This is a genomic window from Collinsella aerofaciens, assembly GCF_040910185.1.
GTDB lineage: Bacteria > Actinomycetota > Coriobacteriia > Coriobacteriales > Coriobacteriaceae > Collinsella > Collinsella aerofaciens_BF.
In genome coordinates, this window is record NZ_JBDGBA010000001.1 from 251,682 (window position 1) to 294,753 (window position 43,072).

Consider the following 43,072-nt stretch of genomic DNA (forward strand, 5'->3'; position numbering starts at 1 on the left):
AGCATGCTCATTGCATTGCAGGGCGCCGTTTCGCAGGGCGTCCTCTGGGGCATTATGGTGCTTGGCGTGTTTATCACGTTCCGCCTGCTCGACATTCCCGATATGACCTGCGACGGCAGCTTTGCCCTCGGCGGCTGCGTCTGCGCTGTGCTCATCGTCAATAACAACGTCGACCCGCTGTTCGCCGTGCTGGCCGGTATGTGCGCCGGCGCCATCGCGGGCGCCGTCACGGGCATTTTGACCACCGTCTTTGAGATTCCTGCGATCCTCGCCGGAATCCTCACCCAGATCAGCCTGTGGTCCATCAACCTGCGCATCATGGGCAAGTCCAATACGCCCATTCTTGCCAAAGGCACCGTGTTCTCGGCCGTCAGCAATATGACCGGTCTGCCGCAGTCCACCGTTGCCATCATCTTGGGCATCCTGCTCGCCGTGGCTATCGTTGCCATCCTGTATTGGTTCTTTGGCACCGAGATCGGCTCGGCGCTGCGAGCCACCGGCAACAACGAGTACATGATCCGCGCTCTGGGCGTCAACACCAACTCCACCAAGATGATCGCCCTCGTGCTCTCCAACGCCCTCATCGGCCTTTCGGGCGCGCTCATCTGCCAGAGCCAAAAGTATGCCGACATTGGTATGGGCACCGGTGCCATCGTTATCGGTCTTGCCGCCATTGTTATCGGCGAGGTGCTCGGCCGTCTGCTTCCCGGCGGCCTCACGCAGTTTAGCGTCCGTCTTGCCTCCGCCGTCTTTGGCTCCGTGGTGTACTTCCTTATCCGCGCCATCGTGCTGCAGTTGGGCATGGACGCCAACGACATGAAGCTGCTCTCCGCCGTGATTGTCGCTGTGGCCCTGTGCGTGCCCGTGGTTTGGGAGCGCTATAAGCTCCGCAGCTCCTACACGAAGGGGGATGAGGCAGATGCTTAAGCTCTCGCACGTCAAGAAGACCTTTAACAAGGGCACCGTCACCGAGAAGCGCGCGCTCACCGGCGTCGACCTCACCCTAAATGACGGCGACTTTGTAACCGTGATCGGCGGCAACGGCGCCGGCAAGTCCACGCTGCTCAACATGATCGCCGGCGTGTACCCGCTCGATTCGGGCGTTATTGAGCTCGACGGCACCGACATCTCGCGCCTGAGCGAGTCGCAGCGCGCCAAGTACCTGGGCCGCGTGTTTCAGGACCCCATGCGCGGTACCGCTGCCGACATGCAGATCGCCGAGAACCTGGCCCTCGCCAAGCGTCGCGGCCAGCGTCGCGGCCTTTCGTGGGGCGTCACCAAGGCCGAGAAAGATGAGTACGTCGAGCTGCTCAAGCGCCTGGACCTTGGTCTGGACACGCGTCTCAACGCCAAGGTCGGCCTGCTCTCGGGTGGCCAGCGCCAGGCACTCACCCTGCTGATGGCCACGCTCACCAGGCCGCGCCTGCTGCTGCTCGACGAGCACACCGCGGCCCTCGACCCCAAGACGGCCTCTAAGGTGCTTAACCTGACCGAGGAGATCGTCGACGAGAACCACCTGACCACGCTCATGGTCACGCACAACATGAACGACGCCATCCGTCTGGGCAACCGTCTGATCATGATGCACGAAGGCCACGTGATCTACGACGTGGCGGGCAATGAGAAGAAGTCGCTCACCGTAGCCGACCTGCTGCAGAAGTTCGAGGAGGTCTCGGGCGGCGAGCTCGCCAACGACCGCATGCTGCTGAGCTAAAACCTGCCAAAAAGGGACAGGTTTATTTTGGTAGGTTTTATCTGCGCAAACGTCAAAACCGCCGCAAAGGGACAGACGCCCTTGCGGCGGTTTTCGCATATTATGTCGATAATCCGATATTCAACCAGACATTCTGGCTAAGGACTAAGGAAACTGCCATGAAAAGACTCCCCCGCCTTGCGTTAGCCGCCGCGTTGTTTGCCGGCGCGCTCGCAGGCATCCCAAGCCTCGCTTTCGCGGGGAACCTGCCCGCCGCTATTGACGGCTCTGTGACCGTCATGCACACCAACGACATCCACGGCAGCTACAAGTACAGCTACAACGAAAGCAAGGGCACTGGCACTGTGGGCTTTGACGGACTGGCGGTTCTCTATAGCGCCCAGGGCAACGCCCCCGATCTTTTGCTCGATGCGGGCGACACCTTCCACGGACAGTCCTTCGCCACCATGAGCGAGGGTAAGAGCATCGCCGAGCTCATGGACACCTTCTATGCCGACGGCTACGACGCGACCACGCCAGGTAACCACGACTGGAGCTACGGCGCGGACAAACTCCGCACCATGACCGGCTACAGCACCACTGGCACGCCCTTCGCCATGCTCTGCGCGAACGCGAAGTCTACGAGCGGCGTATGGAGCTCGAGCATCACGAAGACGCTCGATCGCACCTGGGAGGATGGCGAAGATCACTCCACATTCGACTACAAAATCAAGGTCGGCGTCGTGGGCGCCATGGATGAGTCGCTGGGATCCTCGCTGCGCGCGGACCTGGTCGCGGGTACGTCGTTCTCGGGTGCCACGAACGCCATCAATGCCGAGGCAGAGCAGCTGCGCAAGGAGGGCTGCGATGTTGTTGTGTGTATCGCGCATACGCTCAACGCCAAGACCTTTGCCACACGGCTCCGTGGCATCGATGCCCTTATCGCAGGCCACGAGCACATCAACCTTAACGAGAAGGTGACGGGAGCCGACGGCAAGACGATCCACGTTGTCGAGGCAGGCAGCGCCTTTGCCGAGGTGGGGCTGCTTTCCGTCCCCTACGAGTACGACACCAAGGGCACCGAAAGCACCGACGATGATACGGTAACAGTATACGCAGGCAAAAGCGACGAGAAGCTCTACACCGCCAAGGACGTAAACGACCTTTTGGCAGACCCCGATAAGGGTTCCGACTACCAGAGCTGCCTCGCTGGGGTTCGCGACAACAAGATCGAGCCGCTCGACGAGGCCTTTGAAGCCGCATCGGGCAAGGTACTCGGCACGTCAGCCACCGACTATTTCTACGGTGAGGACGCTGCGGGTACGCACGGCTGGGAAATGGTGCGTACCACCGATTTCCGCCCCAGCAAGGAAGGCGACGCCGCCAAGGCCCAAACCATCGGCCACGTGATCTGCGGCTCCTATCTTGACTTGACGGGCGCGGACCTTGCCATCGAAAACGCAGGCGGCATCCGCGGCGGCATCGCGGCAGGCAACGTGACCGCCGGCAACGTCATCGCCATCTCGCCCTACGGCAACACCGTGGAGACCTGGACCATGACCGGTGCGGACTTCCTGGCAGCGCTCGAGCACTCGCTGCAGATCAGCGACGAGTGCAATCACAGCTACGAGCTTCAGCAAGCCTATGTGGCAGCCGGCCACACCGAGCAGGAGGCGCAAGACAAGTACAAGTGGCGCGACGATTCCGGCAGCGTCCTTTCCTTCGGCGGAATCAATGTGACAATCGATTGGACGCAGTCCGAAGGCAAGCGCATTGCGAGTGCCACACTCACCAAGGACGACAGCACGCTCGACCCCGCCAAGACCTATACCGTCGCCACCAACAACTACATCATCACCAACACGACTGACTTCCCCACCTTCGCAAACGCCACCAAGCACACCGAGTGGGGTACCTGCGAGTCAGCGCTAAGGACGCTGATCGGGCAGGGCAGCTGGGAGAGCAAGATGGCCTCGCTCGCGGGCACCATCAGCTTTGGCTCCGCTGCCGTGGACCCCACGCCCACACCGACCCCGACGCCTAAGCCCTCGCCTAAGACGGACACGGCGACCACGAAGGTCATCACCAAGAAGTCCACCGGCAAGCTCGCCGCAACGGGAGACCGCACGCTGGCAGTAGTTGGCGCGTGCCTTATCGGCGGCATCATCGTCATCATGCTCGGCATTATCTGGAAGCGTCGACGCTAAGCTACACCGCCGGGCCTTGCAGCCCCACCGCGTAAACCTTATATCGAGCACAGAAGCCCGTCCGAATTTGATCGGACGGGCTTCTTGGTGGGTATCATGGTTGGACGATCATTAGGAGGTTTCTCTACATGGAATTGTTTGAGCCGATTCTTCACTTCTTTGAGCAACGGTGGGTCCACAACATCATCTGGGCCGTCATCTTGGCGATAGGCACCGCCGTCGCCGCCAAGGTCGTATCCAAGACCCTGAACCATCTGCTTAACCGAGACGATAACCCGCTTCCGGCATCGAGTATCTTCATCAACATCGCGCGCGCCGTCATTTGGATGATCGGCGGCAGCTTTATCCTCGACAACTGTTTTGGCATTAATGCAAACGCCCTCGTCGCCGCTCTTGGCGTCGGCGGCATCGCTATCTCGCTCGGCTTTCAGGACACGCTGTCAAACCTTATCGGCGGCATGCAAGTGACCTTTATGGGCATCATCAAGCCCGGCGACAATATCGAGGTCGGCGGTGTGTCGGGCGTGGTCCAAGACATCACTTGGCGCCACACGACCATCGAAGATGCCTGCGGGCAGACCATCATCGTCCCCAACTCCAACATTTCCAAGAACACACTCGTGCATTTGATCCCCTTTGGACGCGTGGCCGTCCCCGTCGCGGTGAAAGACCCCTCCAAATGGGCGTCTCTCGATGCGCTAGCAGACGAGCTCGTCAGCGCCACCAAAACGGCCGTTTCGCCCATCTCGGGCTTTGACAAGGAGCCCTACGTGCTCTTTAGCGAAATCGGCGACTTTGGTATCAAGGGCAAGATCATCTTTATCGTCAGCGACGACAGCACCACTTTTACGGCAGCCGACGCCTGCATCCGCGCCATCGCCCCCATCATCGCCTAAACCACCGCAAAGGGGACAGGCATCTTTGTAGTGGTTTTCATTCGTGGTACCATGGTTCATATCGTTGTTTAAACGACTAAGGGAGTAGACACCATGGAAGAGGCCTATCGTCAAGCACGCAAGCGCGGCGAGCAGGGACGCCGTCGCGCCATTAGCCAAAGCGAGCATCCATACCTTACGGACCTCGATAGCTTGGTTGCTCAGCTCCCCTTAGGTCAGCGAGTGAGCGTCGGCCTGCGGGATATTCCGCTCGAAATGGTCGTCGGCACGGTCACCAAAGGCCGTCAGTCCGCCTTTTCATGCAACTTTATGCCCCTGCTGCCGTTTAACACCGAGTTCGCCCGCAAGTGGTCCAACCTCTACGACATCCAGGTAACCGAGGGCTATCGCGACCCCATCATCGTCACCGAGTTCATGCATCGGTTCTATGTCCAGGAAGGCAACAAACGCGTCAGTGTCCTTAAATTCCTGGACGCTCCAACGGTTTCGGCCAGGGTCACCCGTCTCTACCCCGGCACATGGGATTCCGTCGAAAGCCGCCTGTACGGTGAATTTTGCGCGTTTTGGCGCGTCTGCCCCCTATACGAGATCGAGTTCTCGCGTGAGGGAAGCTACGAGACGCTCGCCAAGATGCTCGGTCAGAACCTTATCGAAAAATGGCCGCAGAAAAAGGTCGACTACCTGCGCCACACCTTCCTGCTCTTTAAGCGCGCCTACCTTCGCGCAGGCGGCGACCACCTGGACATTACGCCCGCCGACGCCATGCTCGTCTACCTCAATGTGTACAACCAGGACCGCCTACTGGATACGCCGACGGATATCGTCGTAAACCGCCTGTGCAAGATTTGGCGCGAGCTGGTCATTGCCGGCAAAAATGACGAGGACAAGGTCGATCTTGTCGAAGCGCCGAGCGTCGATGAGGAGGAGTCGTCCGCCAAGTCCACCTCCGGCGTGCTCAACTTCTTTATGGGCAAGACTGTCTATTCGGCGGCCAACCCCCTGCGTATCGCCTTTATCCATGAGTTCCCCTGTGCGGCGTCGAGCTGGGACAGTCTGCACGACCAAGGACGTCAGTATCTCGATGAGCACTTTGACGGTATCGTGCGCACCGAGGCGTTCGAGGACTGTCACGATCCGGACGTGTTCTACGCCGCCGTGGAAACGGCTGTCAAACATGGAGACAGCGTCATCTTCTCGACCTCGCACCGCCTGATGGAATACACGCTCAGAGCTGCCGTTGAGTATCCCCAGGTTCGGTTCCTTAACTGCTCTATCGGCCTTCCCCACCAAAGCGTTCGTTCGTACTTTGGCAAGATGTACGAGGCCAAGTTCCTCCTGGGCGCCCTTGCCGCCAGCATGGCGGACAACCATCGCATCGGCTACCACGCGTCGGTCTTCGCGTCCGGCGCGCTCAGCGAGATCAATGCCTTTGCCATCGGCGCCTCGCTGCTCGACCCCCGCGCGCAAATTATCCTCACCTGGGGCGATGTGCCCGCCGGCGGTCTTACCGAGGCCATGTGCCGCGAAGGCGTGAGCGTCATGACCGGCGCTGACATGTCAAAGTCGCTCGAAGACCCCACGGCCTACGGACTCCACCGCCTGGTCGATGGCAAGGTTTCCGGCATCGCCATGCCGGTATGGAACTGGGGCCGTTACTACGAGCTCATCGTTCGCAGCCTTCTGCACGGCACGTGGGACGAGACCATCGATGACAACCAAGTGCGCGCCGTCAACTACTGGTACGGCATGAGCTCCGGCGTTATCGACATCCGTTACGCTCCGGGCCTACCCTACCAGACGCGCAAACTCGTGCAGTTGCTCCGCAACGGCATTGTCGAGGGATCCATCAACCCCTTTGGCGGCGAGCTCCACAGCCAGAACGGCGTGGTACAGATTGAAGGCTTTCCTCCGCTGCCGAGCACGCAGATTGTCGAGATGAATTGGCTGGCGGATAACGTGGTAGGCACCATTCCGCAGCTCGACGATGAGCCGAAAGTCCCTGCCCTATGAAAATCCTTGCCATAGCCGATACCGAAGAACGATGCCTTTGGGAGTGCTTTCGCAAGGAACGCTTTGAGGGAGTCGACCTGATTTTGTCCGCCGGCGATCTGGACCCGGACTATCTTGAGTTTTTGGTTACGGTCATCAACAAGCCGCTCATCTACGTGCGCGGCAATCACGATGATCGCTACGCACGTCATGCACCGGGCGGATGTATCTGCGTGGAAGACAGCGTGTACACGTACCGAGGGATTCGCATTGCGGGCCTTGGCGGGTCCATGCGTTATCGCGACGGCGCCAACATGTACACCGAACGCGAGATGTCCAAGCGCATGCGTAAGCTGTCGCGTAAGGTTAGGATGGTCGGCGGGTGCGACATTCTGCTTACCCATGCACCCGCCGCCGGTATGGGTGATCTGGACGATCTGCCGCATCGAGGGTTTGAGTGCTTTAACACGGCGCTTGAGTCCTGGGGGGCCGACTACATGGTGCATGGGCATGTACACCAAAGCTACGGTTACGATTTTCAGCGCAAGCGGCAGCATGTGTGTGGAACGACGATCATCAACGCCTGCGGCTATACGCAGTTTGAGCTCGACCAGACGCGCTACCCCATCCGTGGCTGGCAGGCAGCCTGGCTCAATTCGCAAACCATGCGCCGCGAGCTCAAACGCCACGATGCCATCGAGTCCTCAACAGCCAGAACACCCTGGTAACCACCACAAAGGGGAGACCGTCCCCTTTGTGGTGCTTTTGACGCGATAGCAAGAAACCCGGTCCTGCACAAGGCAGAACCGGGTTTCTTTAGCAATGCTTGCTTTGCTCAGGCAGTAACTAGCAGTTACTCAGCCAGGAAGTCACGCTGGACAGCGGGATCGACCTTGACGCCAGGGCCCATGGTGGAAGACACGGAGATGGACTTGACGTACTTGCCCTTAGCAGAAGAGGGCTTGACGCGCAGGATCTCGGTGTACAGGGCAGCGTAATTCTCGACGAGCTGCTGCTCAGAGAAGGACTTCTTGCCCAGGGGCACGTGGCAGATGCCGTAGCGGTCGGCGCGGTACTCAACGCGGCCAGCCTTGAGCTCGGAGACCATCTTGGCGACGTCCATGGTCACGGTGCCGAGCTTGGGGTTCGGCATGAGGCCACGGGGACCAAGGATCTTACCGATGCGGCCAACCTTGGCCATCATGTTCGGCGTAGCGATAGCGGCGTCGAAGTTGATCTCGCCCTTCTGGATCTGGGCGACGAGCTCGTCGGAACCGATGATGTCGGCGCCGGCAGCCTCGGCCTCGCGGGCCTTCTCACCCTCGGCGAAGACGGCAACACGAACGGTCTTGCCGGTGCCGTGAGGCAGGGAGATGGAACCACGGATGTTCTGGTCAGCCTTACGAGTATCGATGCCCAGACGGAAGTGGGCCTCGACGGTCTCGTCGAACTTGGCGGTGTCGAGCTCCTTGATGAGCTTGGCAGCCTGAAGGGGGGTGTAGAGCGTGGCGCGGTCGATCTTCTCGGCAGCGGCGTTATAGCTCTTACCATGCTTAGCCATGTGCATTACCTCCTGTGGTTAAACGGGCGTGAGCCCTCCCACATCGTATCGTGTGCCCTATTGCACACATTTAACGGGCGCCCCGGTCGGAGCACCCGTCGTTACCATAAGAAATCGCTACTCAGCGATGGTGACGCCCATGGAACGGGCGGTACCGGCGATGATCTTCTTGGCGGCGTCAATGTCGTTGGCATTGAGGTCCGGCATCTTGATCTCGGCGATCTTGGTGAGCTGCTCCTGGGAGAGCTGACCAACCTTGTCGGCCTGGGGCTTAGCGGAACCAGACTTGAGGTTCAGCTCCTTCTTGATGAGGTGAGCCGCCGGCGGGGTCTTGGTGATGAAGGAGAAGGACTTATCCTCATAGACAGAGATCTCAACGGGGATGATGTCGCCCTTCTTGTCCTGCGTCTCGGCGTTAAAGGCCTGGCAGAACTGCATGATGTTCACGCCAGCAGCGCCCAAGGCGGGGCCGACGGGAGGAGCGGGGTTAGCTGCACCAGCAGGAATCTGGAGCTTAATGACGTTGGCAACCTTCTTCTCAGCCATGGTCATTCCTTTCGAATCACGAGTGTGAAGTACTTGCTATATCGTAAGCACGCACGTGTTAGAAGCACTCCTGAGATGAGCAGTCACAGAAGAAGCACGCTCGCGCGAACGGACGAAAACTTAAGCGATGACAGCGACCTGGTTAAAGTCGAGCTCGACCGGCGTCTCGCGGCCAAAGATCATCAGCGTGACCTTGAGCTTGCCAGCCTCGGTGTTAACCTCGGAGACCTTGCCATCAAAGTCGGTAAGCGGGCCATCGGTGACACGGACGGACGTGCCGATCTGAATATCAACCGAGGTGCGCTTGGGCGAATCGCCCTTACCGGGACGACGAGTCATCTTGTTGTACTCGTCACGGGAAAGCGGAGCGGGCTTGCCGTTGCCGCCTAGGAAACCGGTGACGCCGGGCGTGTTGCGAACACACGTCCAAGCATCGTCATCCATCTCCATGCGGACCAGGACATAACCCGGGAAGATCTTGGAATCCTTGGTCTCGCGCTTGCCACCCTCTTTGATCTCGGTGACGCGCTCCATAGGAATCTCGATATCAAAGATACGGTCCTGCATGCCCATGGTCTCGATACGATGCTCGAGATCGGACTTTACGCGGTTCTCGTATCCGGAGTAAGTGTGAACGACGTACCAACGCTTAGACATGGTTTAGCCCCTCAATCCAGAGAACAGAGCAAGAGCCTCGCCAAAGCCAGCATCGAGCAGAGCGATGACGACGCCGACGACGACCAGAGAAGCGCAAACGACGACCGAGTAGTTCACGAGCTCCTTCTTATCGGGCCACGTGACACGCTTCATCTCGGACTTGACCGAAGCGAAATACTTCTTGGTGCGGGCGAAGAAACCAGGCTTCTCGTTCTTCTTGGACTTCGCAGCCTTCTCGTTCTTCTTGGCAACGGCCTTCTTGGCCTCAACCTTGGAGTTGGCGGCAGCGTTGTTGGCAGGTGCCGGCTGCTGAGCCTTCTTCTTGTTCTTCTTGTTGGCCATTTGGGTTACCTCCGCGCAATGCGCTTATACATGAGTAAACCGTAAGCCCCCAAGTGGGAGCTTACGGAATAATGACTGGCACGCCAGGAAGGACTCGAACCCTCAACACTCGGTTTTGGAGACCGATGCTCTACCAATTGAACTACTGGCGTATGTGACTAGAGACTAGCGAGTCTCTTTGTGCAGCGTGTGGTGACGGCACCAGGGGCAATACTTCTTGATCTCCATACGATCAGGCATGGTCGACTTGTTCTTGGTGGTCGTATAGTTGCGGCGCTTGCACTCAGTGCACGCAAGAGTAACTAGAGTACGCATGTATCCTGAACCTTTCATTTCCGCCCCGTACGGGCACGAGTTGTTACTTTATCAGCTCCACGTAAGTGCTGTCAATGAAAACCTCGAGTCAATTGGTTCTCGGTGGATCCATTCATATTTGGAACACATCAATGAAGCCATCGAGAGCTAATCGACGGTGCATCCAGGACCATTATCGATCCTCTCGACACCAGCAACGGCTCAATATCCATTGCAGAAAAGAACCCGGCACCCATATAAGTGCCGGGTTCTCTAAGTCAGCTATATCAAAGAGCTAATTTACTCAATGATCGTGGAGACGATGCCCGAACCGACGGTGTGGCCACCCTCGCGGATAGCGAAGCGCAGGCCCTCCTCCATGGCGATCGGGTGAATGAGGTCGCCCTCGATGGTGATGTGGTCACCAGGCATAGCCATCTCGGTGCCCTCGGGGAGCTTGACCGTACCGGTAACGTCGGTGGTACGGAAGTAGAACTGAGGACGATAACCATCGAAGAACGGGGTGTGACGGCCGCCCTCCTCCTTGGTCAGAACGTAGATCTCACCGGTGAACTTGGTGTGCGGGGTAACCGAACCGGGCTTGCAGAGAACCTGGCCGCGCTCGATGTCCTCACGCTTGATGCCGCGGAGCAGCAGACCGACGTTGTCGCCAGCCTCGCAGAAGTCCATGGACTTACGGAACATCTCGATACCGGTAACAACGGTGTTCTGGGTATCCTTGATGCCGACGATCTCGACGGGCTCGTTGAGCTTGAGCTCACCGCGCTCGACACGGCCGGTAGCAACGGTACCACGGCCGGAGATGGTCATAACGTCCTCAACGGCCATCAGGAACGGGAGGTCGTTGTTACGAGCAGGCGTCGGGATGTACTCGTCGACAGCGTTCATGAGCTCGCGAATGGCGTCCATCCACTTGGCGTCGCCCTCGAGAGCGCCCAGAGCGGAACCACGGATGACGGGGATGTCGTCGCCGGGGAAATCGTACTCGGAGAGGAGCTCACGGGTCTCCATCTCGACGAGGTCGATGAGCTCGTCATCGTCGACCATGTCGCACTTGTTCAGGAAGACGACGATGTAAGGAACGCCGACCTGACGGGCGAGCAGGATGTGCTCGCGGGTCTGAGCCATGGGGCCGTCGGTAGCGGCGATGACCAGGATAGCGCCGTCCATCTGAGCAGCGCCGGAGATCATGTTCTTGACGTAGTCAGCGTGGCCCGGGCAGTCAACGTGAGCGTAGTGACGGGCAGCAGTCTCGTACTCGACGTGGGAGACGGAGATCGTAATGCCGCGCTCGCGCTCCTCGGGAGCCTTGTCGATGTTCTCGAACGCAGTGAAGTCAGCCTTGCAGCCCTCGGTCTCGGAGAGAACCTTGGTGATGGCAGCGGTCAGCGTGGTCTTGCCGTGGTCGACGTGACCAATGGTGCCGATGTTAACATGCGGCTTAGTGCGCTCAAACTTCTCTTTGGCCATAAAGCCCTCCTCTAAACAGGTCGTCCCCGGACGGGACTTTGCCTTTATACCATAGTGGCCTCTCAACATACTATTGAGAAGCCACCGTGTTACCTATGGTAGCGGTGACTGGATTCGAACCAGTGACGCCACGGGTATGAACCGTGTGCTCTAACCAACTGAGCTACACCGCCGGATGGAGCCTGCAACCAGACTTGAACTGGTGACCTCTTCGTTACCAACGAAGTGCTCTACCGACTGAGCTATACAGGCACTTGACGGGTGGGAGCTATAGGATTCGAACCTATGTAGGCAGAGCCAACGGGTTTACAGCCCGTCCCCATTAACCACTCGGGCAAACTCCCAATCGTTCAAGTATCCGCAGGTCCTTTGGTCTTTTGGACCGCCGCCCCCGCGAACGAAAAAGATAATACGATGCAACCTTGGGGGCTGTCAACGAAAACCTCTAGATACACGGTGCCGGGCGTATCTATATAGTCATGACCTGCGGTTTTGTTGAGTTTGGATATGAAGGACGGTGGTTTTGGATACTGAGGTGACGTTTCCCGAGGTAACACTTTGGTGTAGTGGAGTAAGCCTGCAGAATATTACTTCGATAACGACTCATTTGCACCTATATATAGGTCGAGACCGGGCTTCCACGCCACGATCGAGCGTGGATTATCTCCCACTTTTAGCGCGGCTCTAAGGCCAAAGTGGCAGATTATCCACGTTCATTCTCCAGGCGAGAGAACTGTAAAGCCGCAACTACTCGGGCCAGGCCAAAGTAGACCCATAGAGCGGCTCCCCCTTGGTGCAGGGGTAGCGACTCAAGTAACACGACGATAGCAAGTCGAAAAAATAAGTCATGGCGTATTTCGAATAAACGCCGAGTCGGTCAATTCCGTTTCCCGCATTACCAAGACGATATACACGGTCAAAAGACCTCGATTTGTCATCGTTGCTAAACGCAGTAATTAGAATCTTCCTGCCCGAACGGCAATCAAGATACTCACGCGCCTGTGACGCAAATAGCCCGGAGACCGATACGAGAATTATCAATGACTGCGAAGCGTCTCCCATGTTTTTCAATTCCGCGACGTTAGCCCCAGCAACTATGCGAACTATCTTGCCCGCATAAAACATTTCCTGCTGAAATCGTACGAGATTGGCGCTCACATTATTGGTGCACCAGATTTCAACGTTTTTATGGCCATCAATTTCGTCGACAAGATGCTTAATAGCGATATCGGACACGCCGCTTTCAACCTCAGCGAACATCTCGATCATGCGAACGTCGAGCTCTGCCCTGTACTCCTCGTAGCCAAATTCCTCCTCTCGATGGCTTAAGTCGCTTGGAAAGACTGACTGAGTAAATGATTCTTTCAAATCGCTAAGAGACTGGTAGCCCAATCGATTGCAGAAACGACGAACAGCGGAACGGGTCACGAATGCATCGCGGGTTATTGCGGCAACATTGATTTCGCTCGAACGCCTAATGTGAGCGATGAGATATCGAGCGATGGCGGCATCGTTTGACCCAAACTCGCTGTTGATGATGGAGCTAATGCGATTGAGCACATCGAAGTCATTGATATTCACGTGATCCCTCTTTCCGCTCTCCTCGAAATCATGATTCATTTATTGAATCAAACAGCTTTGGTCGTTCTCCTATGATTCAAATCAGTTGACGTCATCTTAATCATAATTCCGCCACACGTATCCACCGTGTTGAATGATGGAAAGGGGATTCATGGGCAACGTGAACAACATGCCGTTTCTCTGGGGTTCCGCCACGGCGTCTTATCAGTGCGAGGGTGCCTGGAACGAAGACGGCAAAGGCCTTGGTGAGTGGGATTTCTTTAGCCACACAAGCAATAAGAACATCAACCATGTTGACGGTGATGTATCTTGCGACTTCTACCATCGCTATGAAGAAGATATCCGCATGATGAAAGAAGGCGGACAAAACACCTATCGCTTCTCTCTTTCATGGAGTCGAATCATCCCCACCGGTATCGGCAAAGTGAATGAAGAGGGTATCGATTTTTATAATCGGGTCATTGATTGCTGCCTCGAAAATGGCATAGAGCCCAACGTTACGCTGTTCCATTACGATCTGCCATTCACGCTTGCTTGCAAAGGCGGATGGCTGAACAACGACATGGCAGAGTGGTTCTGCAAATACGCCAAGATTTGCTTTGAGCGCTTTGGAGACCGCGTCAAAATCTGGGCTACCGTTAACGAGCCGCATTTCTACAGCTACTGCGTAAACATGTTGGGCAACTATCCCCCCAATCGATCGCTCGATGTTCAGTCGTACATGCAGTTTCAGTACAACCTGATGCGCGCAAGCGCACTCGCAGTCCGAGCATATCGTCAAATGGGCTACGACGGCATCATCGGCGCCGTCCACGATGGCGGCGTTGTCGAACTCGACCCGGCAACCGAGCACCCCGATGACGTATTTCGATACGCAGACTTTTTCGCCAATCGCATGATTCTGGCACCAGCGCTTCAGGGTCAACTGCCGCCAGAAATGGACGAAATCCTTGAAAAACTTGGCGTCTCGCTCTATCGATCCCCAAATGACGTAGAAGAATTCAGCGACGGTAAAGTCGATTTTATTGGACTCAACGTGTATTGCCGAGAGTATGTAACCGACTGGCACGGTGGAGAGCTTGCCGTTTCGGCGAACAATAAGGGCGGTTCGAGCAAAAAGGTCGAAGGAAAATGCATTGCGCCCTTGTTTGAAAGCGCCCGCGACAGCAATGTTCCCCGCAATAAATGGGGCCGCGAAATACTCCCAAGTTGCATGTATTCAACCATCATGGATGTCCACGAGCGCTATGACGCGCCCCGCATCTTTATTACGGAAAACGGACATGGCGCCTATGAGCAACCAGACGCAGACGGAATGATCCACGATGATGACCGCATCGAGCTTCTGGCCCAGTTCATCGAGCACATGATGAGGGCTAAGCGCGACGGCGCGCGCGTTGAGGGCTACTACCTCTGGTCGACGATGGATCTGTATAGCTGGATCAACGGCTACGAAAAACGATACGGACTTGTCCATATCGACTTCGAGAACAATCTGGAGCGCACCCCCAAAAAGAGCTGGTATTGGTACCGAGACCTTATCTCGAAGTATCAGGAGCAGGAAGGTTAGGAGAAAGAGATGAAATATCAGGCAATGTCCGAAACAGTCCTAAAGGCTGTTGGCGGCAAAGAGAACATTACATCGGTAACTCATTGTGCGACGCGCCTTCGCATCGACGCACGAGACACCTCGATCATCGATCTCCAGCTCGCCAAATCGGCCGACCAGGCGCTCGGGGCAGTAGTCAGCGGTGGCCAGCTTCAGGTGATCATCGGCCCCAACGTCACCGAGGCTTACAACGACTTCCTCGACTTCGCGGGAATCGAAGTCGGCGGTGGCACGGTTGCCGACGATGCCCAAACCGCCAAAGACCTTGCAGAAGGCATTAAAAGCGGTAACACCGCCATGGGCTTGATTGAGAAATTCGGGAACGTCTCTGCACAGGTATTCATGCCCATCGTCCCGGCGCTCATCGTTGGCGGACTCATTCTTTCGATCAAGAATCTCCTGGTCAATTATTGTGGATTGAGCACCGATAGCGGAACCGCCCAGGTTCTGCTGGCGATCTTCAGCGCCTCATTTAGCTTCCTGCCCGTTTACCTCGGCTATCAGCTCGCCGCCGTCATGAAGATGCAGCCTATCATGGGCGCACTGCTGGGCGCAATCATGATTAGCTCGTCTATTAGCGGTGCTGAGGGTCTCGACTTTCTTGGCATCCCCATCCCGACGAATGACTACTCGAGCACGGTGGTGCCAATCGTACTGGGCGTTGTGTTCATGTACTTTGTTGATCGCGGTCTTCAGAAAATCATCCCCGACATTACCAAACTGTTCTTGAAGCCGCTGCTCACCATGTTCATCGTCGTGCCTGTTGAGCTGATTATCCTCGGCCCCGCCGGCAGCATGATGGGCTACGCGCTGAGTGATGCCGCCACGTGGCTCATGGATAACGTGGCATTTATCGCTACTCCAATCCTTGCAGCCCTTAACCCCTATTTTGTCATGCTCGGTCTTGATAAGGCCTACATCGCGATCGAAGTTACGAGCTTGGCGCAGCTCGGCTGGGCGCCCATCATCTTTGGCTTCATCTCAAACCTCTGCATTGGCGGCACGAGTCTCGCCTTGGCAACTGCAATGAAAGGCAACAAGGAGAAGAGAGGTATGGTCACCACGGTTGCCGTCACCGCACTCTGTGGCGTAACTGAGCCCGCATTTTATGGCTGCCTCATCGAGCGTCCCCGCCTGCTTGTCGGCACGGCAATCGGCGCCCTCTGCGCGGGACTCCCTGCAGGTATCTTCGTCCTGAAGGAGTATGTTGCGGGAGCATGCCCCGGTCTTCTTTCTGCGCTGATCTTTATCGCTCCCGATGGATCCATGGGCAACTTCGTACTGGCGTGCGTTGTCGCCGTCATCGCCATCGTCGTCTCGTTCATCGCTGCACGCGTGATCATCAAGAAGAATCCCAACTATATTGAGTAGATGCCCGCTGCTTGCATTGGGGACATCCTCGGCAGACCATTAGCAAGAACCCAAGAAGTCCCTTAGGAGCTCGATTAATCCATTCGGATTCCTCAGGCACAAACGACCCCGATTCCACAATGAAATCGGGGTCGTCGTTTCTAAAGCCTTCGATAGACAATCGGTGTTTACCTTAGCTCCCTATCCAAGTTAATTATCCACGCTCGTTCTCCGGTCGGAAGATTTTCTTCGCTCGCGTGTCCAGAAATCCACGCTCGAGCAGAACATCCAGGTCCGCACCCGCCCTTGTCTCGATCTGTAACAGCAAGAGGCCTATTCCGCTTCTACATGTTACAGATCAAGATATTCCTAAAACACCCTAAGTTTCATCTCAATCTGTAACAGTTAGATGCCAAATATCGGTCTTGGTGTTACAGATTTAGACAAACTGGAGGACGAGACAAACCAAAAACGGGATGGGCGCTAACCTGATGGCGCGCCACCTAAATAGAAACGGGCTCTGTCCCATATAGAGACAGAGCCCGAAACTCTCATGGAGCCAGTGACAGGAATCGAACCTGCAACCCACTGATTACAAATCAGTTGCGCTACCGTTGCGCCACACTGGCACACTTGGCGCTTTCGCGCGAAGCCTGTTAAGAATAATGGAATTGCGGACGGGGCGCAACAGGCCGCACGGCGTTATATAAATATGCAAAATCCAGCAACAGCGCGTACCAGGCCCGTTCATTTCTGTCAGTGCGCCCTCAATCTTAAAACCATTCGCCAGAACGAATAGTTTTAATTACAATTGGCTATATAAAACTATTCGTTCTGGCGAAGGGTTTCGCGATGTTGACTACCAAGGAAGCAGCCGAGCTGCTCGGCATCAGCCCGCGCAGGGTGCAGGAGCTCATTAAGAACGGCGCGCTGACCGCCCGCAAGGCTTCTGGCGTGTGGCTCATCGACAAAGACAGCGTAGACGCGCGACTCCGCTCCGCAACCAAAAGAGGGGGACGACCTCGTCGTGGGCATGGGAAAAGCGAAGTCGCATTTACCCTCATGAACCGCACGCACGAAGTAGCCCAACTGGTCTACAGCACATCGCGAAAAGACTTCACCCACATCGGCGCCGACGTCGATTACGCCCACGCCCCTATTGGAGTATTTGGCCCTAATAGCCCCATATCGCTCGACTCCTTCCGCATCTGGTGGCGCGGCCGCGGTATCCCGCTCGCACGCATTGGACTAGCCTCCCTGCTTGCAGAAGCCGCAGTCGATGTTCCCGATGAACTCGTCCAGCGAAATCTTGGCCTCTCCTTATCCGACCAGTATTGGATTAGGCCCCAAGACTCCGGTCTCGCGTGGGAAGATATCAATTTCTTCAATAATGCTTTTGACGACGTCTCTCTCAGCATCGCGCCCTTCGCCCCAGAGGGCAAGGCAGCTGCCGCAAAGCCCGATAACACCTCGGACGGCAATCTTCAAAAGTACTGGACATGCGAGGATGACCGTCGAATCCTCCACAAGGCAGGTGCACATCTAAACCAGGAACCTTATAACGAGCTGGTGGCGACTGCACTTCACCGTCGCATCCTAAACGCTTGCGATTATGTGCCTTACTCGCTCGAGGGCACGGGCACTTCCGCCCTGAGCATATGCGATGTCTTCTTAACTGATGAAGAAGAGTATGTCCCTGCGTTCTATGTAAACCAGCATGCAAATGCAGACGAGCGACTAACCGATTACGAACGGTATGTAGCAAACTGCGAGGAGCTTGGAGCGACGGATATAAAAGACGCCCTTGACCGCATGATCGTATGCGATGACATCATTGCCAACTATGATCGCCATTGGCGCAACTTTGGCCTTGTGCGAAACGTAAACACGCTAGCCTGCAGACCTGCCCCTATCTTCGATTCGGGCTCATCACTCTGGTGCAACATATCACTAGAGGAGCTTAGGGCGGGAGAGCACAGTTTTACCAGCGCACAATTTCATTCAAGCCCCGCCAAACAAATGTTGCTCGTCGAGGACATGGGCTGGTTTGACGGCGACAAACTCGAGGGTTTCGTTGACGAGGCAATCGAAATCCTATCCAAAAACGACGCTCTTACAGCGAGACTGCCTTATCTAAAAGAGGCGCTAACATGGCGCCTCGAAAGAATGATCGACATCGCTGAATGGAGTTAGCGAGACAGCATCGCCCCGCCAACTCCCCTACCTCCCGCGCAGAGCTTTGAGCTTGGCCAGGGCCTCGGGGCTTAGACGGCTGCCCAGGGTCATCTTGATCTGCGGGGCCTCCTCGGCCTCGTGCACGTCGTTGTCGATCTGTTTGATCTCGTCCACCAGCATACGGCTCGAGATGCGCGTGACGCCCTTGCCCATGACGACGGCCTGGATCGTGCCGTCGCTCGATACCACGGAGCACGCGCGGCCTTCCTCGCGCGCCTCGATGCAGAGCTTTTGCACCACGGTATCGGCAGAAACGCCCGTCGGCGAAAACTCGATGCGCACGCCGCGGGCCGGCAGGTTGGGGCGCTCGTTGGAGATATTGCCCGCGCCGTCGAACACGATCACGGCCTCGTAGCGGCCCTGGGCAAAGGCGGCGACGTCGTTGATGAGGGCGGTGCGTGCCATATCGTGAACGTCGCTGGAATACGGATCGTCTGAATGGTCGTACACGAGCTTTTCGTAGCGCGGCGTGCAGTGGATCACGTTGTAGCCGTCGACCACCAGCAGCTCGGGCTTATTGGAGTGCACCGTCGAGACCGGGTCGGCGATGGCCTGCGCAAACGCATTGCCGCCCACGCCGTAGGTCGCGGCCGAAACAATCGGCTTGGCCGAGCCCTCGCCAAAGCGCTTGGCCTTGGACTTGGCACGGTTCTTTTTGGACATGCGCTACTCCTCCCCCATGAGCTCGCCGACGTTGCGGCGCAGCCACTCAAAGCACAGCGCCGTGGTCGCCTGGGCAACATTGAGGCTCTCGGTCATGCCGCGCTGGGGAAGCTTGGTCATAAAGTCGCATTTCTCGAGCACCAGGCGCGAGATGCCGTCGCCCTCGGAGCCCATGACGAGCGCCACGCGGCCCTCGAAGGGAGCATCCCAGCAGCTGCCCTCGGCGTGCTCGGAGGCGCCGCCCACCCAAAAACCAGCGGCCTTGAGGTCATCGAGTGCACGGGCAATATTGGGAACCTGCGCGATAGGCAGATGCATGACAGCACCGGCCGAGGTCTTGTAGCTGCCCACGGTCACGCCGGCGGCACGCTTGTTGGCGATGACGACGCCGGCCGCGCCCACGACCTCGGCGGAGCGCACAATGGCGCCAAAGTTGCCGTCGTCGGTCACATGGTCGAGCACGACGACAAGCGCCGGACCGTCGCCTGCGCGGTCGAGAATATCGGCGACATCAGCATAGGGGAAGTTGCCAACCTCGAGTGCGATGCCCTGATGAGCGCCATGGCTCGACAGTGCGTCGAGCTGCGCACGCGGCACATACTTAATGCGGACGCCCGCGGCATTGAGGTCGTCGACCAGGCGCGACAAGGCGGCATCGCGCTCTCCACCCTCGACAATGAGCGCGCACTTGATGGGAAAACCAGTGCGTAGCGCCTCGGCGGCAGCACGACGACCTTCGATAAACTCGCCCTTGGGAGCCTGGACAGCGTCGCGGTTGCGATCGCGCTGCGGACGTGCGGCCTGGGCGCGATCGCGCTGGCCCTTGGGAGCGGCAGCGCGGTCATTGCGGCGAATCGGACGCGAGCCAGAAGCAGCCTGCTTGCCGCCACGAGGCGCACGCTTGCGATTGTCGGCCATAAAGCGACCTCCTAAATACAACTATCAAACGAAACAAAATAAACGACCGCCCATGAATATTAATTCGGGCGGTCGGTACGGGTTTTCCAAGTGCCCGAGATTGCCGTGAAAGAGGAGCGACGCGTACTTGAGTACGCGAGCGACGGTTTGAACGGCAAGGTCGGGTGCTTGGGAAACCCGCGGGGATTAGAGAGATTTGATACGAGTGCCGGCAGCGGTATCTTCAATCGTCAGGCCCAGGTCCTTGAGCTGGTCGCGGATGGCGTCGGCCAGATCCCAGTTCTTGGCGGCGCGGGCCTCGGCGCGGGCCTCGAGAATCTTGGCAGCGGCCTCGTCCACGTCGTCACCCGTGTAGGCAACCAAACCGGCGGCAACGCCCAGCAGGCCCAGCGGCAACTCGACCTTGGGCTCGGGGAGCTCAACGCCAAGCGTATCGAGCAGCTCGGCCAGCGTGTCGGCGGCGGCAAGCGCGGCGGCCTTGTCGGCAGCGTCGCCCGCCTGCTCCAGGTACTGGTTGCACTCGGTCACAAAGCCAAAGACGGCACCCATGGCACCAGCGGTGTTAAAGTCGTCGTCCATGCACTCCTTAAAGGTGGCACGAGTCTCGGCGGCCTTGGCGGCAAACGCCTCGGCGGCAGCCGCATCGGCATCGGCCGTCGCATGGTTCGCGGCCCAGCGCAGGTTCTCGACCGTACCGGCGATACGCGTGAGCGAGTTCTCGGCACCCTCCAGGCGCTCCCAAGAAAAGTCGAGCGGCGAGCGATAGCTCGTCTGCAGCATCAGCAGGCGCAGGGCGGCAGCGGAGTGCTGTTCGAGGACCTCGGCCAGCGTAAAGAAGTTGCCGAGTGACTTGGACATCTTCTCGCCGTCAACCAGCAGCATGCCCGTGTGCATCCAGGTGTTGGAGAAGCCCTGGTGCCAGGCGCAGGTGGCCTGGGCGCACTCGTTCTCGTGATGCGGGAAAGCAAGATCGGAGCCACCGCCGTGGATATCGATCGGGGTACCCAGGTAGCGATGCACCATGGCGGCGCACTCGGTGTGCCAACCGGGACGGCCCTCGCCCCAGGGGCTCGGCCAGCTGGGCTCGCCGGGCTTGGCGGCCTTCCACAGGGCAAAGTCGAGCGGGTCGATCTTGTCCTCGTTCTCCTCGATGCGCGCACCAACCATAAGGTCGTCGATGTTGCGGCCCGAGACCTGACCATAGTTGGGATCGCTGCGCACGGCAAAGTACACATCGCCGTTATCGGCTGCGTAAGCGTGGCCCTGCTCGATAAGCGTCTTGATCATGGCGATCATGGGGCCGATCTCCTTGGTGGCGCGGGGGCGCACATCGGGATCGAGCACGTTGGCGGCGCGCATGACGCCGATGAACTTGTCGGAGAACTCCGTCGCGACCTCGGCAGCCGTACGGCCCTGCTCGTTGGCGCGCTTGATGATCTTGTCGTCGACATCGGTGAGGTTCTGGGCGAACGTGACCTCGTAGCCGCTCGCGATGAGCCAGCGTCGAATCACATCGAAGCTGATGAACGTGCGGGCATTGCCGATGTGGATGTTGTCGTAGACCGTGGGGCCGCACACGTACATGCGAACCTTGCCGGACTCGATGGGCTGGAACTCTTCCTTTTTATGGGTAGCGCTGTTGTAGATACGCATTCGTTACTCCTTAACGGTTTTCTGTAGCAGGCAGACGGCCCAGGCGCCGATTCCCTCGCCCTGGCCTTCCCAACCGAGCTTTTCGGTCGTAGTGGCGGCGACGCCTACATTTTCGACGTCAACGCCCAGGGCATGGGCAAGGTTGGCGCGCATGGCATCGCGGTGCGGGGTGATCTTGGGTTGCTGACAGGCAATGGTGCAATCGGCATCGACAAACTCAAAGCCCAGCTCGCGCGCATAGTCCATCACGCGAGCGAGCAGCACCATCGAATCGGCACCCTCGTAGGCAGGATCGGTGTCGGGGAATAGCTTGCCGATGTCTCCCCCGCGGCAGGCGCCCAGAATGGCGTCGGCCAAGGCGTGCGCGAGCACATCGGCATCCGAGTGGCCCAGCAGGCCGCGCTCGTAGGGAATGTCGACCCCGCCGATGATACATCGACGCCCCTCCACCAAACGGTGGACGTCGTAGCCGTGGCCAATGCGCAGGTTACTGAACATAGGGAAGGTCCTCTCCCTCGGCCATGCGGCCAAGCAGAATCGCGGTTACGGGACGCAGATCCTCGGGCACCGTCACCTTAAGGTTGTCGCGCGGGCTCTGGACACAGCGGACGCGCCCGCCCATGCGCTCGACCAGCGATGAGTCGTCGGTACCGATAAAGCCCTCGGCAATCGCCGCGGCATGGGCACGCTTCATCGCGTCGACGCTAAAGATCTGCGGCGTCTGCGCGGCCCAATAGAGCTCGCGCGGCGGCGTCTCGACGATATTATCGCCGTCGACGATCTTGAGCGTGTCGATCGCGGGCTGACCGCACACGACACCGTCGAGCGAGCGGTCACCCATGAGCACGTCGATAGCGTGGTCGATGGCCTCGGTCGTAATGAGCGGACGAGCGCCATCGTGGATGGCGACATATTCGAAACCCGCCGGAACCGCATGCACGCCGGCACGGGTGGAATCCTGACGGGTATCGCCGGCATCGGCAAAGCTGATGGGCGTGTCATAGTCAAACGGGTCGATGGCAAGGCGGCGCATCTCGGCACGGCGCTCGGCAGGACACACCACCACGATATGGCCGACCTTGTCGCTACGATCAAACGCGCGGATGGACCAGCTCATGAGCGGACGGCCCGCCACGTTAACGAGCTGCTTGCCGCCGGGATTTCCAAAGCGCTGACCGCTGCCGCCGGCAACGACCACGGCGCATACGGGCGCCATTATGCGTTCCCCTGTTTGGTGCCCTTCATGCGGTACAGCGAGTCCGCAAGAATGGCAGGGTTGTTGACGCCAAAGTCGCCCAGGCGCTCCGGATCCTCGCTGATGTCGTCCATGAGCTCCTGCAGCGAGCCGTACTCGTCGACGATCTTCTCGGCCACGCCGTCGCGCACGACGGACACGCGCGAAAGCGTGCGCAGGCCCAGCGGCGTCATGACGGAGTCCTCGTCCAGGTCGTCATAGCCCAGAACTGCCGCCACGTGCTGCGGGTCGGACAGGTCCTTAGGCGTCATGCGAGCGAGCTCTGCACGAATCTTCTCGGCGTTTGCCTCGGAGGAATCGCTCGCGTAGTCGCGGATCATCAGGTCGTATTCGGTATCCATGCTGGAACCGGCGAGCTGCTCGAGCTGCATCTGCACGAGCTTGCCCTGGTTGCCCAGCTTGACGATGCAATCCTTAAGCTCGGTCTTTGCTTGCTGCATGATCTCGAAGCTCGAGAAAATACCGGTAATGTCGGCGAGCGTAACGTAGTCGTCGAGCTCGAGGGCCGTCAGGCGCAGCAGGGAGCGGTCGAGCGACTGACGAGTAGTCTGAAGCGTGGCGACGAGCTGGTTGACCGAGCTCATGATGGTGGTGACGGGCTGGATCTCGTAGCTCTTGCCGTGAACGTACACGTTAACGACGGCACGACGGGCCGAGACCGAGATCACGATGGCATCGGTGAGCACCGACATGCGAGCGGCGGTGCGGTGACGCATGCCCGTCTCGCTCGTGGCAAGCGAGGGATCGGGATTGAGGTGGAAGTTGGCGCGCAGGATCTGGGTGAGGTCGCCGTCGATGACGATGGCACCGTCCATCTTGGAGAGCTCGAACAGACGGTTCGAGGTGAACGAAATGTTGAGCGGGAAGCCGTCGTTACCGGCAGCGAGCACGTTTTCGGTGTCGCCGACGCAGATAAGGGCGCCCAGGTGACCGGCGATGATCATGTCGAGGGCGGTGCGGATCGGCTGACCAGGTGCCGTCAGGCGGATGGCCTGTTCCATACGCTTTTGCAGCTCGTTCTTATCCAAGGCATCGCTCCCATCGTATACGCTCCATAAACGCTAAATAGTTTCTCACGGTTTGTCCCCGCGGCGCTTGCGAAATCCGATGCTTACAGAATGAGCGAACACAGCTGAGAGCCCAACCCAAATGGGCTGCTTATGTGGTAGCATCGGGGTTCACATGAATGAGGGAGTAGTCGCGTGGCCGGGTTCGCCTCCGGTGGCGCGGCAAGTCAACATACTGGCCGAAACGGTCTGGCTTGCCTTAATGAACGAGACTCGTGGTTGTGCGCGCAGCGCGTACGCCACGGGTCTTTTTTTTATTCCCCCAAGAGGTACACGCGGGCTCGCCCGCAGAGAGGGAGCCAGGCTATGGGACTCGCAGAGCTCGTGTTGCTCGCCGTTGGCCTTTCGATGGACGCCTTTGCCGTTTCCATCTGCAAGGGTCTCGGCATGAAAAAGATCAACCTTAAGGTCGCCGTGGTGCTCGGCCTGTTCTTTGGCGGCTTCCAGGCCGGCATGCCCGTAATCGGATGGGCGCTTGGCAGTCAGTTTATGGGCATCATCGGCCCCATCGACCACTGGATCGCCTTTATCCTGCTCGCCTTCATCGGCGGCAAAATGCTGTGGGAAGCCTTTACCGAGGACGAGGATGAAGGCGACGGCAAGGATGCCGAAAAGATTGACCTGGTCGAGTACCTGCTCCTCGCCATTGCCACCTCAATCGACGCCCTAGCCGTGGGCATCTCGTTTGCGGCACTCTCGGTCGACATCGTGCCCGCTGTATCGCTTATAGGCATCACAACGTTTATCTTCTCCGTCGCCGGCGTGGCGATCGGCCACACCTTTGGCGCGCGCTACGAAAAACCCGCCACCATCGTGGGTGGCGTCGTGCTTATCCTTATCGGCCTCAAGATTCTGCTGGAACACTTGGGGTTTTTGGCGCTGTAAAACACCCTTCAAAACTAAACGTCCGGGCAAGACCTCATGCAGAGTTTTGCATGAGGCCTTTTCATGCAGACTTTTGCATGTCATACTGATATGCAAAAGTCTGCACGTTAGGAGATCGCCGTGGATACCCTTCCCATCACCACACCGCGCCAAGCTGGCATCTACGTGCGCCAGGCACGCGATGCTCAGGGTCTCACCCGTGCAACCCTCGCTAAAAAAGCCGGTGTTTCGGAGCGCCTGCTCGCATCGCTCGAGCTGGGAGATGCCACGGGTATTCGGCTCGACAAGCTGCTGGCGGTTTTCGGTGCTCTCGGACTGGCACTAGTTGCTCAAGGGAATATCGACGACACGAAACATGAGCAGCCAACCGACGCCCCGCATGCCGATTTGCAACCTTGTAGCACCCCCAGGTGCCATCACACTCAACGTCTTCACCATCGCAACCGACGCGGCGCAGCCATTCCAGCTCTTCCAGATACCCCCTTTACGGCCGAGCTCTACGACAAGGCCTTCGCCGATTTCGCCATGTCCAATCTCGGAGTCTCGATTGCCGCAAGCGCATCTGCCCAAACCAAGCCCGAAGGGAGATAGCCAATGGCCAGAAAAACGCTTCGGACTATTATTTGCGGCGTACCCGCAGGAACGCTCATGCAAGATGAGAGCGGTCTAGTCAGTTTTGCCTACGATCAAGATTATGACGGACCAGCCCTATCGACCAACATTCCCGTATCAAATCGCACATACGGCCAACAGGTCATGAATCCGTACTTGTTTGGCCTTCTGCCCGACAGCGAGGACCAACGAAAAGCGATTGCCGCCGAATTCGACGCCAGGCCCAATAATCCCGTTGCGCTGCTCAGCCATATCGGACTCGACTGTCCGGGCGGAGTGCAGTTTTGCGCCGAAGAAGATATCGACGCCGCCTTGCATCGCACTGGCGAATACCGCCCTATAGACGACCACGAGATTGCCTTGCGCCTCAAGTCGATCAGGGATGACCGCGAGGCATCGTGGATGGGCCTAGATGAAAGTTGGTCACTTGGAGGCAACCAGGGCAAGTTCGCACTCGCGCTCATAGACGGTCGCTGGTGCGAATGCGTAGGTTCCTCGCCCACGACGCATATTTTCAAAAATGGCGTTATCGGATTTAAACTTGAAGCTCTTAATGAGTTTGTCTGCATGAAAAGCGCCCAGCGCGCGGGTATCGCAACGGCGAACGTTGAGTATCGCTTATTTGAGGACGAACCCGCCCTCATTGTTGAACGCTATGACCGTGTGAAAGCCAAAGACGGAACAATCATGCGTCTACACCAAGAAGACCTCTGTCAGGCCCTTGGAGTGATGCCCGCTCAAAAGTACACGGCAGACGGTGGCCCGACCGCACGCGACATTCAGGAACTCCTCGTCAACACGAGCCATCATCAACTTAACCTGTATCTGTTTACGCAGATACTTTTCTTTAACGCCATCATCGGCGCACCGGACGCGCATGCGAAGAACTATTCCCTGCTTCTTGGAAACGGCAGCACAGCTATGATGGCCCGTATGTATGACGTTGCATCGGGGCTGGCATACGAACGCATGCGGCGAAAAGCGCGCCTTGCCATGAGCGTTGGCGGCGAAAATCGTGTGGGGCGCATCGGTCCAGGCGCTATCCGCCGATACCACGGTATGGGCGACCCCGCGCTGGAGGCGGCGCTCACCGATGCCGGGCTATCCGAGAAGTTTTGCTTTGCGACCATGATGGACCTCGCCTACGAGGTACCCATTTGCATGGAAGAGGTCATGGACGAATACGCCGACCTGCCCGGCATGGCGGACCTGCGCGAGCATATGCTCGGCCCCGTCTGCGAAAACTGCCAGCGCACCCTCGACCTCATCAAGGCGGATATGGGCTAGGTGTCCGTAATCTCCCATTTCCCAAAAGAAGAGAGGAGGCACCCGTCGCAAAAGCTCGGGTGCCCCCTCTCATAATGTCATTTGCAATCCACCAGCACGTGGCTCGGACTGCTGCTAGCGCAACCTTTACGCAGCGAGGCGCTTGAGGACGTCGATGAGCAGCTCGTAGAAGCGCTCGGCAGAAGCGAGCTCCATGCTCTCGTCCGGGGTGTGGACATCGGAGAGCGTCGGGCCCACGGCGATGGCGTCCAAGCCGTGCAGGGCCTCGGCAAACAGGCCGCACTCAAGGCCGGCGTGAATGGACTCGATGCGCAGCTCGGAACCAAAGAGCTCGCGATAGCTCTCGACGAAGACGTCGCGGACCGGCGAATGCTCGGCATAGCTCCAGCCGGGATACTCGAACTCGAACTTGGCGTCGAATCCCAGGACATCGGCCAGCGTCTGCAGGCGGTCCTTGAACTCGTTCTGCAGCGAGGTGATCGAGGAGCGCGGGGACAGCATGATCTTGACCTCGTCGTCAGAGGTGGCAACCACGCCGATGTTGGAGGAAACCTCGACGGAGCCGTCGGTGGCGACGTTGCGGCGAATCACACCGTTGGGGGCAAGACGCAGGGCGCGGATGAGGGCAAGCGCGGACTTCTGGTCCATGGCCTCGACCTCGGCGTCGTCGGCAATCTCGACGGTGCAGGTAAAGCCGGGGTCGAAGACCTCAAGCTCGGCGGTGACGTCGGCGATGATGCCCCTTGCGATCTGGGCCGCGGCCTCGGCTGCAGCGTGGTCGGCGTAGACCAGCTCGGCCTTGCACTCACGGTTGATGGCGTTGTCCTTGGTGCCGCCGTTAAAGCTAACGATGGCGGGCTCGCCGGCGACCATCAGGCGGTCGATGATGCGGGCCATGATGAGGTTGCCGTTGCCGCGCTCCAGGTGGATATCGCTGCCGGAGTGGCCGCCCAGCAGGCCGGAGATGTCGAGCGTGAGGGTGCTACCGGTCTTGTGCTCGCGCGCGATCGGGCAGGTGTAGGTAACGACGACGCCGCCGGCACAGCTGACGGTGGCAACGCCCTCTTCCTCGGAGTCGAGGTTAATCATGGTGCGGGCGCTAATCTGGGACTTGTCGAGCGTCTCGGCGCCGACCAGGCCAGTCTCCTCGTCGGTGGTGAACACGCACTCGAGGGCGGGGTGAATGATCGAATCGTCATCGAGAACAGTGAGCATCAGAGCGACGGCAATACCGTTGTCGGCGCCCAGCGTGGTGCCGTTAGCGGTGAGGACGCCGTCCTTGACGACCAAGTCGATACCATCAGTCGTAAAGTCGTGCTCGACGGAACCCAGCTTGTCGCACACCATGTCGATGTGGCCCTGCAGCATCACGGTCGGGGCATTCTCGGCGCCGGCAGACGCGGGCTTGCGAATGATAACGTTGTAGACCTCGTCCTGGTACACATCGAGACCGCGCTCCTTGGCAAACGCGACCAGGAAATCGCTGATGCCCTTCTCGTTGCCAGACCCACGGGGGATCGCGCTGACCTCCTCAAAGAAATGGAACAGCTGGGCGGGCTCGTAGCCGGTAATCTTGTAGTCCATGGTGCCTCCTTGGCGCAACTGGTTAGACAGTAAGACATGCGACTTGTATATTCCCAGACTTTGCGTGCATAAACCAGTCGAAAACGCCGAGCGCCCTCGCATCATCGGCTAACGGTGGACCGCATAGCGTAACGGTCACAACTTCCGCAGCTCTACAAATCGAGGCGCCCTTTCCGGAGCGCCTCGATTGCGCGTATCAAATTGTCGCCACGCCCTACAGCGCGCCAGAGCCGGCTTGCATCATGCCGCCGGGGCCCGAGGTCACGCCGCCGCTCACGGGCGCGGCGTTGCCGGTGTGCGGTGCCGCCGGGGCGGTATCGCCACCGAGCGTGCCCGCCGGACGCGGTGCCGGGATCTCGCCCGTGCCGTGGCTAAAGACAAACTTGCCGTCGGCCACGTCGCACAGGACGGTATCGCCCTCGCCCCACTCGCCGGCCAGCAGCTCCTCGGACAGCGGGTCCTCGATGAGCTTTTGGATGGCGCGGCGCAGCGGACGCGCGCCGTTGGTGAGGTCGGTGCCCTCGGCCACGATCTTGTCGTAGGCTGCATCGGTGAGCTTGATATTCATGCCATTGGCGATCAGGCGCTGACGCAGGTCGTCCACCAGCAGGTGCGCGATCTTGGTCAGGTTCTCGCCCGAAAGCTTCTGGAACACCACGATGTCGTCGATACGGTTGAGCAGCTCGGGGCGGAACAGGCGCTTGAGCTCGCCCATCGCGCGACCACGGATCTCACTCGAGGTGAGGCCCTGCTCGCCGGTGGTGCCAAAGCCAACGCTCGCATCCTGCGCGATCTCGCGGGCGCCCACGTTTGACGTCATGATGATCACCGTATTGCGGAAGTCGACCGTCTTGCCCTGGCTATCGGTCAGACGGCCCTCCTCCAACACCTGCAGCAGGATATTGAAGATGTCGGGGTGCGCCTTCTCGATCTCGTCGAACAGCACGACCGAGTACGGGTGACGACGAACGGCCTTGGTGAGCTGGCCGCCCTCGTCGTGGCCCACATAGCCCGGGGGGCTACCGATGAGCTTGGAGACCTCGAACTCACTGCCAAACTCCGACATATCGAAGCTGATGAGCGCATCCTTGCTGCCAAAGAGATACTCGGCGAGCGTCTTGGCGAGCTCGGTTTTGCCCGTGCCGGTGGGGCCCAGGAAGATAAAGCTGCCGCCGGGGCGACGCGGGTCCTTGAGCGGCGAGCGGCTGCGGCGCACGGCCTTGGCAACGGCCTCGACGGCCTCGTCCTGACCGATGATGCGCGTCTTGAGCACGCTTTCGGCCTGCAGCAGGCGGCGGCTCTCGCTCTCGGTGAGCGAGGACACCGGCACGCCCGAGGTCACGGACACGATGTCGGCAATCTGGGAGACATCGATGGTGAGCGGGCTGGCGTCGAGCTCGGCCGTCCAGGCAGCCTTGGCCTCGGCGAGCTCAATCTCGGCAGCCTTTTGCTGCTCGGTGATCTCGGCGGCCTTGTTCATGTCGTCGCTCTCGGTGGCCTCCTGCGCGGCGGCCTTAAGCTCCTCCACGCGATGCTCGGCCTCGCGCACCGGCTCGGGCGCGCGGTTGGCGGCGATGCGGGCGCGGGCACCGGCCTCGTCGATGAGGTCGATGGCCTTATCGGGCAGGAAGCGATCCTGGATGTAGCGGTCGGAGAGGTTCGCGGCGGCCTCGATAGCACCCTGCGTATAGCGCACATGGTGGTGCTCCTCGTAGCGCGGCTTGAGCGCGGTCAGGATCTTGACCGTGTCCTCGACGCTCGGCTCCTCGACATCGATGGTCTGGAAGCGACGCTCGAAGGCCGGGTCCTTGGTGAGGTACTTGCGGAATTCCTCGGCCGTGGTGGCACCGATAATCTGAAAGGCACCGCGCGCGAGCACGGGTTTGAGCATGGAGCTCGCGTCGATGGAGCCCTCGGCAGAACCGGCACCGATGATGGTGTGCATCTCGTCGATAAACAGGATGACGTCGTCGGCTTCGGTGGCCTCCTGAATCACGTTCTTGAGGCGCTCCTCAAACTCGCCGCGATACTTGGCGCCCGCCACGAGGCCCGGCAGGTCGAGCGTCCAGATATTCTGGTTCATGAGGTTCTCGGGCACGTTGCCGGCTGCAATCTGCTGAGCCAGGCCCTCGACGATGGCCGTCTTGCCCACGCCGGGGTCGCCCAGAATGAGCGGGTTGTTCTTGGTGCGGCGCGAAAGAATTTCCATCATACGCTGGACTTCCTTTTCGCGACCAATTACAGGGTCGAGCTCGCCGTCGCGCGCCTTCTGCGTGAGGTTGGTCGCGAACTGCTTAAGCGTATCGGTGCCACCCCCCTTTTGCTGAGAGGTATCCGAGCCGCTAAAGAACGGCAGGCCCGCACCGGGACGACCAGCACCGGCGCCGGCGAGCGGACGCTTCTTGTCCTGGTCCTTGGCGGTGAGTTTCTCGATAGCCTTTTTGATGGAGGCGGACGACACACCCAGGCGCATGAGGATGTCCATGGCCATGCCGTTGCCCTCTTCGACGATACCGATCAGCAAGTGCTCGGTCGACACGTAGGTCTGGTTGTTCTCGCGCGCCACGCGGAATGAACGCTCCATCACGCTAATGACGAGCGGCGTAAAGGCGAGCTTGGCCGCCTCGGTCTCCTCACTGGGCTCGGGAACCGTGGTCTGGACCTCTTTGAGAGTATCCATGATGTCATCATAGGAGATGTCGAGCGAACGCAGCGCCTCGGCGGCAATGCCCTCGTCCTCCTTGGCAAGCGCGAGCAGCAGGTGCTCGGTGCCCACCTTATTTGAATGAAGATCGAGCGCTTCTTGCTTGGCCATGGACATGACCTTACGCGCACGATCGGTAAAACGGTCTAACATGCTAGTTCCTCTTAGACGAGCTAGTTTTTTCAAACGCAAAGCGCCGCCCCGCGGCAGCGCTTTGGTCTCTTTACCCATATGGAGTATATGTTAACAGCTGGAGGAATATCTATAAACCCGGCTCACATGAATGCAGGTTATGACCGCATCGCGGGACTCACCGCGCGATGCGCGACGGGCGCCCCGCAAGAGAAACCCTAGACGTCTTTCACCACGTCGGGACTCGTCGCACGCGATGCGCGATAGGCATCGGCCTCCTTGGAGACGCGTTCGAGCAGCTCGGATGTATCGACGCCCTCGACTTGCGCGACCGTTTCAACCGTCTGCATGGCGACCGCCCTCAGGTACGCGCACGCGCTGTCCCCCAGCTGCTCGAGGTCTATCTCCTCGCCGCCCTCCCGGGCAAAGCCGACCGCCATCACAAAGCCCATGATGCCCGAGACCAGAAAGCCCACCGCAAAGCTCGAATCTGCCTTGAGCTCTTCTCCGTCGGGGTGGACGATCTCTCTCACGCGGTCGATGATGATCGTATGGATGCCCTGCACGACCTGCTCGGCGGCACCCGCCCTCATGGTGATGACGATGCGCCGCAGCAGGCAGCGGACGTCGCGCCGGTCGAACGCCGAAAGGTCGCCCTCGCTCGAAAAATGCCAGAGGGCATCGGTGATAAGCTCGTTATCCTGCAGCAGCTGGGTCATGGCGATGGCGACGAGTTCATCGAAATCGTGAAAATAGTAGTAAAACGTTCCGCGATTGCACTGGGCGGCGCGGGTCACCTCGCCAACCGACAGCTCGAAGATGCTGTTGTTCTCGATGAGCTCCCAAAACGCCTCGATGATACGGGTGCGCGCATCGGGCGCATCGGCGTCCTTACGCGGTCTCGCCATGCGCCTCACCGCACCCCTGCGCCTTGGCGTTCATGATGAGCATCTGAAGACGGTTCTCCACGTTGGCGAAGCTCACGTCGGGATCGTAGTCGAGCGGCAGGAACTGCGCCGTGGGATACTGCTCCTTGAGCGCATGGATGAGCCCGCGCCCCACGACATGGTTGGGCAGACACCCGAACGGCTGCAGGATCACGAAGTTGCGGCAGCCGCGCTTGGCGTGCTCGAGGATCTCCGCCGGAATCAGCACGCCCTCGCCCGCATCGAACGTATGGTGCAGGATCTTATCGCTCGCGCGCACGAGCTCGGGCATGCGCGTCGGCGGCTCGTAGAGCGGGCTCGCCGCGCCCAAGCGGTCGCAACGGTCGTGCGCGAGCTCGAACAGGTTGTCCGCCGTGGCGTACCAGGCCTTTTCGGGCAGCGACAGGTCGACGTGGAACTCGCGCGACTGCGCATGCTTGTAGAAATAGGTCTTGCGGATCACGTCGGTCATGCGCGCCTCGATGACCTCGAGCCCGTTGTCCTCGAGGTAGCGCTCGATCTCGTGGTTGGCGCCGAGATGGAAATTGAGCAGGTACTCGCCCACGATGAGAACGGTCGGATGCGGGTTCGAGCGGTCGTACGGAACGGCGTCCATGATCGCAAGCGCGCGTTTGAAGCCCGTCGCCTGGCCTCTCAGCCCGGAGCGCTCCATGCCCTCGATAACCTCATCGAGCGCGCGGTCGAACGCAGCGTCCGCCGCGCCCTTCTCGAGCTCGTAGGGACGGATGCGCCTAAGCATGGCCTCGAGGGCATCGATCATGGGAAGACCGTAGGCGATCTGGATGCTCGGGCCAAGGCCGAGCTTGAAGCCCGGATGCGCATTGTGGGCATCGACGTCGTCGTTGGTGAGCACCGGGACATAGTCGTATCCCGCGTCGTCGAGCGCGCGGCGCAGCAGGGGCATGTAGTGCGTCAGGCGGCAGTCGCCGATATACTTGCCAGTCACCACGGCGACGTCGTGCGGGTCGTACTTACCGCTCTCGAGTGCCGCGAGCGCCTCGCCGATCACGATTTGCGCGGGGAAGCAGATGTCGTTGTGCACATAGCGTTTGCCCAGGCGGATGGCATCCTCGCGCCCGATATCAAGGGCCTCGGCGCGCACGCCCTGATTGCGCATCGCCGCGGTCATGAGCCTGCAGAACGCATGGGAGGTGTTGGGGACCAGCGCGATCTTGTCGTGCCGGTCGCGCTTGGTGTACTTGACCTTATACGGGTCGTCGAGCGGATGGACCGCGTGCACCCGGGCGCCCTCGGCACGCTCCTCCGCGCGACGACGGTTGACCGACTCGATAAACGAACGCACGCGAATGCCCATGGGACCGGCGACGTCGCTCTCATCGAGCTTGATCATCATCGGAACCTTGGAGCCCATCTCGCCCATCATGCGCGCGATCTCGTCGGTGAGATACGCATCGTGGCCGCAGCCGAAGCTGCCCATCTGCACGAGCTCGAGCTCGGGCGTCGATGCGACGATGACCGCGCACGACAGCATGCGCGCATGGTAGTTGTTCACGATGTCGATGCGGCTGTTGGAAAGATCGACGTTGCAGACCCCCGGCACCGCATCGGGCGTCAGCACGGGGATGCCGCGCTCAGAGAAGAGCTTGGGCAGCCCGTGGTTGACCAGCGGGTCGTTGTGGTACGGGCGCGAAGCGATCACCACCGCGTAGCCGCCGTCCTCGCGCACGTTCTCGAGCACCTGCCCGCCGCGCAGCTGCAGCTGGTTCTCAAACGTCTGCTGCGCGCGGTCCGCCTGCTCGGTCGCCTTGGCAACCAGGTCGGCATCGATATCGAAGGTCTCCTTGCACCACGCCTTGAGCTGGCGGTTTCGGTCGCCCTCGTCGTACCAGTGGAACAGCGGCGTATCGAACGGAACGCCGAAACGCTCCTCCGGGTTATCGGAATTGCGCATCACGTAGGGGTATCCCTTTACGACGGCGCACATCCACTCGCTGGTAGAGGCGGTGTTTTCGGTGGGCACCGTCGTGATGATGGGCATGAAGATGCGGTCGACGCCGGCGTCGACGAGATTGCGGATGTGCCCGTGGACGAGCTTGGCCGGGAAGCACACGGTGTCGGATGTGACGTGCGCCAGACCACGCTCGTACATCGCCTTGGTGCTGCGTCCCGAGACGCGCACCTTAAAGCCGAGCGTGCTGAAGAACGTCGACCAGAACGGCATGGTGTCCCAGAACTCGAGCACACGGGGAATGCCGATCGTGACATCGCGCCCCCCGCAGACGGGAACCGTGGGGTACGACTCGAACAGCAGCTTCTCGCGGTCGACAAAGAGATTGGGGGCAGCCGCGGTCCGGTCGCGCCCCGTGCCGGGTGCCTGTGCCTCGCAAGCACCCTGCGGACGCAGCTCCTCCGCCGCGGGAACCTCGCGCACGAGCTCATCCCATGAGATGGCGCCGCCGCGCGGGCAGCGATTGCCCGTGACGTAAAGCGAGCCGTCGCCAAATGCCACGACCGCGCGCTGGCAGCGGTTGTTGCACCGACGGCAGGTAACGCCGCCGAACTCGCGATGCTCGAAGCGCTCCACGGCATCGAGCCCGATAAACGACGTGCCGGCGTCGCCCTTGCGGCATTCCTCGCGCGCGAGCAGGGCGATACCGATAGCGCCCATCAGCCCCGGGTGGGGCGCACGCGTGACGGGTTTGCCCAGATACTGCTCGAATGCGCGCAGCACCGCGTCGTTTCGGAACGTGCCGCCCTGGACGACGACTTTGTCGCCCAGACGGTTGAGATTTGAAACGCGAATGACCTTGGTGAACACGTTCTCGATAATCGAACGGCAGAGACCGGCCATGATGTCACCCGGACCCTTACCGCGCCGCTGCTCGGAAACGACGCTGCTGTTCATGAACACCGTGCAGCGGCTGCCGAGAACGGCGGGGGCTTTGGACGAAAATGCCTCGGTCGCGATATCCTCAACGGCTATTCCGAGGTTTTTGGCAAAACCCTCGAGGAACGAGCCGCAGCCCGCAGAGCACGCCTCGTTGACGACGATATCGGTCAGCACGCCGTGGTTGAGCCAGATGGCCTTCATATCCTGTCCGCCGATGTCGAGCACGAAGGTCGCATCGGGAACGCATGCGCACGCGGCGCGGGCGTGCGCGACCGTCTCGACCGTATGGTAGTCGGCGTGGAACGCGCGCGCGAAAAGCTCCTCGCCGTATCCCGTGGTGCCCACGGCATCGATCGCAAGCGTGACTCCCGCTGTCTCCCAGCGGTTCTTCAAGCTGACAAGACCCTGTTGGGCGACGTCGAGCGGTCTGCCGTTATTAGACGCGTAGAACGAATCGACAAGCTCACCCGCCTCATCGACCAGGGCAAACTTGGTCGTCGTGCTCCCCGAATCGATACCGAGCGCCACACGCACCGTCTCTCCGGGCGCATACGCATCCGGACCCTTTGCCGGCGTCTCTTTGCCATGGCGTGCCGTAAAATCCGCCTGCTCGGCAGGTGTGGCAAAAAAGGGCTGGGCAAGACGTCCCTCCCCGCTTGCGGGCGCGACCGTCTCGAGCTTATCCAGCCGGACAAAAGCGTCGGGAAGGTCGATCGGTTGGGACGATGCGAACATGTCGGTCAGCGACAGGGCGGCACCGCGCGCGACCATGATCTGCGGATCGCGCGGGACGATAACCTGATCGTCCGATAGATTCAGTTGCTCCCGGAACACGCGGACCAGCGTGGGGTTGTAGGCGAGCGTACCGCCCTCGAAGATTACCGGCGGCTCGATGTCGATACCCTGGGCCAGACCGCCGATCGTTTGGCGGGCGACCGCGTGAAGCGCCGAAAGCGCCAGGTCGGTGGTAGGAATGCCCTCGTTGAGCAGCGGCTGGATATCGGTCTTTGCGTACACGCCGCAGCGGCCCGAGACCTCGTGGACGGTCGTTCCCCGGCTTGCGAGCTGCTCGAACTCGCCCGATTCGGTGCCGACCCCCATGAGCTTTGCCATCTCGTCGATAAATGCACCGGTACCGCCTGCGCACGAGCCGTTCATGCGCATGTCGGCAACCTCGATGTCTCCCTTATCGTTGGTGCGGAAGAAGATCATCTTGGCGTCTTGGCCGCCCAGCTCGATGGCGCAGCGCGTCTGCGGATAGAACCTGCTGATCGCGAGCGCGTTGGCGACCACCTCCTGAACGTACGAGGCGCCCAGCGCGGTCGCGATATCGCGCGCACCCGAGCCGGTCACCGCAACGCGCAGCGACTCATGGGGAAAGCGCTCGGCGAGCTCGCCGAGCATGGCGCGCGCGCTCGCTGTCTGACACGCCCCGTGGCGGCGATATCCCCACCACGCCTCGGTCATATCCTCGTGCATCGCGTAAACTTTGGTCGTCGTCGACCCTACGTCCAGTCCTACTAGCAACGCCATAATGCTCCGTCTCTCGCATTTTTCCCGCTAGAGATATACCACTCTACGTAATACAACAGACTGTTGTATTTAAACTCCGTATAAAAAGCGGCTGCCGAAACGCTTCAGCAGCCGCCGAATGCACCAACAGATTGTTCTGCGCGCTAGCACGTCGGGCAACGGAGCAGCACGGGCCCTTCGGTCATGCGCACCGCTCACGCCCGCGATGTCGCCGAGAGAGCTATCCACGCTTAGGGCTCCAACCAAGCAAGTCGCCCGCGCTCAGCAGATCCCTAAGCGAGCTACTCGCACTCAGGAGCCATAGCCTGCTCCAAGAGCTCGGCATGCTCCTCCTCGAAAACCGTCCCCACAGGGAAGGCGCGACGGAAGACGAAGTGGGAAATCGGACCGGCTACCAAAAGGTTCCACGGCAGCGCCATCACAAAATTATGCGGGATGTTGATCATCCAGATCGCGGGCACGGAATACAGGTTCGCAAGGATGCCGCCGGGCATGTGCGTCAGACCCTCGCAGGCACCGTACAGCGACATGATGATGACCATGGGAACGACCATGCAGGAGCTGACGGCGAGCGTCATGGCAAGTGGCGAGCTCTTGCCCGGCGTGACCAAGTACTTAAAGGCGAAACCCTTGGCGAGCGGGCTGGCGACGAACCAGTCGCAGCACATGGCAAAAATGTAGGCAATGGGGAAGCCGAGCCACGCAGCGGCAACAACCTCGCCGTTGATGGCCCCGTGCTGCAGGGCAACGTTGTAGATGCTCATCCAGAGCACCATGCAAAAGCACATGATAAAGGTGAACAGCAGGCTCTCTCGTTTGTTGATAGGCATAAAGGGCAGATTCCTTTCTGTGTTGCGTCGCGGCACCGCCAACAAAAACGGGCGGGCGAGATGGAGTTACTGGGACTTCATCTCGCCCGCCCGTGTTACGCGCGTCTGCGACTACTTATGTGGTGGAACCAGCCTAGCACGAAACGCATGCGCTTCGTAAGCGTTGAGTTTATGAAGATGCAGGGCACCGATAATCCCCCGACCCCATAAGTTGCGGTGGAATACGGACTGTTTTGACCCTTTAAGCAGCAATTCAGTCCCTATTTCACCGCAACTCATTGGGGGTGCAAAGTAATCTGTCCCCCTTGTACCAATTAGCTGGTGTGGCGCCAGCGAGGGTCGGTGAGCGTACGCGCCACACCCAGTCCAACGGGCAGAAACGCTACGATGAGCACTGCGCGCACAAACCAGCCGAGCATATTGACCGTGTCGAAGGTGCACATGTAATACATCGAGCGATACAGATACAAGCCCGGCACCATAATGACAATCGAAGGCACCGTGAGGGCGATGCGCGGGTAGGTGAGCTTGACTTCAGCCAAGCTTGCGAGCAGCCCCGATACCAGCGCGCCGATAAACGCTGCTGCCTCGGGAGGCATTCCCGTGCTGAGGCCCAGGAAGGGAATCATCGTCGGCGCATCGACAAGGGTCAGACGCAGGGTATTGGACACGGCGCCGATCAACCCAGCTGCCGCGGCCATCTTTACCGGGCTGTTGAACATCACCGAGAAGCCGAATACGCCAACGAAGCTCATCACCACGCGCAGGAGCGTAAGGGCAAGCGGCGAAAGGCCCAGTGGGGCAAAGTCGTCCGGCGCCAGGCCAACACACTCGGCAACCATCCAACCTACGAGGGTCGCCATCACAATAATCGATACGGCATATGAAAGGCGCTCGATACCGCTTCGCATGTCGAGCTTAGCGATGTCGAGGCCTGCCGTAATGAGTGGAAAGCCGGGAATCACAAAGAGCATGGCGCCGATATAGCCTTCTTGGTGCGACATTGCCCCCGGTATGACCTGGCCAAGGCCGAGCAATGCCAGCAGATACGAAACGCAAGCGAGCGCAACGCCGGTCGTCAGCGCGCTGAACTGACCAAGGCCTTGCTTGAGAATATGGGAGCGGGCAAAGTTGCCGACACCCGCGCCCACAAACGCGCAGGCCATCTCGATAGGGCCGCCGCCGAGCAAAAAGACGAAGGCGCCGCAAGCACAAGCTGCCGCAAGGCCCTGTTGCCAGGGAGAGTAATCGGGTTTTGAACTCTCAACGGTCTTGAGCATCTCGTGGTATTCGTGCACGGTAAACCGGCGCCCATACGTCTCGATTTCCTTTAAGAAGCTCTCCATCATCCAAATGCGATGGGTATTGACTCCCGTTGTGGGCAGGCTGACAACCTCGTTAAAGCAGTGGCCATCTTCGATGCAGGTGCACTCAAACGACAGAAGACTTAAGTCAACGTGGATGGTGACACCGAGTACGGCGGCAACACGATTCATGGTATCGCGCACGCGCCAGGCACCCGTTCCGCTTGCCAGCATAAGCATGCCGGTGCGGCAGATGATGGATGATTTATCGGTGAGCGGCGCATCGACGGCAAGCTCATCGCCTGCCGTCACGATCTGGTGCCAGTCAGTTTTCATATGGAGCGCGCCGGCACGAACGCCGTGGTGCATGGGGGCTCTCGAAAGCAGCGAGTCAAGGCGCGAAGGCTGTGGGGGCTCCGTTGATTCGTCCTCAACCTCATCAGTCTCTTCATCGACCAGATCAAAGGAATCAAGCGGCGCTGGCTCGCGACGGTCGATCAGCTCCTCGTCCTCATCATCAAAGTAATTGAACTGATCGAGCATGTCCTCTTCGATTGAACGCTCGCTCGCGTCGTCCATATAGACGCTCCCTTCCTACCGACTAACCCCCATCCTAGGCAGCAACGGCTAAAGGAAACATAAAAGAGACGGCTGTCATGCGAGCCATGTGCGCAATAGCCGTGGGTAGTCGTTTAATAACGTCCCCAATGACTACCAGTAACTCGACAAGGACTGTCCCCAAGTGCCGGCAGAAAAGGAACGTCCCTAAGTGCCAACCAGGGCAACACCGCAGATAGAGGACGGACAGACACTATGACCCAATCCGAGGGCACTAAAAAGATAGGAGCCCCCGCTCGTGACCGCGGGTCGGGGCTGCGACAATGATGTTGAAGTGCCATAGGCGCAGCCGCGCCGCAACGAGGTTGGGAGGCTCCCATGCCAAAGTATTCTACCGCGTTCGGGATGGACGTCCACCTGAGGTCGACCACCGTCTGCGCCCTCGACGCGGACACCGGCGAGGCCGTGACGAGGAGGTTCCCCGGCAACCCCTGGGGCGAGATCGCCGGGTGGATGGATGGGTTCCCCGGGCCGTCGCTCGCGGCCTACGAGAGCGGCTACCTCGGCTTCGCCCCGCAAAGGGAGCTCGCCGGGCTCGGCGTCGAGTGCGTCGTCGCCGCGGTCTCGAAGATCCCCAGGTCGGCCGCCGACTCGGCCTCCAAGAACGACAGGAACGACGCCGCCAGGATGGCCAAGGCGATACTCGCCCACGACATCTCCCCCGTATGGGTCCCCTCCCCCGAGGTCGAAGGCATCAGGGACCTCGCCGGCGCCTACGGCGGGGCGACCGCGCGCCTGGCGACCGCCAAGCAGCGGCTGCTCGCCTTCCTCGCAAAGCGGGGGTTCGTCTACGGCGGCACCACGCCCGCCGGCAACCCGAGGAAGTACTGGGCCTACGACTTCCTGAGGTGGCTCGACAAGGTCAGGCCGGAGGACGATGGCGGGGTTCGGACGCTCGCCGCCCTGAGGAACGAGGTCGAGGCCGCGGCGGAGGCCCGGGCGGACCTGCTCTCCGAGTACAGGGCCGCCGTGGATGCCAGCCCGATCGCCGCGGAGGTGGCCGCCCTCCAGTCGATCAAGGGCTGCGCCTTCGCGCTGGCCGCAGCCTTCTCGGCCGAGGTCGGCGACTTCACGAGGTTCCGTTCCGGAAGGCAGGTCACGGCCTATTTCGGCCTCGCGCCGAGTCAGAGGTCGAGTGGCGACTCCGTGCGGCTCGGAGGCATCAGCGGCGCGGGCAACGCGCTCGTGAGGAAGCTGGCCGTTGAGGGCTCATGGTGCTACGCCGCGGCACGGCACCAGCCGAAGCTCATGCCGAGGGACACGGGCGTGCCCCTCGAGATAAGGATGCACGGGAGGAAGGGGTCCGAGCGGCTCCTGCGGCGGCGCGAGGAGATGCTCGCCCGCGGCATGCCCGCGGCGAAGGCCAACGCGGCCACCGCGGCCGAGCTCGTGAGGTGGCTCTGGGCCCTCGGCGCGATGTGCCGGGAGGGCGCGGAATAGACATAGCCCCCGTCCCGGCGAGCCGGGCGGCCTTCGGGGATACCCCCTATTTCGCTGTGCGCGCGGAGCCCTCCGCATGCGCCTCGACAGACTTGGGGAACCCCGCCGAAGGAATGGAGTGCGGGCCGGCAGAACGGTATCCGCGGATATGAGACTGAGCCGAAGGCGTCGACGACATGCCGGGGGCGGACCGGGACGGGTTAACGGCAGGCCCCGCCGACCGATTGCAAGCGGTCGGCGGGGCCATTGTGGCTCTTGACAGCGGATTGGGTCATATGAGCGAAAGCCCGCCAGAGCGAGCAAGGTGCCTTCAAGAAAAATGGCGCCGCAGGTTGAGCATAAGTCAGACACTATGACCCAATCCAGGGGCACGGAAACGACAGGAGCCCCCGCTCGTGACCGCGGGTCGGGGCTGCGACAATGTTGTTGAAGTGCCAGAGGCGCAGCCGCGCCGCAACGAGGTTGGGAGGCTCCCGTGCCTAGATATTCTACCGCCTTCGGAATGGACGTACACCTCAGGTCCACCACCGTCTGCGCGCTCGACGCGGAGACGGGCGAGGCCGTGACGAGGAGGTTCCGCGGCAACCCCTGGGGCGAGGTCGCGGAGTGGATGTCGGGCTTCCCCGGCCCGTCGCTCGCCGCCTACGAGAGCGGCTACCTCGGCTTTGTTAGCGTCAATATAATTTTCACCATTTCCACCAACGCATTTTCGCCAATCGCGCCAACGCGGATACGCCGGATTCGCCAACGCGGATGTGCCGCTTTCGGCGCCTAGGCGCCCTCCTCCTTCCCGTCCTCACCGCCGATGGACACGTCCTTCAGGCGGTACGACCGGCCCGTTATCTTGATCATCGCGCAGTGGTGGCACAGCCTGTCGGCGACCGCCGAGGCCGTGACGTTGCTGCCGAACACGTCGCCCCACCTGCCGACCGGCACGTTGGTCGTGACGATCGTCGACCGCTTGAGCGCGTAGCGCCTGTTCACCAGCTGGAACAGCAGGTCGGCGCCCTCCTTCCCGATATCGAGGTAGCCCAGCTCGTCTATTATCAGCAGGCTGCAGTGCTCGTAGAACCGCATCCTGCGCGCCAGCGCCTCCTTCGCCGAGGCGTGCTTGAGGTCCTCGACCAGCCTCGAGCAGTCGGCGAAGTACACCTGCTTGCGGGCCATCACCGCCTCGTGGCCTATGGCTATCGACAGGTGGGTCTTGCCGACGCCCGGGCTGCCGACGAGCACGACGTTGTCGCCGCGGTCGACGAACTCGAGCGTGGCCAGCTGCTCGACCAGCCCGCGGGGCACGCTCGGCTGGAAACCCCAGTCGAAGTCGGCCAGCGTCTTTATGTAGGGGAAGTTGGCCATCCTCGTGCGGCGCTCGTCGTCGGCGCGCCGCTTGAGGGTTATCTGGGCGTCGGTGAGCTCGAGCATGGCGTCGACCAGGCTCTTCCTCCCGTCGGCGACGAGCCTGACGTACTCGGGCACCGACGACGCCATGCCCTCGAGCCCCAGCTCCTCGAGATTGGCCGCCAGGCGGTTGAGCGGGCTGGCCTGCACCGCGGCGCTCACAGCGAGCCCCCTATCGAGTCGAGCAGCCCGAGGTTGGCGGCGGCGGCCGCCTCGATGTCGCCGGCGGCGTCGCCGAACCAGCGCTTCCCGGCCATGGCCTCGGCGTAGTGCGCCGGGTCGTAGGCCGGCCCGCCCGCCACGTGCGTCGCCACCAGCTCGCCGCCGACGTAGCAGTCCATCGCGCCGCCGGGCATGCAGACGATGCGGGCGGGCCTGCCGATGCAGCGCCTGGGCACCGACATGGGCTCGCCGTGCGCGCTGACCAGCATCGTGGCCGGCACCCTGGCCACGCGCACCACGTCGCCCATCGCCTCCTCGAGGGCGCGGAGGTTGCCGACGGGCAGCAGCGCGTCCTTCTCCTCCATGAACAGCGCGGAGGGCGGCAGCCCCGTGGTCTCGTTGGGCTCGGAGTTGCTGGCGTCCTCGATCCGCGCGATGATCTCGTCGATGTCGTCCCAGCCGTCGAAGTCGCCCTGGTAGGCCGCGAGCCGCGACAGGAAGCGGTTCGACGACTCGACCTTGCCCTTGGTCTGGGGGCTGCGCGGGCGGCACAGCTTCAGCTCGAAGCCGGCGGCCTTGGCGAACTCGTATGCGCGCTGGACCTTGAGGCGCCTGCCGCCCTTGACCGTCACCAGGGCGGACATGTTGTCCGTGACCCACTCGCGGGGCACGCCGCCGAGCCTCGCGATCGTGGCGTACATGCACCTGACCAGGTCGTCGGTCGTCCTGGTCCCCGACCGGATGAATATGTGCCTGCGGGAATGGCCCAGCGTCGCCG

Annotated in this window: 35 protein-coding genes and 5 tRNA genes; 14 read left to right on the plus strand and 26 right to left on the minus strand. The window is 60.2% G+C overall.

The genetic code is table 11. The features are described from left to right. Positions 1-3: 3 nt before the first annotated feature. From AB5Z54_RS01055 to AB5Z54_RS01080, 6 genes are all read left to right on the plus strand, one after another. Positions 4-927: an ABC transporter permease gene (locus AB5Z54_RS01055; protein ID WP_055309412.1), complete on the plus strand. Its 924-nt coding sequence runs from the start codon at positions 4-6 to the stop codon at positions 925-927. After that, on the plus strand, positions 920-1,714 hold the full coding sequence (locus AB5Z54_RS01060) for an ABC transporter ATP-binding protein (protein ID WP_195544452.1): 795 nt from the start codon (positions 920-922) through the stop codon (positions 1,712-1,714). Before AB5Z54_RS01055 ends, AB5Z54_RS01060 begins: the two co-directional genes overlap by 8 nt. Positions 1,715-1,872: 158 nt before the next feature. Next, positions 1,873-3,900: a bifunctional metallophosphatase/5'-nucleotidase gene (locus AB5Z54_RS01065; protein WP_368159745.1), complete on the plus strand. Its 2,028-nt coding sequence runs from the start codon at positions 1,873-1,875 to the stop codon at positions 3,898-3,900. A 128-nt stretch (positions 3,901-4,028) separates the two neighbouring features. Beyond that, positions 4,029-4,796: a mechanosensitive ion channel family protein gene (locus AB5Z54_RS01070; protein ID WP_368159747.1), complete on the plus strand. Its 768-nt coding sequence runs from the start codon at positions 4,029-4,031 to the stop codon at positions 4,794-4,796. 93 nt (positions 4,797-4,889) lie between these two features. Continuing rightward, positions 4,890-6,806 carry a BMP family ABC transporter substrate-binding protein gene (locus AB5Z54_RS01075; protein WP_368159750.1) on the plus strand — a complete coding sequence of 639 codons (1,917 nt, stop codon included), beginning with the start codon at positions 4,890-4,892 and terminating at the stop codon, positions 6,804-6,806. Continuing rightward, the gene (locus tag AB5Z54_RS01080; protein ID WP_368159752.1) at positions 6,803-7,513 is read left to right on the plus strand and encodes a metallophosphoesterase family protein; all 711 of its coding nucleotides are present in this window, start codon (positions 6,803-6,805) and stop codon (positions 7,511-7,513) included. The genes AB5Z54_RS01075 and AB5Z54_RS01080 overlap by 4 nt, the downstream gene beginning before the upstream one ends. A gap of 125 nt (positions 7,514-7,638) precedes the next feature. On the opposite strand, the gene rplA is transcribed toward AB5Z54_RS01080, so the two are convergent. The 11 genes from rplA to AB5Z54_RS01135 all read right to left on the minus strand — a co-directional run bounded on the left by rplA (position 7,639) and on the right by AB5Z54_RS01135 (position 13,257). After that, positions 7,639-8,346 carry a 50S ribosomal protein L1 gene (gene rplA / locus AB5Z54_RS01085; RefSeq protein ID WP_022093892.1) on the minus strand — a complete coding sequence of 236 codons (708 nt, stop codon included), beginning with the start codon at positions 8,344-8,346 and terminating at the stop codon, positions 7,639-7,641. A gap of 117 nt (positions 8,347-8,463) precedes the next feature. Next, complete coding sequence (rplK, locus tag AB5Z54_RS01090; RefSeq protein WP_022093893.1) at positions 8,464-8,892, minus strand: 50S ribosomal protein L11; 429 nt, start codon at positions 8,890-8,892, stop codon at positions 8,464-8,466. A gap of 120 nt (positions 8,893-9,012) precedes the next feature. Beyond that, positions 9,013-9,549, minus strand: coding sequence for a transcription termination/antitermination protein NusG (gene nusG / locus AB5Z54_RS01095; protein WP_368159755.1), 537 nt, complete (start codon positions 9,547-9,549; stop codon positions 9,013-9,015). 3 nt (positions 9,550-9,552) lie between these two features. Beyond that, a complete protein-coding gene (gene secE / locus AB5Z54_RS01100) occupies positions 9,553-9,891 on the minus strand; it encodes a preprotein translocase subunit SecE (RefSeq protein WP_117635375.1) in 339 nt (112 codons plus the stop codon). A gap of 76 nt (positions 9,892-9,967) precedes the next feature. Continuing rightward, a tRNA-Trp gene (locus AB5Z54_RS01105) sits at positions 9,968-10,043 on the minus strand. A 13-nt stretch (positions 10,044-10,056) separates the two neighbouring features. Next, positions 10,057-10,206, minus strand: a complete 150-nt coding sequence (gene rpmG / locus AB5Z54_RS01110) for a 50S ribosomal protein L33 (RefSeq protein ID WP_022093895.1) — start codon at positions 10,204-10,206, stop codon at positions 10,057-10,059. A 279-nt stretch (positions 10,207-10,485) separates the two neighbouring features. Next, on the minus strand, positions 10,486-11,676 hold the full coding sequence (gene tuf / locus AB5Z54_RS01115; protein ID WP_117563790.1) for an elongation factor Tu: 1,191 nt from the start codon (positions 11,674-11,676) through the stop codon (positions 10,486-10,488). A 96-nt stretch (positions 11,677-11,772) separates the two neighbouring features. Beyond that, a tRNA-Met gene (locus tag AB5Z54_RS01120) sits at positions 11,773-11,849 on the minus strand. A 3-nt stretch (positions 11,850-11,852) separates the two neighbouring features. Beyond that, positions 11,853-11,928 (minus strand) — tRNA-Thr (locus AB5Z54_RS01125). A 10-nt stretch (positions 11,929-11,938) separates the two neighbouring features. After that, a tRNA-Tyr gene (locus AB5Z54_RS01130) sits at positions 11,939-12,020 on the minus strand. A 403-nt stretch (positions 12,021-12,423) separates the two neighbouring features. Beyond that, on the minus strand, positions 12,424-13,257 hold the full coding sequence (locus AB5Z54_RS01135; protein WP_070100711.1) for a MurR/RpiR family transcriptional regulator: 834 nt from the start codon (positions 13,255-13,257) through the stop codon (positions 12,424-12,426). A gap of 151 nt (positions 13,258-13,408) precedes the next feature. On the opposite strand from AB5Z54_RS01135, the gene AB5Z54_RS01140 reads away from it, so the two are divergent. Next, on the plus strand, positions 13,409-14,827 hold the full coding sequence (locus tag AB5Z54_RS01140; RefSeq protein WP_368159757.1) for a glycoside hydrolase family 1 protein: 1,419 nt from the start codon (positions 13,409-13,411) through the stop codon (positions 14,825-14,827). A gap of 9 nt (positions 14,828-14,836) precedes the next feature. Then, positions 14,837-16,237 carry a PTS transporter subunit EIIC gene (locus tag AB5Z54_RS01145; protein ID WP_138339596.1) on the plus strand — a complete coding sequence of 467 codons (1,401 nt, stop codon included), beginning with the start codon at positions 14,837-14,839 and terminating at the stop codon, positions 16,235-16,237. Between the two features lie 533 nt (positions 16,238-16,770). On the opposite strand, the gene AB5Z54_RS01150 is transcribed toward AB5Z54_RS01145, so the two are convergent. Next, a tRNA-Thr gene (locus AB5Z54_RS01150) sits at positions 16,771-16,845 on the minus strand. A 223-nt stretch (positions 16,846-17,068) separates the two neighbouring features. On the opposite strand from AB5Z54_RS01150, the gene AB5Z54_RS01155 reads away from it, so the two are divergent. Next, a complete protein-coding gene (locus AB5Z54_RS01155; RefSeq protein ID WP_138339595.1) occupies positions 17,069-18,409 on the plus strand; it encodes a DNA-binding protein in 1,341 nt (446 codons plus the stop codon). A 27-nt stretch (positions 18,410-18,436) separates the two neighbouring features. Here AB5Z54_RS01155 and AB5Z54_RS01160 read toward each other — a convergent pair whose 3' ends face one another. From AB5Z54_RS01160 to disA, 6 genes are all read right to left on the minus strand, one after another. Next, a complete protein-coding gene (locus tag AB5Z54_RS01160; RefSeq protein ID WP_117786129.1) occupies positions 18,437-19,114 on the minus strand; it encodes an NYN domain-containing protein in 678 nt (225 codons plus the stop codon). A 3-nt stretch (positions 19,115-19,117) separates the two neighbouring features. Continuing rightward, on the minus strand, positions 19,118-20,032 hold the full coding sequence (gene rlmB / locus AB5Z54_RS01165) for a 23S rRNA (guanosine(2251)-2'-O)-methyltransferase RlmB (protein WP_138339594.1): 915 nt from the start codon (positions 20,030-20,032) through the stop codon (positions 19,118-19,120). Between the two features lie 186 nt (positions 20,033-20,218). Next, positions 20,219-21,685: a cysteine--tRNA ligase gene (cysS, locus tag AB5Z54_RS01170; RefSeq protein ID WP_138339593.1), complete on the minus strand. Its 1,467-nt coding sequence runs from the start codon at positions 21,683-21,685 to the stop codon at positions 20,219-20,221. 3 nt (positions 21,686-21,688) lie between these two features. Next, positions 21,689-22,183 carry a 2-C-methyl-D-erythritol 2,4-cyclodiphosphate synthase gene (gene ispF, locus AB5Z54_RS01175; RefSeq protein WP_006234975.1) on the minus strand — a complete coding sequence of 165 codons (495 nt, stop codon included), beginning with the start codon at positions 22,181-22,183 and terminating at the stop codon, positions 21,689-21,691. Further along, positions 22,173-22,901, minus strand: a complete 729-nt coding sequence (gene ispD / locus AB5Z54_RS01180) for a 2-C-methyl-D-erythritol 4-phosphate cytidylyltransferase (protein ID WP_138339592.1) — start codon at positions 22,899-22,901, stop codon at positions 22,173-22,175. The genes ispF and ispD overlap by 11 nt, the downstream gene beginning before the upstream one ends. After that, on the minus strand, positions 22,901-23,941 hold the full coding sequence (gene disA / locus AB5Z54_RS01185; RefSeq protein ID WP_006234973.1) for a DNA integrity scanning diadenylate cyclase DisA: 1,041 nt from the start codon (positions 23,939-23,941) through the stop codon (positions 22,901-22,903). The genes ispD and disA overlap by 1 nt, the downstream gene beginning before the upstream one ends. 372 nt (positions 23,942-24,313) lie before the next feature. Here disA and AB5Z54_RS01190 point away from each other — a divergent pair, with 372 nt between their 5' ends. The 3 genes from AB5Z54_RS01190 (at position 24,314) to AB5Z54_RS01200 (ending at position 26,791) form a co-directional block, all read left to right on the plus strand. Further along, positions 24,314-24,892 (plus strand): manganese efflux pump MntP, encoded by a 579-nt coding sequence (locus AB5Z54_RS01190; protein WP_138339591.1) that lies wholly within the window; start codon positions 24,314-24,316, stop codon positions 24,890-24,892. Between the two features lie 120 nt (positions 24,893-25,012). Beyond that, entirely contained in the window at positions 25,013-25,483 is a 471-nt protein-coding gene (locus tag AB5Z54_RS01195; protein ID WP_171025111.1) for a helix-turn-helix domain-containing protein, read from the plus strand. A gap of 3 nt (positions 25,484-25,486) precedes the next feature. Continuing rightward, positions 25,487-26,791 carry a type II toxin-antitoxin system HipA family toxin gene (locus AB5Z54_RS01200; protein ID WP_138339589.1) on the plus strand — a complete coding sequence of 435 codons (1,305 nt, stop codon included), beginning with the start codon at positions 25,487-25,489 and terminating at the stop codon, positions 26,789-26,791. Between the two features lie 126 nt (positions 26,792-26,917). Here AB5Z54_RS01200 and AB5Z54_RS01205 read toward each other — a convergent pair whose 3' ends face one another. The 6 genes from AB5Z54_RS01205 to AB5Z54_RS01230 all read right to left on the minus strand — a co-directional run bounded on the left by AB5Z54_RS01205 (position 26,918) and on the right by AB5Z54_RS01230 (position 39,255). Then, complete coding sequence (locus AB5Z54_RS01205) at positions 26,918-28,375, minus strand: aminoacyl-histidine dipeptidase (protein ID WP_368159762.1); 1,458 nt, start codon at positions 28,373-28,375, stop codon at positions 26,918-26,920. 214 nt (positions 28,376-28,589) lie between these two features. Further along, positions 28,590-31,232 (minus strand): ATP-dependent Clp protease ATP-binding subunit, encoded by a 2,643-nt coding sequence (locus AB5Z54_RS01210; protein ID WP_368159765.1) that lies wholly within the window; start codon positions 31,230-31,232, stop codon positions 28,590-28,592. Between the two features lie 197 nt (positions 31,233-31,429). After that, positions 31,430-32,119, minus strand: coding sequence for a TetR/AcrR family transcriptional regulator (locus AB5Z54_RS01215; RefSeq protein WP_138339585.1), 690 nt, complete (start codon positions 32,117-32,119; stop codon positions 31,430-31,432). Next, a complete protein-coding gene (locus AB5Z54_RS01220; protein WP_368159768.1) occupies positions 32,103-36,542 on the minus strand; it encodes an acyl-CoA dehydratase activase in 4,440 nt (1,479 codons plus the stop codon). The genes AB5Z54_RS01215 and AB5Z54_RS01220 overlap by 17 nt, the downstream gene beginning before the upstream one ends. Before the next feature lie 281 nt (positions 36,543-36,823). Continuing rightward, on the minus strand, positions 36,824-37,372 hold the full coding sequence (locus AB5Z54_RS01225; protein ID WP_368159770.1) for a DUF2798 domain-containing protein: 549 nt from the start codon (positions 37,370-37,372) through the stop codon (positions 36,824-36,826). Between the two features lie 314 nt (positions 37,373-37,686). After that, the gene (locus tag AB5Z54_RS01230; RefSeq protein WP_216596217.1) at positions 37,687-39,255 is read right to left on the minus strand and encodes a threonine/serine exporter family protein; all 1,569 of its coding nucleotides are present in this window, start codon (positions 39,253-39,255) and stop codon (positions 37,687-37,689) included. Between the two features lie 357 nt (positions 39,256-39,612). Here AB5Z54_RS01230 and AB5Z54_RS01235 point away from each other — a divergent pair, with 357 nt between their 5' ends. Continuing rightward, entirely contained in the window at positions 39,613-40,734 is a 1,122-nt protein-coding gene (locus tag AB5Z54_RS01235) for an IS110 family RNA-guided transposase (protein ID WP_368159773.1), read from the plus strand. A 475-nt stretch (positions 40,735-41,209) separates the two neighbouring features. Beyond that, a complete protein-coding gene (locus tag AB5Z54_RS01240) occupies positions 41,210-41,509 on the plus strand; it encodes a hypothetical protein (RefSeq protein ID WP_368159775.1) in 300 nt (99 codons plus the stop codon). Here AB5Z54_RS01240 and istB read toward each other — a convergent pair. Together istB and AB5Z54_RS01250 are read right to left on the minus strand one after the other, a co-directional pair. Then, the gene (gene istB, locus AB5Z54_RS01245) at positions 41,506-42,294 is read right to left on the minus strand and encodes an IS21-like element helper ATPase IstB (RefSeq protein WP_368124232.1); all 789 of its coding nucleotides are present in this window, start codon (positions 42,292-42,294) and stop codon (positions 41,506-41,508) included. The genes AB5Z54_RS01240 and istB overlap by 4 nt on opposite strands. Further along, positions 42,291-43,072, minus strand: a 782-nt coding sequence (locus tag AB5Z54_RS01250; RefSeq protein WP_497007494.1) for a transposase, incomplete at its 5' end; no start/stop codon positions are given. The genes istB and AB5Z54_RS01250, both read right to left, overlap by 4 nt.

Bases quoted from the DNA above. Each gene is read 5' to 3' on its own strand.
- AB5Z54_RS01055 (WP_055309412.1), top strand. From the start codon at position 4: ATGCTCATTGCATTGCAGGGCGCCGTTTCGCAGGGCGTCCTCTGGGGC.
- AB5Z54_RS01060 (WP_195544452.1), top strand. From the start codon at position 920: ATGCTTAAGCTCTCGCACGTCAAGAAGACCTTTAACAAGGGCACCGTC.
- AB5Z54_RS01065 (WP_368159745.1), top strand. From the start codon at position 1,873: ATGAAAAGACTCCCCCGCCTTGCGTTAGCCGCCGCGTTGTTTGCCGGC.
- AB5Z54_RS01070 (WP_368159747.1), top strand. From the start codon at position 4,029: ATGGAATTGTTTGAGCCGATTCTTCACTTCTTTGAGCAACGGTGGGTC.
- AB5Z54_RS01075 (WP_368159750.1), top strand. From the start codon at position 4,890: ATGGAAGAGGCCTATCGTCAAGCACGCAAGCGCGGCGAGCAGGGACGC.
- AB5Z54_RS01080 (WP_368159752.1), top strand. From the start codon at position 6,803: ATGAAAATCCTTGCCATAGCCGATACCGAAGAACGATGCCTTTGGGAG.
- rplA (WP_022093892.1), bottom strand. From the start codon at position 8,346: ATGGCTAAGCATGGTAAGAGCTATAACGCCGCTGCCGAGAAGATCGAC.
- rplK (WP_022093893.1), bottom strand. From the start codon at position 8,892: ATGGCTGAGAAGAAGGTTGCCAACGTCATTAAGCTCCAGATTCCTGCT.
- nusG (WP_368159755.1), bottom strand. From the start codon at position 9,549: ATGTCTAAGCGTTGGTACGTCGTTCACACTTACTCCGGATACGAGAAC.
- secE (WP_117635375.1), bottom strand. From the start codon at position 9,891: ATGGCCAACAAGAAGAACAAGAAGAAGGCTCAGCAGCCGGCACCTGCC.
- rpmG (WP_022093895.1), bottom strand. From the start codon at position 10,206: ATGCGTACTCTAGTTACTCTTGCGTGCACTGAGTGCAAGCGCCGCAAC.
- tuf (WP_117563790.1), bottom strand. From the start codon at position 11,676: ATGGCCAAAGAGAAGTTTGAGCGCACTAAGCCGCATGTTAACATCGGC.
- AB5Z54_RS01140 (WP_368159757.1), top strand. From the start codon at position 13,409: ATGGGCAACGTGAACAACATGCCGTTTCTCTGGGGTTCCGCCACGGCG.
- AB5Z54_RS01145 (WP_138339596.1), top strand. From the start codon at position 14,837: ATGAAATATCAGGCAATGTCCGAAACAGTCCTAAAGGCTGTTGGCGGC.
- AB5Z54_RS01155 (WP_138339595.1), top strand. From the start codon at position 17,069: ATGTTGACTACCAAGGAAGCAGCCGAGCTGCTCGGCATCAGCCCGCGC.
- AB5Z54_RS01160 (WP_117786129.1), bottom strand. From the start codon at position 19,114: ATGTCCAAAAAGAACCGTGCCAAGTCCAAGGCCAAGCGCTTTGGCGAG.
- rlmB (WP_138339594.1), bottom strand. From the start codon at position 20,032: ATGGCCGACAATCGCAAGCGTGCGCCTCGTGGCGGCAAGCAGGCTGCT.
- cysS (WP_138339593.1), bottom strand. From the start codon at position 21,685: ATGCGTATCTACAACAGCGCTACCCATAAAAAGGAAGAGTTCCAGCCC.
- ispF (WP_006234975.1), bottom strand. From the start codon at position 22,183: ATGTTCAGTAACCTGCGCATTGGCCACGGCTACGACGTCCACCGTTTG.
- ispD (WP_138339592.1), bottom strand. From the start codon at position 22,901: ATGGCGCCCGTATGCGCCGTGGTCGTTGCCGGCGGCAGCGGTCAGCGC.
- disA (WP_006234973.1), bottom strand. From the start codon at position 23,941: ATGGAACAGGCCATCCGCCTGACGGCACCTGGTCAGCCGATCCGCACC.
- AB5Z54_RS01190 (WP_138339591.1), top strand. From the start codon at position 24,314: ATGGGACTCGCAGAGCTCGTGTTGCTCGCCGTTGGCCTTTCGATGGAC.
- AB5Z54_RS01200 (WP_138339589.1), top strand. From the start codon at position 25,487: ATGGCCAGAAAAACGCTTCGGACTATTATTTGCGGCGTACCCGCAGGA.
- AB5Z54_RS01205 (WP_368159762.1), bottom strand. From the start codon at position 28,375: ATGGACTACAAGATTACCGGCTACGAGCCCGCCCAGCTGTTCCATTTC.
- AB5Z54_RS01210 (WP_368159765.1), bottom strand. From the start codon at position 31,232: ATGTTAGACCGTTTTACCGATCGTGCGCGTAAGGTCATGTCCATGGCC.
- AB5Z54_RS01215 (WP_138339585.1), bottom strand. From the start codon at position 32,119: ATGGCGAGACCGCGTAAGGACGCCGATGCGCCCGATGCGCGCACCCGT.
- AB5Z54_RS01220 (WP_368159768.1), bottom strand. From the start codon at position 36,542: ATGGCGTTGCTAGTAGGACTGGACGTAGGGTCGACGACGACCAAAGTT.
- AB5Z54_RS01225 (WP_368159770.1), bottom strand. From the start codon at position 37,372: ATGCCTATCAACAAACGAGAGAGCCTGCTGTTCACCTTTATCATGTGC.
- AB5Z54_RS01230 (WP_216596217.1), bottom strand. From the start codon at position 39,255: ATGGACGACGCGAGCGAGCGTTCAATCGAAGAGGACATGCTCGATCAG.
- AB5Z54_RS01235 (WP_368159773.1), top strand. From the start codon at position 39,613: ATGCCAAAGTATTCTACCGCGTTCGGGATGGACGTCCACCTGAGGTCG.